Origin of the sequence: Streptococcus hillyeri, from assembly GCF_003686955.1 — a bacterium.
GTDB lineage: Bacteria > Bacillota > Bacilli > Lactobacillales > Streptococcaceae > Streptococcus > Streptococcus hillyeri.
Genome location: NZ_RCVM01000003.1, coordinates 115,343 through 166,558 on the forward strand (window position 1 = coordinate 115,343; position 51,216 = coordinate 166,558).

Sequence of the window (51,216 nt, forward strand, 5' to 3'; positions counted from 1 at the left end):
ATTGATACCATTATCATCTGTACCTTGACAGGTTTAACCATCCTCATTACTGGTGTTTGGACCAGTGATAGTTTAAAAGGTGCTGATGTCACTCAAGCTGCCTTTAGTGGAACTTTTGGAGCTATTGGTAGTTTTGCACTGACCATTTCACTAGTTCTCTTTGCCTTTACAACCATTCTAGGCTGGTCTTACTACGGCGAACGTTGTTTTGAATTTCTTTTCGGAACAAAGCACATTCGCATTTACCGTCTCATTTTCATCCTAATGGTTGCACTAGGTGGCTTCTTAAGCCTTCATATCGTTTGGACGATTGCCGACATTGTAAACGGACTGATGGCTATTCCAAATCTCATTGCACTTCTAGCGTTATCACCTATTGTTATCAAAGAAACAAAAATGTATTTTGAGAAAATCTGAGAATGTATAGTTAGCATTTTTGGGACAGTTAGCTTTATGAGGTAAGGACACAAGCCCCCCTAACAGAACTCCATTGCCTGTTTTCAAGCCTAAGACCTAAACGAGAGTGGGACAAAAGCCATAATTTAGAATCCTTGTCTTCCACTAGCTCTCTGGTTCATAAGCTCAGGCTGAAACTGTCCAGTGGTATGTTTTAGATGGACACTCAAAAATGAAGAGGTCTCCAGTTAGGACTTCTAAGCAACCACTGCGTCAAATTATTTCTACACTAAAATTTAAGAGGTTGGGATTTTTTGTCCCAGCCTCGTCTTTTTATACTCATTCAAAATCAAAATTAGATTTTTATATCCTCTAAGTTTTGATAAAATTATAAATGTAGGGAATTTAAAACATTTCTTTCAGCAGAGTGGTAAGTTCCCATCATCTCGATTTTGTCGTCTTAGACACTGTAAAAGCGACAATTCTCAGCTCTTCGTAGTTGCTAAAGCTATGACACCAAAGGTTTGTTGGCGTGCTAACCACATGAGGAGATTTTAGAGAAAAGAAAATATTTTTGTTCCTGTCTAATTTTGATTTTTATAGAGTATAAGACAGGAAACTGTCTATTTCACGCGACCTTGTGGTCGCATTTTAAACTGATGCGGAGAAGTTCAACTTGTGAATACTGTTTTTTACAGGATTCTAATCTCAATATTAAACATAAGTCTGTTTAAAGTTTCAAAACAAATGACAGTCTGAACCACTCCTATCGTTTTACACCACATAAGGTTAATTTTTTCAGATTTTGAAATGAATTCAGTACTTTTTTTCTTATTATTTATTTTCAATCCTACTCTCTTTTACACTTTCATTATCATATGATATAATACTGAGACATCATTTTTGGGAGGTTTTATGACTACTGCATCTGAAAAACTTCAGCTAGCTAAGCGGGGCCCCATTATTTCCATCGTGGCCTATCTGCTCCTCACAGCAGCAAAATTGGCTTCTGGTTATTGGCTAGGTTCCAGTTCTCTTATCGCCGATGGTTTTAACAATCTTTCTGATATTGTTGGCAATATTGCCTTATTAATAGGCCTTCATTTGGCTAGTCGTCCCGCTGATAATGACCACAAATTTGGTCATTGGAAGATTGAAGATCTTTCTAGCCTTATCACTTCTTTCATTATGGCTACCGTTGGTTTTCAAGTGTTGATTCAAACGGTTAGAAAGATGTTGTCGGGACAAAGCTCCGCTATCGACCTAGAAGGTGCTATTGTCGGGATCCTATCTGGTCTTGTGATGTATGCTGTTTACTTCTATAACAAGAGGCTGTCAAAGCAAGTTCAGTCATCTGCCCTAGCCGCTTCGGCGAAAGATAACCTGTCCGATGCTGTGACTTCTATCGGTACTTCTCTCGCGATTGTTGCTAGCTCCTTTAACCTCATTTGGCTGGATAATCTGTTTGCCCTGCTGATTACCTATTTTATCTTAAAAACAGCTTATGATATCTTTATCGAAGCGACCTTTAGCCTCTCTGACGGTTTTGACGATAAACACCTAAAAGCTTACGAGAAAGCTATCTTAGAAATTCCTAAAATTTATGCGGTTAAGTCCCAACGTGGTCGAACTTATGGAAGTAACATTTATCTTGATATTATTTTGGAAATGAATCCTGATTTATCTGTCTATGAAAGCCACGAAATTACGGAGCAAGTCGAAAATATGCTACGTGAACGCTTTGAAGTTTACGATATTGATATCCACGTCGAACCTGCGCCAATTCCCGAAGATGAGATTTTTGAAAATGTTTATCATAAACTCTACAAAAACGAAAAAATTATCCTCTCAAAAATCCCAGATTACGAAGAATACCTATCTGATGATTTTCGATTGATTGATAGCGACGGCGCTCTTTTAACTAAAGAAGAAGTCATTAAACAGGATAAACACTACTTGAACAACTTTCAATACTTCAAAGTCACCTCAATCAGCCAAAAAACAAAACTTGTGACCTACCAATTAGAAGGTCATCAACATACCAGCCTTTGGCGACGACACGAAAAATGGTTTTTAATCTATCACCAGATTACAAAAATAAGCTAAAAACGGTTGGAGCACCCAATCGTAAAATTAAAAAGCTAGAGTTCCGCTATTGGGAAGCTCTAGCTTTTTTTCGTGGCTGAGAACTATTTTTGTCTCAGACTCTTTTTATATTATAGATGAACACCTTTTTCAACTAGGGCTTCAAGTTCTGTCAAACGTTCTTCAAAGACTTTGAAGGCTGCGTTGAGGTAATCAACTTTTGTCATATCAACACCAGCTTTAGCAATGACATTAAGGGCGTAATCTGAGTTACCTGCTTTGAGGTAATCAAGGTATTTGTCTTTATCTTCTTGCGTACCATGCACAATGCGGTCTGCTAAGAAGTTTGCTGCTGCAAAACCTGTTGCGTATTGATACACATAATAATTGTAGTAGAAGTGCGGAATACGTGCCCACTCGTATTGAATTTCTGGATTGTCTTCCGCTGATATGCCATAATATTTCTCGTTAAGAGACCCATAAAGATTATTAAGGTAATCACTTGTTAAAACCTCGCCATTTTGGTCAGCCACATGGATAGCATGTTCAAATTCAGCGAATTGCGTTTGACGGAAGATTGTTCCTCTGAAGCCATCAAGATAATGGTTCAAAATAGCAAAGCGCTGTTTGTCGTCTTCAACTTCTGCCAACAAGGCCTCTGTCATGATGTTTTCATTAGTTGTTGACGCAATTTCTGCTAAGAAAATACTATAATCACCGTAAACGTATGGTTGGTTTTCACGAGTATAAGCTGAATGCATACTGTGACCAGTTTCGTGGACAAGTGTATAGAGATTCTCAAGCGTATCTTGCCAGTTCAATAACATAAAGGCATTGGTGTCATAGGCACCACCTGAGTAAGCACCTGAACGTTTTCCTTTATTCACATGGACATCAATCCAGCGCTCTGTAAAGGCACGTTTCACACGCGCAGCATAATCATCACCAAGAACTGACAACACTTTTTCTGCTTTTACTAGAGCTTCATCATATGTAATAGCCATATCTACTTCTGAAAGTGCTGTATACATATCATACATTTTCAAATCATCCAAACCAAGAACTTTTTGACGTAATTTAATGTAACGATGTAACAATGGCAAGTGAGCATTGACTGCTTCAAGGAGTGTGTCATAAACTGCTTCTGGGATAAAGTTGGCTGACATAGCTGCTTCACGAGCAGATTTGAAATGACGTACTTTCGCCTTATAGTTGTGAACTTTAACGTTTGTTTGAAGCGTCTTAGCGTAAGTATGTTGGAACTGCTCATAAGTACCGTACATCGCCTCATAAGCTCCTTGACGAACCTCACGATTTTTTGACTCCATCAAGCTAATGTAGTTACCATGAGTCAATTCTTCTACTTCCCCCTTATCATTTGTCACCCAAGGGAAAGCAATGTCTGCATTGTCAAGAACAGAAAAGGTCTCACTAGCCCCTGAGAAGATTTCTTGAGCTCCTGCAAGTAATTCTTCTGCTTCTTGTGACAAAACATGTTCTTTGGTCTTAAAGAGGCGTTCAAAGTGGTGATTGTAGAGTTCAAGTTCAGGAGTTTCTTTGACAAATTCAGCGTATGCTTCTTCTGATAACGCCATAAATTCTGGCTCGTAGAAAGCAAATGTTCCACTCAATTTTGCATAAAGGGCACCAGCCTTTGCTTGAAGTTCTTGATAGTAAGCTACTGTTGTGTCCTCATCGTTTTTCATTGAAGCATAGACATAAAGTTTTTCCAAACGACGCATCAACCCCATGTAGGTCTCGGTTGTCTTAAAAAGGCTAGCGCTACTATCCAAAAGATGACCAGCCAATTCTTTTGCGGCGTCAACATCTTGATTTAGGGAAGCTAATTCTTCCTCCCAAGCGGCATCTGTTGGGAAAATCGTTGTTAAATCCCAAGTGTATTTTTCCTCTAAATGACTTCTATTTTCTGACATGTCATTCCTCCCAAATCTGTAATAAGATTATTTTATCACAAAACCTTGTCTTTCAACATTCAAAACTGGATTATCAATATATTTTCAAATTTTTCGAAAGAATTTCAACTATTTTCAATAACTTCGCCAATAACTTCAACAACTTTTTTCTTAAAATAAGCTAAAACCGTTGACATCTCTCGTCAAAGTGCTATACTAGAAAACAAGAATTCGTTGGTTTAACTCAAACCTGTTATGAGTTAAGTTAATGAGTCGCCATAACCAGGTTATCTGCCGAGATTTGACTCCGGGTAACCTGGTATTTTTGTATTTGGAGAAAATTATGACTAATCACATCGTTCTTTTTCAACCACAAATCCCACAAAATACCGGTAACATTGCCCGCACTTGTGCCGCTACAAACTCCCCTTTACATATCATCCGTCCAATGGGTTTTCCTGTTGACGACAAAAAGATGAAACGGGCTGGACTTGATTATTGGGATAAACTTGACGTCCATTACTACGACTCACTTGAAGAATTTTTGGGAAAAATGGCTGACGCTTCTAAACTTCACTTAGTCACAAAATTTGCAGATAAAACCTACTCAGACGAAACTTATAACGATGGGCTAGCGCATTATTTCATGTTTGGTCGTGAAGATACAGGACTTCCAGAAGAATTTATGCGAGAAAATCCTGAAAAAGCGATTCGTATTCCTATGAATGATGAGCATGTTAGAAGCCTCAACGTTTCTAATACCGTTTGCATGATTGTTTATGAAGCTTTGCGTCAGCAACAATTTGCAGGACTTGAATTGACCCATACTTATGAAAAAGATAAACTCAAATAGTTGGCGTTTGTAGTCAGACTTCTAGTCCCTACAACTGCTAGACTATCAAGAGTTACTATAAAAACACTAATTAGTTATTTTACGTGAAAAGTCTTGCAAAGTCGGGGCTTTTTTGCTATGATGTAATTGTCTTCAGGGCAGGGTGTAATTCCCGACCGGCGGTGACAGACGAGACGATTTTTTGATGAGAATAGGTAGCAAGTCGATGATAATGCGTGGATATATCAAGACAAACTAACGTCCTAGCAACAAAAAAGAGACTGTCTGAAGTCCGTGAGCGCAAGCTGATGTGGTGCGATTCCACAACCGACAGTAAAGTCTGGATGGGAGAAGACCAATGCTTTTTGTGCTATCTTTTTTGAGTACAAAAATACTTGGAACTTCTTTCAAATTGTAAAATTTGGAGGAATTTTTTTATGTCTACACAGGCAAAACAAACACGTCGTTTGGTGTATATCGCCATTTTGACAGCACTTTCATTTCTGCTGATGTACTTTCAGTTTCCACTGATTCCAGGGGCAGATTTCTTAAAAATCGACTTTTCGATTTTGCCACTTCTAGTGGTCATGCTGGCCTTCGACCTTAAAAGCGCATGGTTGGCACTTATCCTACGTAGCGTTTTAACGTTACTCTTAAACAACAACGGTCATAGCACTCTCATCGGTATACCGATGAACATCATGGCTCTTGGCGTCTTTATCACTGCGTTAGCTTTTCTTTGGAAAAAAGAGCAGAGCGTTAAAAACTATGCCATTGCTTCTATCGTAGGAACCCTTCTTTTAACCTTAGTAATGGTTGTGCTCAATATTTTTTACGCCGTGCCTGCTTACGCTGCTTTTGCTAATTTTGATATCAATCAGTTTATCGGACTTTCAAAATACATCTTTGCCATGGTTATTCCATTTAACCTCGTAGAAGGTGTTATCTTTGCCGTGACGTTCTACCTAGTGAACTTGGCTATGAAACCTTTAATTACTAAATTATAAATGATTATGCTATAATCATTAACATGAAACAGAAACAAACTTATTTTGTGAGAGCAAGTTTTGCAGCCCTTGTCTTTGTCATGCTGGGTTATGTGGTTAAATTCTATCCTGAAGTTCTTACTGAATTTGACACGCCTATCCAGTCAACAGTTCGAGGGGCATTGCCTGAACTTGCAACTCACTTTTTCTCAACAATTACCGTAATCGGAAACACGTCAACACAAGTTGCACTCGTTGTCATCGCGGCTGCCTTTTTACTCAAGCAAAAATGGTATGCTGAAAGTGGATTTGTGGCTATTAGTGGCATTTTAGCCGCTATTGTTATTTTCGGTTTCAAAACCATTTACCAACGTCCTAGACCAAGTATTGAACACCTTGTTCATGCAGGTGGCTTTTCATTTCCTAGTGGGCATTCTCTTGGAACGATGCTGATTATCGGAAGTCTAATTATCATCATTGGTCAAAGGGTTAAGAATCAGCAATTAAAATTAACTTGGCAGATACTATTAGGAATAACAATCTTTCTTGTTGGACTATCTCGGATTTATCTAGGAGTTCACTACCCAACAGATGTCATTGCAGGATTTACCTTGGGATATGGGCTTTTAAATCTTCTCTATCCTATTTATGATCAAAAACGTTTTGAATGGCGTTTTCAAAATAAACAAAAATAGGCATCAACTAATACTGGATATCAGCACACCTGGTTTTCTGAACTTGACGTCAATCAAGATTAGAAGACACGGTGTGCTTTTGTTATTTATAGACTCTTCTAATCTAGTCATTGAAATTTTATACCCGTTGTGCTAGTTATTTTCTTTTTTAGCACTTATCCTTATGTGGTTCGGGGCGGAAGCGACCTCCTACAGAGTTCCATTGCTAAATTTGAGCCCAATCATCCTTGCAGGGGACTACTACGAAATTGAGTTTCAATTTCTGTAATTCTCCCAAAAGTCCGTTCTTATCAAAGGTAACCTCTGAGATCTCTCATTTCTAATCTCAGACTTATGTCACTTTCCAGTTTCTCAGTAACAGGCTTTGATAGTCTCTCCCCAGACTATCAAACTCCACAGAACAGTTTCACCAATAAGAGGGCAACTATGGCGAAAGAAAGGTTTAAACTCACTACATTCGTTGGCTTATCACTAATATTAAAGGTTCTAAAATTCTAATTTTGATTTTGAACCATTATATTTTTATAGTGAGTTGCGAGGAGACCTAACCTTACCAAGAAGAAATAATGTGCAAAATGTTTTTACTTCAACTAAAATTAATTTCTTATTTGGACCAACCTATGTAACGTCACACACAATCTTCCTACAAGTTTTATGCTATAATAGTTGAGATTGGACATTAACCATTATTCAAAGATATCATCAATACTAGAGAGGAAGCGATTATGTCATTCGATGGCTTTTTATTACATCACCTGACAAAGGAACTTCAAGATGATCTCCTTTTTGGACGCATTCAAAAAGTGAATCAACCCTTTGAACGTGAATTAGTTCTTACCGTTCGTAATAATCGTCAAAATTACAAACTCTTATTATCTGCCCACCCTGTTTTTGGACGTATTCAAACCACAAGTGCTGAGTTTCAGAATCCGCAAACTCCTAATACTTATACCATGATTATGCGCAAGTACCTTCAAGGTGCTGTCATCGAAGATATTCAGCAGATTGAAAACGATCGTATTCTAGAAATCTCAGTTTCTAATAAAAATGAAATTGGGGACGCTATCAAGGTGACTCTTGTTGTCGAAATTATGGGAAAACATTCTAATATTATTCTGATTGACAAAAATGAGAGTAAAATTATTGAATCCATCAAGCATGTTGGCTTTTCTCAAAACTCTTACCGCACCATTTTACCAGGTTCAACCTATATTGCTCCGCCACAGACTAACGCGGTAAATCCCTTTAATATCTCAGACACCAAGCTTTTTGAAATCTTGCAAACAGAGGACTTATCTCCTAAGAACCTTCAAAAACTTTTTCAGGGACTGGGTCGCGATACTGCTAGTCAATTGTCTGCACAGCTTGGAACTGACAAACTCAAACATTTCCGAGCTTTCTTTACCCAAAAAACACAGCCTCATCTGACAGAAAAAAGCTTCGCTGCTCTTCCATTTTCCGATAGCATTCAAGGCTTCAACACACTGTCAGAACTCATGGACTTTTTCTATGGGGAAAAAGCAGAGCGGGACCGCATTGCTCAGCAGGCTAGTGATTTGCTCCACCGTGTACAAAATGAGCTGGAAAAGAATCGTAAAAAATTAGGCAAGCAAGAAGCCGAGCTTTTGGCGACTGAAAATGCTGAAGAATTCCGCCAAAAAGGTGAACTTTTGACCACCTATCTCAGCTTAGTGCCAAATAATAAATCCTCTGTTGAGCTTGATAACTACTATACTGGTGAGAAAATCACGATTGCTCTTGATGTCGCTCTCACACCGAACCAAAATGCCCAGCGCTATTTTAAAAAATACCAAAAACTCAAAGAGGCTGTTAAGCACTTGACTGGTCTTATTGAAGAAACCAAGCAGACCATTGAATATTTTGAGTCTGTTGATTACAATCTCTCTCAGGCTAATATGGATGAGATTGAAGATATTCGTGAAGAGCTTGTTCAAGCTGGCTTTATGAAACGCCGTGCCACTGATAAACGTCACAAACGTAAAAAGCCTGAGCAATATCTCGCATCTGACGGTAAAACCATTATTATGGTCGGTCGTAATAATCTTCAAAATGAAGAATTGACTTTCAAAATGGCTAAAAAAGGTGAACTTTGGTTCCATGCTAAAGACATCCCTGGTTCACATGTCATTATCAAAGATAATCTGGATCCTTCTGATGAGGTAAAAACAGACGCTGCTGAGCTTGCAGCCTACTATTCTAAAGCAAGACTCTCCAACCTTGTCCAAGTGGATATGATTGAAGCTAAAAAGCTCAATAAACCTACTGGTGGAAAACCTGGTTTTGTAACTTATACAGGACAAAAAACCTTGCGCGTCACACCAACCGAAGAAAAAATTAACAGCATGAGGTTAAACTAAATGCGTATTCAACAATTACACTACATTATCAAAATCGTTGAAACTGGTTCTATGAATGAAGCTGCCAAGCAACTCTATATCACGCAGCCCAGTCTCTCCAATGCTGTTCGTGACCTTGAACGTGAGATGGGCATTGATATTTTTATCCGTAATCCCAAAGGGATTACACTAACTAAAGATGGGGTGGAATTTCTCTCTTATGCTCGTCAGGTTGTGGAACAAACCTCACTTTTAGAAGAACGCTATAAAAATCCGACTGCTAATCGTGAATTGTTCTCAGTTTCCTCGCAGCACTACGCTTTCGTAGTCAATGCCTTTGTCTCGCTGCTAAAAGGGACTGATATGAGTCGTTACGAACTCTTTTTGCGAGAAACAAGGACCTGGGAAATCATTGATGACGTAAAAAACTTCCGTTCTGAGATTGGGGTACTTTTCCTCAACAACTACAATCGTGATGTTTTGACTAAAATGCTTGATGATAATCGTCTCACCTATACTCCACTCTTCACAGCTCTTCCCCATATCTTTGTCTCTAAAACCCATCCTCTAGCACAAAAGGATATTGTTAGTCTAGAGGATTTAGAAGAGTACCCTTACTTCTCCTATGACCAAGGGATTCATAACTCTTTCTACTTTGCAGAGGAAATTTTAGCACAGGTTCCTCATAAAAAATCCATCGTCGTTTCCGACCGTGCCACCTTGTTCAATCTTCTCATCGGTTTGGATGGCTATACCATTGCGACAGGTATTTTAAACAGCAACCTTAACGGTGACAATATTGCCTCAATCCCACTGGATGTCGATGATGAAATCGAACTCGTCTATATCCAACATGAGAAAGCTAATTTATCAAAAATGGGGGAAAAATTCATTGACTACCTCTTAGAAGAAGTTAAATTTGACGAATAACCAAAAAAATCGAGCGGATAACAATTCCACTCGATTTTTTTATGTTATCACAAAAGTTGTGCTTTTATGAGCTGATTTACCTTATCGTAATAAAAGTCTTTTGTATCATAAATCACACCAGCTTCTTGTGCTAGAAAAATAATTTTCTCCAAAAAAATCTGCGATGAAAATTTTGTGGTGCGATGGAGCTCTTCTTCATCAAATGGTTTAATCAGATGGGCAAGAGGATTTCGCACTGCCTTTTCTAACTGACGAAGCTGTGCAACCGTATCTTTAATCGCTTTCGAAAAATCGGTCACCTCAATCAAATCGGCTAGACTTTTTGAAGTCACTTTGCTATCACGGCGCTCCGAGACAAAAGCTTGGACGAAAGGATTAGTAGAGTTCACCATCTCACCAAATTTCCAACTATCGTACTGATCCGATTTGGTATCATGGATAAATTGTTTTAAATCTGGTACCTTTTGCTGAGCCAATCGTAAAAATAAACGATACAAAATCGGACTCACTGCACGGACAAAGTCAATAATGTCAGCATTTTTAACCTTGGCTTCTAAATCCATCATATAATTGGCAAGAAGTTCTTCTTCATAGGCGTTTGATAAAAGGCGGAGCTGATAGCGTTCTTCTAGTTGGCGTAGGTCCTTTTCATGCTCAAAAAGATAGTCTACGTTGAGCTCTCGACGCTCTTTGAGCATCTCTAAGAGAAAATGTGCCTCACTAGATAACAGTTTGGACTGCTCTGCTATTTTCCAAGCCTGATGGTAGGCGTAAAGGTCTAAAAGAACCGTTAGGGTGTCTTTAGTCATTGGCAATCAAGGTCTCAAGACCAACCTTCATCATATCAGTGAAAGTATTTTGACGCTCTTCAGCTGTTGTATCCTCTTCTGGATTAACAAGGCTATCTGAGATTGTCATGATACCCAAGGCTTGCACCTTATGTTGAGCAGCAAGGTAATAAAGGGCTGCCGCTTCCATTTCAATAGCTTTGACACCAAGAGTACCCAATTTCATGTTACGCTCTGGCATGTTTGAGTAGAAAACATCTGAAGACAAGACAGAACCAACGTGTGTTGTCATACCAAGATCTTTGGCAATGTGGTAAGCCGTATCAAGCAATTTGAAGTCTGCAATTTGTGGGAAATCATACTCTGGGAAATCATTGCGGATGATGTTTGAGTTAGTTGCTGCCGCTTGTGCCAAAACCAGTTCACGAACATGAACATCTGGGTCAATTGAACCCGCAGTGCCGACACGAATGAGTTTTTTCACTCCATAATCCACGATGATCTCACGCGCATAAATCGAAATTGATGGCATCCCCATACCAGTTCCCATGACTGAAACACGATGACCTTTATAAGTCCCGGTATAGCCAAACATATTACGAACTTCATTAAAGCAAACAGCGTCTTCAAGGAAGTTCTCTGCGATAAACTTAGCACGTAACGGATCTCCAGGTAATAAAATTTTATCAGCGATTTCACCTGGTTTTGCTGAAATATGAATTGACATTTTAATAATCTCCTTTATTTTTCACTTTTTCATTAATCATCTAATAGATGTTTCGTTTTTGTTTCCCTGATTTGTTTTCCTACTCCTCTTAGGACAGCAAATCAAAAATCTAGAGGTGGCACACACCAATAATCGTTGTAAGAAAAATAACCAATAGAACAACTCTATGACTAGTAATTCCTATTTTTAGCCCTCCAAAGATCTCCCAACTCTTTGGAGCTGTGCGAAGGCGAGAGTGAAATTGCTCATTCAGTGCAAACCATTCTATATTCCGTTCACAAGCTAATCAGAATAAATCACTAAAATGATTCCTATGACGAGTAAAACCAGTCCAAAACCTCTGATTACTGAATTTTTTGAAAGAAACATGAAAATCGCAATCAGAAGCATGAGCAATCCTCTGTCACCTGTTAAAGAACCCTCATAATGCTACGTTTTAAATCAAGATTTATCATCAACAATCGCCTAACAGTTCCTAAAATGGCTTTAACTAAAAATCGTATTATTAATCTTGATTATCAAATATACAGTTGCTCATCATGTCCCAATGTTACACGCAAAAAGGCAAATGGCAAAGCATAAATGGCTTTATTATAATCAGAAACTGTTTGATTATGGTAAAGACGTTGATTAGTCACAAGAGCTTCCGCTTCTTTTATTTCTGCCATCAAATCTCGCAAACTTTGGTCAGCAGAACCATTAGTGTCTCGCTCAATGCGTTCAACTAATTTTGTTACCTTATCAGACATTTGTGAGTAGTTGTCATGTTTATTACTTGAACCAGAATGATTGTCAAATTTCTTTTTCTTCTGATCATGGTATGCATTCCCCTCATCAGAAGTCATATTCTCAGATGTTTTTTCATTTTCAACTAACTCTGAGACCGTTTTTTTGATAGACATCTTTAATTCATGGTCAACAATTTTATCAGTAACCTCTTGGAGCTGAGAAATCAACTTTTTAACATGGTTCTCTTTAATCTCAATTGCATAAAATGATGAGGCAATTTCTTGTTTAAGATGAATGACCTTATTGTATTGAGTCGTAAATGACATCAGTAAATAACTCAAAATAGATAGAACGAACGGAATGAGAGGCATCCAAACCCAATCACCGTCTAGTCCCATAACACCAAGAGCAACCGACCAAAAGAACATCAGTAAAAACCAGACGAAAAAACCTACAATCACTTTAAACCATGGTTTATTTAGCATCTCAAACTCCTACAACTCTGCCAAAATTGCTTTGACCAAGCCTTTGAAATCTTCTTTGATACGAGTTGTTACTTCAACAACTTCTTCGTGGTTAAGTTCTTCTTGGAAACCAGCTGCATGGTTGGTAATACATGAAATACCAAGCACTTTAAGGCCAGAGTGAGCAGCTACAATTACTTCTGGAACTGTAGACATACCAACTGCATCAGCTCCTAGTGTCTTGAAGGCACGGATTTCGGCTGGTGTTTCATAAGTCGGACCTGAGCAGCCAAGGTAAACCCCTTCACTTAGTTTAATGCCAAGTTTGTCCGCAACTTCGTAAGCAACCTGACGGTATTCTGGCGTGTAAGCCTTCGACATGTCTGGGAAACGTGGTCCGAATTCTTCAAGGTTTTCACCAATCAATGGGTTTGTTCCAATCATATTGATATGGTCATTGATCAGCATGAGGGTACCTGGGCCAAATCCAATACCACCGGCTGCGTTTGTCACAACTACACTGTGGCAACCAAGTGCTTTCATCACACGCACTGGGAAGGTCACAACTTCCATTGGATTGCCTTCATAGAAATGGAAACGCCCTTGGAGCGCTAAAACCTTACGACCAGCCAAGTCTCCATAAACTAATTTACCCGCGTGACCAACAACGGTCGATTGACCCCAGTTTGGGATATCTGAGTAGTCAATGACAACAGCATTCTCTACTTCTTCTGCCAATTCTCCCAAGCCTGATCCCAAAATAAGACCAAATTCAGGTGTCTCAATACCTTTAGACTGTAAAAAGTCGCGCGTTTCATAAATTTTTGCAATTAAACTCATTATTTTTTCCTCTACTAAAAATTGTTAACGTGAAGCAAGAACTTCACCATCTTCTTTGACAAATGGGAAGGGAAAGTCATCAGGTAGTAAGTCCAAAACTGTTTCTGATGGCCGACATAACTTTGTACCACGTTCCGTCACAACAATAGGACGATTGATTAAAATGGCATCCTCCACCATGGCGTCTAAAATGTCTTCTTCCGAAAGCTTTTCATCAGCTAAACCGTGTTTCTCAAATTCAGGAACATTTTTTCTGAGTAGGTCCCTAGCAGACATTTTCATTTCGGCTAGTAATGCTACCAACTGTTCTCGGCTAGGAGGTGTTTTTAAATATTCAATAATGGTTGGGTTAATACCGGCATGTTTCAACATTGCTAAAACATTACGAGATGTTCCGCAATTGGGATTATGATAAATGATGACTTCTTCCATTTTCAATACCTTATTTTAATTCTGATAAGAAACTTTCACCGATCATAGCGGTATCCACTCCAAAGTTTTCAGCAATCGTTGCAGAGATGTCTGCAAAGTGACCTTGTGGAATCACACCATTTCCTTTGAAAGCTGGGCTGTAAGCTAACAATGGAATATATTCACGTGTATGGTCTGTTCCGACATAAGTTGGGTCATTACCATGGTCAGCTGTAATCAAGAGAAGATCATTATCACGCATTGCTTCAATGATTTCTGGAAGACGGTTGTCAAATTCATGCAAGCAGTCACGGTAACCAGCCGCATCGCGACGATGACCATATAAAGCATCAAAGTCAACCAAGTTTGTAAATGAAAAACCTTTTTCAAATTCTGTCAAACCGATGGTTTTAATTAGAGTATCAATTCCATGGCTGTTTGATTTGTTGTGTCCCATGTCGTGGTTAATTCCTGAACCGTTGAAGATGTCACTGATTTTACCAACAGAATAGACATCAATACCCGCTTCATCCAACTTATTCAAAACAGTTGGTTCAAATGGGGATACGGCAAGGTCACGACGGTTTGCGGTACGTGTAAAATTACCAGGTTCACCAACGTAAGGACGGGCAATAATGCGACCAAGAAGAGCTGGACGCTCCAAAGTGATGGAACGAGCATATTCACAGATACGATACAATTCATCAAGTGGAATAATATCTTCATGCGCAGCAATTTGAAGCACTGGGTCAGCAGAGGTATAGATAATCAATTCACCTGTTTCCATTTGACGTGGCCCAAAATCGTCAATGACTGCTGTACCTGAATAAGGTTTGTTGGCTTCACGAATGACTTTACGACCTGAAAATTCTTCAATCTTAGTAAGAATTTCTTCAGGGAAACCGTCCCAGAAAGTATCAAATGGTTCCGTGATGTTAAGTCCCATGATTTCCCAGTGACCAGTCATGGTATCTTTACCGAGTGAGACTTCTTCGAGTTTTGTCACATATCCTGTAGGATTTTCTTCAGCAGGAACGGTTTTTAGAGCTTGTGGACGAGGAATATTTCCAAGACCAATTTTAGCCATATTTGGTACATCAAGACCGACAGTCTTTGAAATATGACCAAGAGTGTCTGAAGCTCCATCAGGTACACCAGCATTAACAAAGTTGTTAGCATCTGGTGCAGCACCAATTCCGACTGAGTCTAAAACGACTAAGTGAATGCGATCAAAAGTTGACATATGTTTCTCCTATCTAGGGGTGGTTACGGTTGGCACCCAAAAACCTGTATAGCTTATCTTACGGCAAACTATAGAAAAACTTATTAACAAACATTAACACATTTGGCAGTCAATGACCAAATGTTAAACTGAGCGGTAAATGTACTTTTTAGAAATATCAAAGCTACTTGCTAGTTCGCTTTGATATTATTTACCAGACTCAAGAACCTTCACACCATCTTTCCCGGCGACGATTACTTTGTTGACCATACCATTAAAAAGACCATGTTCCACAACACCGACCATATTTTTTAATTGGTGCCCAAAAGCAACTGGGTTTTCAATAACGCCTAAATCAAGGTCAATGATGAAATTTTTCATGTCAGTAACAAAACGACTACCATCTTTTTCACGGAACGATGGCTTGTAGCCAGCTTTGTCAAATTCACGGAAGAGACGCTCGGCACCATATTGCACCACTTCAACTGGTAATTTAAAAGCTCCAAGCTGATCGACCAACTTAGACTCGTCTACTACCCAAATATACTCTTTAGTTGGTGTTGCAACAATTTTTTCCATCAAAAGAGCACCACCGCCACCTTTAATGCCATTGAAGTCTTTATCCACCTCATCAGCACCATCCACAGTAATATCAATCATATCAATATCATCAACGGCCTTCAAAGGAATTCCTAGTCCTTCTGCCTGTGCGGTTGTCTGACTTGAAGTTGTCACACCAACCACCTTAAGTCCTTCTTCCTTAACCCTACGACCAATTTCTTCAACAAAGAAATAAGCTGTTGAGCCTGTTCCAAGACCTACCGTCATTCCATCTTTTACGTACTTGGCAGCTGTGACACCTGCAATTTTTTTTAAGGCTTCCAAAAATAATCTCCTCTCATGATTATTGAACATGTAACATCATCACAAACCAATCGTATTGCATCGTACAACACAATGTTTAGTGAGGTTCTAACACTTTATTATACCATACTTACTGTGACTTGTCTGCGCTTTCTTTTTTTATTCACAACAATCTGACATTTTTAGTTTTTAGAAGTAAGGTAACGAAAATCTTGCTTTCTGCTCTGCTTTTTTTTAAAATAGAAAGAACTAAACACAAAGGATATCACATGAGTATTACTAAGGAATTTGACACAATCACTGCTATTTCGACTCCTCTTGGTGAGGGGGCTATTGGGATCGTTCGCCTGTCAGGAACGGAGGCTATCGCCATCGCTAAAAAGGTCTTTCAAGGTAAAGATTTAGACACCGTTCCGTCACATACTATCAATTACGGTCATATTGTGGAAAATGGCAGAGCGATCGATGAGGTTATGGTTTCTGTTATGAGAGCTCCTAAAACCTTTACGCGTGAGGATGTCATTGAAATCAACACTCATGGTGGTGTTGCTGTAACCAATGAAATCTTACAGTTATTGATTCGTTCTGGGGCAAGAATGGCAGAGCCAGGTGAGTTTACCAAACGTGCCTTTTTAAATGGACGCATTGACCTCACTCAGTCTGAAGCTGTTATGGACCTTATCCGCGCAAAAACAGATAAAGCCATGTCAAACGCGCTCTCTCAATTAGACGGCTCTCTCAAAAACCTCATCAACAATACCCGCCAAGAAATTCTCAACACACTGGCACAAGTGGAGGTCAATATTGATTACCCAGAATATGATGATGTCGAGGAAATGACGACGGCTCTCATGCGAGAAAAAACAACTGAATTTCAAGAACTTTTAGAAGGACTTCTTCGCACAGCCAAACGTGGAAAAATTCTTCGTGAAGGGCTTTCTACTGCTATCATCGGACGTCCTAACGTTGGAAAATCAAGTCTTTTAAACAATTTACTTCGCGAAGAAAAGGCTATCGTCACTGATATTGCAGGAACTACACGTGATGTCATCGAAGAATACGTCAATATCAAAGGTGTCCCTCTCAAACTCATTGATACTGCTGGTATTCGTGAAACGGATGATGTGGTTGAAAAGATTGGTGTCGAACGTTCTAAAAAAGCCCTGCAGGAAGCTGATTTGGTGCTTCTTGTCCTCAATTCAGCAGAACCTTTGACCCACCAAGATAGAGCTCTGCTTGATATTTCAAAAAACAGCAATCGTATTATTTTACTAAATAAAACGGACCTCCCTGAACAAATCGAAGCCGATGAATTGCCAGCAGATGTGATACGTATCTCTGTGCTTGAAAATCAAAACATCGATGCTATTGAAGACAAAATCAATCAACTGTTCTTTGACAATGCTGGACTCGTTGAAAAAGATGCAACTTATCTTTCAAATGCTCGCCATATCAGCCTTATTGAAAAGGCTGTTGAAAGCCTAAATGCAGTTAATGAAGGATTAGCACTGGGAATGCCAGTTGACCTTCTACAAGTCGATATGACACGAACCTGGGAGATTTTAGGTGAAATCACAGGTGATGCTGCGCCTGATGAACTCATTACCCAACTCTTTAGCCAATTCTGCCTTGGGAAATAAGAAGGGAAACTAAACAAGATAAAAAGCCTTCACAAAGTTGAAAGGCTTTTTGTATCACACTTTATAAAATTGATATTAGAACAATCAAACTTTTAATAGTATAAGCTCATGACATTCCGATAAAACAGACTGAGAGCATCGGAGAGTTTTGATACTTTAATGTTTTTCTCTATGTGTCATTCAACATCTTGATTGTCTAAGCATACACTGTCACATGAGATGGCAGAACTTTGACGCTGATCGGCAAAGAAGCTCCCTCGTCTCCATCAACGTTTGTACTGAGTTCAGCTTTACTGTCTGCTAATGTTATTTTAGCTTCCTTAAACGTCAGGTATCCTACATTTTGACTAGCGTCTGAGACACCTGTCACCAACTCTGGCACCGCCTTTAGAGTATCTACTAGTGAGCTATCCTTAAGATAAATAAGATGTAACATCCCATCATCAACTTTTGCATGAGGTAGCATATTTTCAAAACCACCGATAGAATTGGTTAAACCAATGACTAGTGTACTACTTTTAATGGCTAACTCCTCACCATCAATCATTAATTGAAAATCATAAAAATGCGTTGTCATCACTTCCTTAAGCCCAGAAATAAAGTAAGCCAGTTTACCCCACTTGGTCTTTTCTTCTGACTCAACATTATTGATTGCTTCAGGGAGTGTTCCAATAGCAACAACATTCATGAAATAATGATCGTTAATTTTTCCAATATCTAGCGGCTTAGTCTTCGCGATATCTAACTGGTTAATAGCTTTTTCTGGATCAAGAGGCATTCCCAATGCACGCGCCAAATCATTAACTGTACCAAGTGGGAAAAAGCCAAAATTCGGACGGTTCTCCAACTCAGCCAAACCATTAATGCCTTCATTAACCGTACCATCACCCCCCATAACAAAGACACTGTGATAATTTTCTTCCGCTGCTCCTCTAGCAAATGCAGTGGCATCACCTGATTTTTCAGTGTGTTTGACGATGACTTCATCAAAAATAGTTTCTAATTTTTCTCTAGCCAAATCCTCGTAGGACCTAGCTTTCTCCCCGCCTGAACTTGGATTGACAATCAATAGCACACGTTTTTTCATAAATGACCTCCTTTAAAGACCTTATACATTAATTCTAACATATCATAATCAATTTCTCTTGATTTTTAACCGTTTTCAATTATACCAAGAGGCTGGGCAAAAAGTCTAAAAAAATAGCAAATGGCTTAGAGTAACGTCGTCAAAAACGTTGATTCTAAGCCATTTTATCTTGTTCAATTTTCAACAGCAAGGCGGAAATTTGAGTTTTTATACGAAAACTCAAAAGAATGCAAAAACTCCCTCCCTATGATATAATCAAAGCGAAAAAATTTTTTATGTTAGGCTACTAGCTCGTCCCTAGTAGTCCTTTTTCTGTGCTAAAAATTCAGGATACGTTATCTGCTCTTTTAAGAGGATATAAACTATTTTTAATAATTGATGTGCAAGGGCTATTGTTGCTTTTTGTGAACCACGCCGACTTTGAATCTGATAAAATCGTTCAGCTAGAGGACTTCCTTTTTGCTTCCTAACCGCAAAAGCGGCCTGGCATAAACATTTCTTCAAATAAGAATTTCCATGTCGAATCTTGCTACTTCGCTTCTTACCAGCACTCTCATTATTACCTGGACAAAGTCCTGCCCAAGAAGCTAAATGTCCAGCAGTGGGAAACTGACTCATGTCAACTCCAACCTCAGAAATGATAACAGAAGCTGTAATGACATCAATGCCTGGGATGGAATCCAATATTTCTACATAGTTTTCATATTGTGATAGATAGATATTAATTCGCTCTTCTAACAACTCAATCTGTTTCTGGTAAAAATCATAAATCTCTAAGGACTGCTTTAACATAAAGCGATGATGGTCAGAGAAATAACCGTCCAAGGCTTCCAGAAGCTGCGGCACTTTCTTCTTCAAGCTAGTATAAACGAATTGATGGACAATGCGAGGTGTAATAGGCGTCCCATCAACCAGTAGCTGAAGGAGATTGCGACCAGATAGCCCCATAATATCTTCAATATAGGTTGTTAGCTTAATACCACCTGACTGAAGAATTTTATGGATACGATTGGTTTCTCGATTACGACTTTCCACATAATGTTTTCGTTGTCTGGTCAACTCCCTCAATTCTTGAATGGTTTCATCGGGAACGAAACTCCGAGGAAGCAGACCAATCCGTGTTAATTTGGCAATCCAGTGAGCATCCTTCTTGTCGGTTTTCTGACCTGGGATGGCCTTCATATGAGCTGGTTGAGCGAGTATCAACTCGAAGTCATCACAGAGAGCATGCCATACAGGTCGCCAATAGACACCTGTGCTTTCCATGCCCACAGCTTCCACATGAAATTGGCTGAGAAAATCGTGGCAATCACGTAGGCCTTTAGTCGTTGTATCAAATGTAGCCATCTCACGCTTTGGACGAGTTGAGGTGAGTGGTCCATGTAGGATACAGACGACAATATTGGCTTGATGGACATCAATACCTGCACAAGATTGATAGAGAACATCCATGATAATTCCCTCCTTCTAAAAATTAGAGAGCTTGTCTACCAAATTTTAGTCGTATTTTTATACTCATGCCTATCGCATATTTTGGGGTGCTCGTCAGTAGAGTGGATCAGTTTTGCCCTCGATGAATAACATCATTAACTCGTCAACCACAAAGCCCTCACTAAGATTATACACCTAGTAAGGGCTTTATGTTCGTTTTCATTATTCTGTGGGTGAGGGCGGAGCCATCATGGATGTCTTGCCCAACCTCTATCTTATTACTCTGCGTCTGGGCGTGATTTACGCGCGATGTCTGCAAGGATTGTTTGGACGAATTCGTTGAGGGACTCAGTGTGAGTTTCTTTCTTACCATAGCGACGCACGTTGACCGCACGGTCTGCCATTTCCTTGTCACCAACAATCAATTGGTAAGGAATCTTGCTTGTTTGACTTTGGCGGATCTTGTATTGCATTTTCTCGTTGCGCTCATCAACATCCGCACGAATACCGTGGTTGCGAAGCTCTTTGGCAACTTCCCAAGCGTAGTCAATGTGAGCTTCGTTTGAGATTGGGATGACCGTTACTTGGTTAGGTGCCAACCAAGTTGGGAAAGCTCCTTTGTAAGTCTCAATCAAGATAGCTGTGAAGCGCTCCATCGTTGAGATAACCCCACGGTGAATCATAACTGGACGGTGTTCTTCACCATCTGCACCGATGTATTTCAAATCAAAACGCTCTGGAAGCAAGAAGTCCAATTGGATAGTTGAAAGGGTCTCTTCGTTTCCAAGCGCTGTTTTCACTTGAATGTCCAATTTAGGTCCGTAGAAGGCTGCTTCGCCTTCTGCTTCAAAGTATTCAGCACCCATGTCATCGAGGGCAGCTTTCAGCATAGCCTGCGCATTTTCCCACATCTCGTCATTGTCATAGTATTTCTCTTTGTCCTCTGGGTCACGGTATGACAAGCGGAAACGGTAATCCGTCAAGTTGAAGTCTTCGTAAACGTCAATAATCAACTGAAGCGCGCGTTGGAACTCTTCTTGGATTTGCTCTGGTGTCACGAAAATGTGTCCATCATTCAAGGTCATCTCACGCACACGCTGCAATCCTGTTAAGGCACCTGATTTTTCATAGCGGTGCATCATACCAAGCTCAGCAATACGAACTGGCAATTCACGGTATGAACGGACATTGTTTTTATAGACTTGGATGTGGTGCGGACAGTTCATTGGACGAAGAACAAACTCTTCCCCATCACCCATGTCCATAGTTGGGAACATATCTTCTTGATAGTGCTCCCAGTGACCTGAAGTCTTGTAAAGTTCAACAGATGCTACTGGTGGCGTGTAAACGTGTTGGTAACCTGACGCTAATTCTTTATCAGTGATGTAACGTTCCAAGGTACGGCGGATAGTCGCACCGTTTGGCAACCAGAATGGCAACCCTTGACCAACTTCTTGAGAAATCATGAAAAGATCAAGTTCTTTACCAAGTTTACGGTGGTCACGTTCTTTCGCCTCTTCACGCATTTGAAGGTATTTTTTAAGGTCTTTTTTGTCAAACCAAGCAGTACCATAAACACGTTGCATCATGTTGTTATCTGAATTTCCACGCCAGTAAGCACCTGCAACATTGAGCAATTCAAAGACTTGGATACGGCCAGTTGATGGGACGTGTGGGCCACGGCAAAGGTCAACATACTCACCTTGCGTATAGATGGTCAAACCACCTTCATCTTCTGAGTGTTCTTGAATCAATTCCAATTTATAAGGGTCGTTAGCAAAGATTTCCAAAGCTTCTGCTTTAGTCACTTCACGACGTTCAGATGGGAAGTTTTCTTTGACAATTTTAGCCATTTCCTCTTGAATGCGAGGAAGGTCTTCGTTTGAAATTTGACCAGCAGCATTGTCAGTGTCGTAGTAAAAACCATCTTGAATGGCTGGACCAACACCCAATTTAATGTCTGGGAAGAGACGGCGAGCAGCTTGCGCAAATAAGTGAGCTGCTGAGTGACGAAGAATATCAAGAGCATCTTCGTGGTCAGGTGTCACAATTTCAAGACTACCGTCTTCTGTGATGGCACGCGTTGTGTCAATCAATTTGCCATTGAATTTACCAGCCAAAGCTTTTTTAGCTAGAGAGTTGCTGATAGATTGGGCAACTTCAAAAGTAGTGATACCAGATTCAAATTCGCGAACTGCACCATCTGGGAAAGTAATGTTAATCATAGTTAAGATATAAAGGGCGTTAATGGAACAATAGCAAAATAGAAAACTGACTGACGATGCTTGCATCTAGGGCATGTTTATCTTTTTGCAGCCGTCCCTAGCCCGTATTCAGTTACACCAAATACGGCTACCCTATTCCTTTCTTTTATTATTTTTTAATACTAAGTTGTTTTTCTTTGGCGGTTAAAAAGGACTCAACTTCTTGAGCAATATCAACTTCCAAGCGCCCTGCTAGCTCAATCAACCACCAAATGTTTTCAGCTAATTTTTGCTCCAAATGATAAGGCGTCTCATCATAATAACGTCCTTTTCTGGTCATCACCAAGCGGTTCAGATTCCCAATGTCATTGGACAGTGCTAATAAATCTTCTTCAATTGACCATGCTTTACCATGATGCTTGATTTCAAGCTCATGATAAGCCTTTCGAATCGCTTGACAGCGTTGAATAATCGTCTGATCCATTTTCCTCTCCTTTCAAAAACAAAAGCGACATCCTGTAAAAGGACGTCGCAACGTGGTTCCACCTTCATTTATCTATGACAAAAAAGCTTATCATAGACCTCATGTTTGGCGATAAGGGAACCACCCTTTTATGTTTGCATAAAATCATACCGAGTAGTGTCAACTTGTATCCTCTGCCTGCTTTCCAGCTCCCGCAAGCTCTCTCAAAGATTTCCTACAAGTGATAAGTCTCTACCAAGTATTATAGCAACTTTCAATGAAATTTCAACCCTAAAGTTGTTTTGAAAGCCTTTTAATCTAAAAAGTTTCGAATACCTCTGACTAATTTTAACGGAGCTTTGACAACTTGAGCCGTATTCTTAGTAAGACGTTCTGGAAAAGAACGTTGTTCTGACTCTATAAGCAACTTAGTTTCCCCACCATTTTTATCAACTGTCAGCGATAATTTCTCTCGTTTTCTGGCAGTTTGGGTGCTTTTTGAAATGATGACATCCAAGTAAAATTGATAGATCATCTTTCCAAAGTGTTCTGCAGAAATAGCAGAGCGTTTTTCTTCCAACTGTTTTTTCGTCAGTTTTGGTGTATCAATGATAGCGTCTAGAATGGCTGAACCTAGGTCTGACGGGTGATAATATAAGGTACCAAAAGCCTTATGATCAATCAAATCATCCAAATAAGGATTGCCATGAGCAATAATCGGACGTCCACTAGCTAAACTTTCCAAATACGTTAGTCCTTGAGTCTCACTAGTAGAAGCTGAAATAAAGAAGTCACAGGCTTTGTAATAGAGGGCTACCTCATCTGGGCTGATCATTCCTGTAAAGATCACATGATCGGTAATCCCTAATGCTTTAGCCTGTGTTTTCAAAGTCTCTAAATAAGGACCATCACCTGCGACCACTAATTTGACATCACTATTTTCCGACAAAACTTCTGGAAGACTACGAAGGACCGCTTGGATATTTTTCTCAGAAGAAACACGTGACACACTTAGCAACATGGTTTCCGTTGGAGAAATGCCTAATGTTTCTCTGAGCACTTGACAATCAGCTTCACAGATATCATCACGAACAAAACGGTCTAAATTAATGCCTGTTGGGATAATCCGCTTCGGAATTTTAACGTCATAATCATCTAAAAGTTCAAGGACAATGCGACTTGGACAAATCACACCATCAAGGTCACTGAGGTAACCTCTGACAATGTATTTGACCATGCTCGGACGAATGAGTTTTCCCTTGGCAATGTAGCCAACGTAGTCCTCATACTGCGTATGATAGGTATGCACCACAGGGATTTTCAAGGCTCTGCCAATCATTTTTCCCAAAAGCCCCAAACTAAACTCCGTTTGCGTATGAATAATATCCAATTTATAACTCTTAGCGATTTTGAGAGAAGACATAACCCCGCGGTAGGCAATCCGACGATCGGTAAAGGAAATAAAAGGCACACTAGGAAGGCGAATAATCGTTGGATCCTCATAGCGCTTGACATTTTTATCTGTGGTCGTAAAAATGTAGACCTCATGACCAGATTTTTCCAACTCCTCTTTTAGCGTCCTAATGCTCGTAGCGACACCTGAGACCTGTGGAAAATATGTATCTGTAAATAATCCTATCCGCATTTACTTCTCCTATTTCTACTTCACTTTTGCCTGATTTTGATAAAAGTCAATCCATACCTGCAAAAGTTTCTCCTCAGAGTAATTCACTGAAATCTGTCCAGATTTTTCTTTTAATCGGGACAAAGCGGTGCTATTACGTGACAAGTCATCGATAATGTTTTTCATGCTAGAAACATCTTTGGCCGCTGCGTAAGAGCCCTCAAGAATCACTTTGTAAAGTTCTAAATCACGCAACACGATAGGCGCTCCACAACTTGCTGCTTCTAAGATAGTCATTGGAAATAGTTCATTATAGCTTGGTAATAAAAACACATCTGTCGCCGCATACAAGTCACGCATCTTATCCGCTTCAACAATACCTGTGAAAATCACATTTGTTGGGGGATTTTCCATGATTTTCTTATACTGATCGTAGCCATCTGTAATACCACCAAATGAAAAACCACCTGCCCAGATAAAGGTAATGTGAGGCAATTGCTCAGCTAGGGTTACAAAATCATCAATTCCCTTACGCTTTTGGACTTGACCCGCTCCCAAGACAACAAAATCATCGTCCTTGATTCCAAATTCACGTCTCGTGCTCTGCCTTTTTTCAACCGTAGACGGATACCACTTTTCCTTATTCACAAAATTAGGAATGTAGCTAATTTTGTCACGCGCAATGCCAAAGGCAACCAAATCATCAATAAAAGTCGGATTAACGACGACAAGGTGATCCATACGGTTATAAAATGAGGTCACGTATTTCCCCAAAACCTTCTGGAAAAGACGAGGCATTTTGAGGCTTCCCTCCAAAGTTTCAGGAAGAAAATGAACATACCCTACCCTACGCCCGACTCTTTTTTTGAAAAACGTAGACAGGTAAAATAAGGGATCAATCGTATGATAATGGGTAATATCAGCCTGAACAAACTGATTTTCTGTAATGATAAGCTCTTTTTGCGCCTCTCGTTTAAGCAAACGCAGCAACTCGCGATAAGCACCAGAGACCCCTTGCCCTGCAACTTTTTCACTAGAACTCAACATATTAACACGTAATGACTTTTCGCTCATACTTGTTATTATAGCTTTTTTTAAATTAAAAGTAAAACGCCACCCTAGGCTTACCACGCTATTTAGCAATAAGAAAAGAACCTTGTCGTATAGGTTCTCTCCTGCTTCATATTATCTTTTTCAGTTTAAAGACCTTTTGTTGTGCCACGTTCTTTAAGACCATGTTTTAAAAGGATTTCTTTTTGATTCAATTCTTCTTTGTTCATGATTTTTGTTAACATGCGCATGGCTACTGCTCCCAAATCATAGATCGGTTGGCTAATAGAGGTCATGTTAGGGCGTGTGTATTGCACAATCGGCGAATCGTTACTTGTGATGATTTCAAAATCCTCTGGCACTGATTTACCTGCTTCAAAGAGACCATTTAAAAGACCGGCAGCCAATTCGTCTTCAGCAACAACAGCTGCGGTAGCACCTGCGTTAAGAACACGTTGTGCTAAAGCGAAGCCTTCTTTGTATCTATAATTTGCTTCAAAAACTAGACCTTCATCAAAAGTTAGTCCATTGCTAGAAAGACCTTCTTTATAACCAGAAAGACGCACTTTGCCATTGATGTCGTCAATAAGTGGTCCTGAGATGAATGCGATTTGTTTATGACGTTTTGCCAACACATTGACACCGTCTGTGATCGCCGCACTGTGATCAATATTAACGCTAGGCAATTGGTGCTCCAAGTCAACAGTTCCAGCCAATACAACTGGTGTTCGTGAGCGTGAAAATTCAGCTCTAATCTTATCTGTAAGATGATTTCCCATAAAGATAATACCGTCAACTTGCTTAGCGAAAAGCGTGTTAACAACAGCTACTTCTTTTTCATCATCTTCGTCACTTGAGGCAAGGACAATATTGTACTTGTACATCGCAGCAATATCATCAATCCCTTTTGCCAAAATCGAGAAGTAAGAATTAGCAAGGTTAGGTAAAACAACACCAACTGTCGTCGTTTTCTTGCTAGCCAAACCACGAGCAACCGCATTAGGACGATAGTCCAAACGGGCAATCACTTCTAAAACTTTTTGGCGCGTATTTTCTTTAACGTTTTTATTTCCATTAACAACACGACTGACTGTAGCCATGGAAACACCGGCTTCACGGGCAACGTCATAAATCGTAATTGTATCATCTGTACTCATATGAATGTCCTTTCTATATGAAAATATCGTTTTCATTTTATTTTAGCACCTTTTGTAAACACTTTCAAGCAATAAGACGAATTTTTTTGAAAAAATGTTTAAAAAAACACTTTTTGTGCTTAACATTTCCCCTCTTTTTCAGAAAAGACTTGATTTTTTAGCAATTTGGCATAGAATAGAGATAAGTTACTATAGAATCAAAGGAGAATATTATGTCTAAAATAACAGACCTCATTAAGCGCTTAGAAACTCACGACCTTTATGCCGCTGTACTTTCTGATCCTGTGACCATCAATTATTTGACTGGCTATTTTGCTGATCCACATGAGCGCCATATGTACCTTTTCTTATTTGCTGATAAAAGCCCACTTCTCTTTTTACCAGCCTTAGATGTGACAAGAGCTGAGCAAACTGTGGACTTTCCAGTTGTAGGCTATCAAGACTCAGAAAATCCATGGGAAAAAATCAAAGCTGTCCTTCCTAAAACTGATTTTCCAAAAGTTGCTGTGGAATTTGATAGCCTAAACGTCACAAAATTCAAGGGGCTTCAATCTGTTTTTTCTGGTGAGTTTAGCGACTTGACGCCTCTTGTCCAACAGATGCGCCTCATTAAATCTGCCGATGAAATTGAAAAAATGTTCTTCGCAGGTGATTTAGCTGACAAAGCTGTTCAACTTGGTTTTGAAGCCATTTCGCTTGATAAAACGGAGACAGACATTATCGCTGAAATCGAATTTGGCATGAAACGTCTTGGTTACGGCATGAGTTTTGAAACTATGGTATTGACCGGGGACAATGCGGCTAATCCGCACGGCATTCCCGCCAATAACAAACTCGAAAACGATGCTCTGCTATTATTTGACCTTGGCATCGCAGCGAATGGTTATATGAGCGATATGACGCGTACTGTTGCTGTTGGTAAACCTGATCAATTTAAACAAGATATCTATAATCTTTGTTTAGAAGCGCAGCTTACTGCCCAAGACTTTATCAAACCAGGTGTTACAGCTAGCGAAGTTGATGCAGCTGCACGTTCTGTTATTGAAAAAGCTGGTTACGGAGAATATTTTAACCACCGTCTCGGCCACGGAATTGGGATGGATGTCCATGAGTTTCCATCAATTATGGCTGGCAATGACATGATTATTCAAGAAGGCATGTGCTTCTCAGTGGAACCAGGTATCTACATTCCTGGTAAAGTTGGCGTGCGCATTGAAGACTGTGGCCATGTCACTAAATCAGGCTTTGAAGTATTTACGAAGACACCAAAAGAATTACTCTATTATTAGACCGTAAGATTGGGGATGTGCTCTCCAATCTTTTTTATGCTACAATTGAGACATGACAAAACTTGCAATTATGAGTGACTTGCACATTGATCTCAATCAATTCGGCGACTTTGAAGTTGACACACTCATTCAGACACTGAAAACTCAAAATATCTCTTGGTTACATCTTGCAGGTGATATTTCAAACCATCACCATACGATTTCCCTTCCTTTTCTTGAAAAAATGGCAGAGCATTTTAAGGTAACTTACAATCTCGGAAATCATGACATGCTGGATTTAACAGAGGCAGAAATTGAAGCAACTGATTTCCAAAGTTATGACTTGGGTGACAAGGTTTTCACTACTTTTCACGGATGGTATGATTACTCCTTCTCTTCTGATAAAACCGAGTCAGAAAATCTATCTTTCAAGAATATTTTTTGGTTTGATAGACGCTTAAAACGCCCCTTGTCTGATAAGGAGATGAGTGAACAAATCTATCAACGGTTAGAAGCTATTCTCTCTCAGCAAACCAAACCCATCATTCTAGCCATGCATTTCGTACCGCACAGCTTATTCACCATGACCCATGAAACATTTAAACCTTTTAATGCCTTTTTAGGTAGCCAACGGTTTCATGATATTTTTACAACATTTCCTGTCACTGATGTTGTCTTCGGTCATGCTCACCGCTCTTATGGCACACAAGTTATTGATGATATTAGATACCATTCTAGACCCCTTGGCTACATTCGTGAATGGGACTTGACTATTGAGTTTGTCAATAAACATGCTCACCTCAATCCTACCGGCACTTGGAACCTCTCTAAACGTTACAATCTTGTCAAAAAACGCGAGGATTTTAAGCAATACCTTAAAGAAAATCTAGCAAGAGAATTTGAGAAATCTATGACAATTTTTTCATTGTCAGAATAATAAAAACAAAAGCACCCCGAAGCAATGTTACTTGCCTTAGGGTGTTTTTGCTGTGCATGAGATGATGATAGGTAGAAGGATATTTATACTTAACAAAAATCAAAAATTACTTTTTGTTTCTTTCTAAAAAGTGCGGACGCTCCAAAGGTCTGGGAGACCTTTGGAGGTGGGAAATGAAGCTGAAGAATTCAGCGTCAAAACCTCCTACGGAGTTTCATTGCTATTTTTTGAGCCTAGGTCTCAAAAAATCCGTTCTTATCAAGAGTTTACTCTTGATAAGAATACCACTATAACGAAAGAAACATGTTAACCTCACTTCGTTCGGTGGTCTATCAATGATATTAGTGGTTCTAAAATGCTAATTTTGATTTTGGATGAGTATTATCACTATTTCCCTCAAATATCTAACTATCTCGAAGACATTAATCAACTAATCATTAACCTTCTTAGATTTATCAGAGATCCCAACACCAGCCATTGCAAGGGTGAAAAGTAGACCACCTAACATTGTGAGGTATAACTGCTCTTCTTCACCTGTTTTTGGTAACAATACACTCGTATCTTCTTTTGAAGATAAGGAGCTTTTAGCTGAATTAGTGACCTCTAGCGACATCACTGTTATATCTGAGTTTCTTGAATTTTCTGATAGAATTTCAGATTGTACCAACACTTCAACTTCTGAGGTATTTGAGAGAGGTCCTTTTGATTCAGATAACTGAGATAATGTTTCTGATTTGAAATCCTCCGGTAGGAACAACTCAGGTTTCTCAGGTTGTATCAACGCTTCAACTTTTAATGTTTCTATTCGTTGTGCTGGTTCCAATTTTGTTAGCGGTCTAAATGCTGGTTCCAGTTCCTTCATTGGTACTGTTGCTGGGGTTAATTTCGTTAACGGTCTAAACGATGGTTCCAGTTCCTTCATTGGTACTGTCGCTGGCGTTAATGGCGTTAACGGTCTGAATGATGGTTCCAGTTCTTTCATTGGCACTGTTGCTGGGGTTAATTTCGTTAACGGTCTAAACGATGGTTCCAGTTCCTTCATTGGTACTGTCGCTGGCGTCAATGGTGTTAACGGTCTAAACGATGGTTCCAATTCCTTCATTGGCACTGTTGCTGGCGTTAATTTTGTTAACGGTCTGAATGATGGTTCCAGTTCTTTCATTGGCACTGTTGCTGGCGTTAATGGCATTAACGGTCTGAACGATGGCTCCAATTCCTTCATTGGTACTGTCGCTGGCGTCAATGGCGTTAACGGTCTGAACGATGGTTCCAATTCCTTCATTGGTACTGTTGCTGGCGTTAATTTCTTCATTGGGATAAAGGCTGGGGTTAACGTCATCAACGGTTTGATTGCTTTATATACAACTTCCTTAGTTTGATCCATAGGTTGGACAACACCAGTGGAATTTTCAAAAACAATAGATTTTTCATCTGCATGATAATTTTCAATTTCTGGTGTTTCAATCACTGTCTTATCTTGATGCGGTTTATAAGTTACTACATTAGTGACTAAATCTTTATCAACCGTCCAAGTCACCACTGTTTCTTTTGGGTGCTGATTTGGAACACCTTTATAAATAACACGATTAATTGTCTCTATTTGACGAATCTCATGCTTATGTGCCAACATTACTTTGATAACTTGACTAATCGCATCTGTATCATCAACTTTATCAAAGTAATGTAACTTTTCTTTATCAAATTGACCTTCTAGAATGTCATATTTAGCTTTGTCAACTAAGTCAGTAGTAGTAGTTACTTTGAATTGTTCACCAACCTTACCAGCAATCTCATTATGAGCAACAACAGCATTTCCATTGTCAACATCAATAAATTCTACCTTTACCTTAGCATCATTTGGTGTGTATAGAACCTCAAACACTCGATTTTCTTCTCCAAAATTTGGAGTAGCTGCGACAGCTTCAGCAAGTGTTGATTTCCCATTAACCGTGTAGGTGTAACCAAGTCGATCTAATTTAATTAATTTATCATCGAAAACAATATCTTTACCGTCATAACCATCCACAAAGTAGCCATATGATGGTACTTTGTCTACATCTTGCAAATCATTCTCTGGATCTGCTTTGGAAACAATGATTGCTCGGCTTTGCTTAGCGTAAGTGACTTTAATGTCTTGATTGTTTACAATTGATAATGGAAGTATTTTTACTTCATTTAAATCGCCAGACGATTCCGGGGAAATATCTACTACCTTATATCCTTTAACATTTGGATGGGATACAGACGTAAGGTAATAACGAATTTTATTTAACCATTCATTCTCATTATTAGTATAACCCATTGGCAATTGAGAATCCGTCGCCCCTTTAACAAAACCACCAGCTTCGCTAGCTAATTTCCAAATGATATTCTTAGATTCACTAACCGGCACTCCTTTGGCATCCAAAGATGGCTTTTCACTAACTTCAACAGGATTTCCATTTAAGTCTTCAGCATAATAAGCATAGGTTACTTCTGCATTATCACGTAAGCCAGTTAGAATATTTTGTTTATGTCCGAGATCATTTTCCTTTGTAGTCAGTTGTGATTTTTCAAACGTAAACTTGAAGTTTGGATCTTGCTTAGTCACTGTCACAAAGGAAACTTTACGCTCTTTAGCAGGGACGTCAGTTAAAGGAGTTCCCTTTTTATCTACATAAGTAATGGTCTGTTTGGATGTTTTAATTTCCGACAATTTTGGTTCTGCAGGTATATAGAAAATTGTAGCAGAAAGATGGTCTAGCGTAACAGTTTCTGTGCCAACTGTTTGTCCAATCTTGTCATAAAGTCCTTTAGAATTACTTAGGACAACAAAAGCATTTGTAAAATCATTCTTTTCATTGATTTGACCACGGTTCCCCTCTGGATTTAATGGTTGCTGGTCTAATTTGCCACCATAGTACCATGACTCCTGGCCACCTAATGTCAGACGTCCACCATGATCTGGCGAGGTGTTATTATTAAAAACAACCACATATTTACCACCTTTATCACCACGTAATTCATAAGTAATAATTCCAGAATTATCCTGTGCATTGGTAATAACCATCTTAGGAGTTCTATTGTCTTTGCCATTGATATCCTTATAATCAGTTAAGTGCATCAGAGGTTCCTGAGTTCTAAAGGCTACCAAAGCTTTATAGAAGTTAACCATGTCAGGATTTTTACCGACAAGTTCCCAATCAATCTTGTTGTAAACATCGCCCGCATTATAAGTATTATGCTTATGATTTTTAGTACGAGCAAATTCTTGACCCATTTGTGAGAAATGGATTCCTTGAGACAAAGCACTCATGGCTGTGGCTAATTGAACACGATTTTTCAGTTTAGCATCATCATCTGATTCATTGTATTTTTTCAACAAATCGTATAAGGTTTTCCCATCATGTACTTCAACATAGTTCAATTGTTGTGATGGATTAGCATATTTTTGATCCAATCCACCAAGTAAACTCTTAGTAACTTGGTCTAACTGTTTATCTTTATTGTTATTAGTTTTATAATTTGATTCGCTATTCACAAATCCTTTAGCTCCGCCATTATCATTATATTGAGATCCTGCAATAGCATCGCGTCCAGTTGCATCAAAGAAACCATATTCTGGTAATTTTATAGCGTTACCAATACTGGCCTTAACCTCGTCACCTTCTCCTTTGAGATAATTTCCCATACTATCCCAACCTTCGCCATAGGTGACGATTTTTTTATCAATTTTGTCCAAAGCTGTGCGGACATCAGACAATGTCTTGGTATCAAGGTCACTCATGGCATCAAAACGGAAACCATCAATACCATATTCTGTCGCCCAGTACACAACAGAATTAACAATGAATTGGCGCAGCATGCGAGAATTTGATCGAACGGCATTTCCAACGCCGACATCATTATTCATAGCACCATCGCCATTAACAGCATAATAGTATCCTGGAACAGTCCATTCAAATGGATTTTCTTGACCATGGTAGAGGTGATTATAGACCACGTCCAAGACCACATTAATGCCAGCTTTATGGAGACCATTTATCATTTCTTTTAGCTCTTGAATACGAACTTCTGGTTTACTTGGATCACTTGAATAAGAACCATCAGGAACATTATAGTTTTTAGGATCATAGCCCCAGTTTTGCTGATTGTTATGGACACCATCTTCTTCAGCGCCCGCTATTTCGCTATCTTTTTCATCCCCTTTATCCAATTCTGGAACTGTTTGGAAATCATTAACTGGCATCACTTGAACATATTTAACACCTGTATATTTAAGGTAGTCAAGTCCAGTCATTTGATTGCCGTTTTTTGTCCCCTCTTGAATAAGACCTAAGAAATTGCCTCGTTTTTCCTTATCAACACCCGATTTTGGATCAATTGAAAAATCTCGAACATCAATTTCCATAACACTCAATTCAGATAAAGAAGAAACTCTCTTGGCATTTCCTTGAGTTACCTTACTACCATACTTACTCGGATTTAAAATGACTGAACGAGAACCATTTTGAACAACGCCGACTGAATAAGGGTCCTGAGTTTTAACGGTTTGATAAACTTGTTTTTGAGGAACAATCTCACCCTTATCATCACGCTCAATTTTTCCACTAGCATAGAAGGCAGCAATTTCCTCCCACTTAGCTTCATTATCCCCTAAAATAGTTTTTTTAGTCTCTTTACCTACCTGATAGTCTGGCCCATTTAATAATTCACCAGTAACAGAGTTACGGTATTTATAATATGCTCTTTCCCACTTGCCTGTGCTAACTTCTTTTTTATGTTCTTCAGCTTGAATAAAGTAAGCATTTGGAATTTCTAGCTCATAATCATAAGACAGCATTTCGGCAGTTTCAAGTTTGTATTGCTTCAAAAATGCTTCATTTATTTCAAGTGACCAGACACCAATAGTATTATTTTTATAGTCACTGCTATCAACATCAGTACCTCTAGTCATAGCAACTGTGGCTAGTTTATCTGATTTTGGGTCTGTTGATGATTGATAAAAATTTACCTTAACTGTTTTAGCAGTTGGTGCCCAAAGATTAATCTTAGCTGTTTTACCATCTTCATTTAAAGTTGCACCAAGTCTTCCTGCCTTACCAACAGTTTCAAAGTTATCAGGTTTGTTTGGATTGACAATTTTATCAATATAGGCGTAAGTTTCATCAAATTTTGGATCTTGGGCAGAAACTTGTGAATACCAACTTTGAGAAACCCCTTGATTATTTTTTTTATCTTTACCAATATAGACATGGGTATCAGCAAACTCATTGACAGTGGCAACCATGTTGCTGGTTTGTTTATTGTTCCAATCAGGTTCACCATTATCTTTTGCTTTGGCAACAATATAATTAATATAAGTCTTATCTTTATTAGCTTGCAAAGTAGCTTCGTGTTTACTACCATTAAAAGCCATTGGAGTAAATTTACCATCCGGGCCACTTTCCCAAGTCCAGACTCCATAAGGTCCTTGTGCATCTGTCTCAAAATGAATTGTCACTGGTTTCTTTTCGACAAACTGCTCAATAGTAACTTCCTCTGGAGCTTCTACAGATTCAGTAGTTGAAACCGACCGAGCAGTTCTTGGTTTAGGAGTAGATTCTTCTTCCGATACTGGTGCTGAGTTTCCTTCCCTTGAATTGTCTTTAGGTGTTATTTCTATACCAGTTACTTCTGAATCTGATTGGGATGAAACTGCAGGAATCGTTTCGGTTTCAGATACTGAAGTTACGGGTTCTTCTTGTCCAGCAGAAGCATTACTGACCTCAACTGCGGATGGCTGTGATTGATCGATTGTTATAGAATCCACTGCTGCATCATTTGCAGAAACCGTTTGCATTCCTATTGCAAAACTAATTGCCGTAAGAACACTAGCTCCAAACAACCATTTCTTACCCGATTTCCACATTCTAAAACCAGTTACTTTTTTATCAACAAATTTATTTTTCTTAGACATAGATGTCTCCAATCTTAATATTACACCATTATTATGCAAGCGTTTTCTTTGTTTGTCAAGAGTTTTAATAACAATAAAACATTTTCACGCATTTCTGTTTATTTTTCAATAATTAACAATGGTTTACCGAAATTTCTCTGAAAAATGTTGCTTTATAAGAACAAGAAAAAGCCTCGAACAGTGTCGAGACTTTCCATTTTCATATTGTGTTAAATGGCTTTTTCATCGTGTCCAAGGGCACGCTGAACAGCTTTCACAATTTCAACAATGACAAAGGCTAAGAAACTACCAATAAGAACAACCAACCATTGGCTCAAATCAAGGTGAGACACGTGGAAGATTTTTTCTAAGAATGGTACTGTTAGAGTGGCTACAAGCAGTAAGAGTGAGCCAATAATTGCCCAGTTAAACATTTTGTTTTTAAATGGACCAACGGTAAAGACAGATTGGTAAACTGACTTAACGTTGAAAGCATGCACTAACTGAATTAATCCAAGCGTTGCATAAGCCATTGTAAGGGCATCTGCGTGGATGGCATGGTAGTCACCAACGTGAACTGGGTTCGCGATAGCATAACCATAGACACCAAGTACAAGGGCACCTTGCATCAAGCCTTGGTAAGCTACGGCACCAAGAACACCACCTGAGAAGAAGCTTGAGTTACGTCCACGAGGTTTGTGTTTCATGACACCTGGCTCAGCAGGTTCCATACCAAGCGCAATCGCTGGAAGGGTATCTGTTACCAAGTTAATCCAAAGAAGGTGAACTGGCTCAAGAACATCCCAACCAAACAAGGTAGCAAGGAAAATTGTCAACACTTCAGCGATGTTAGCTGAAAGCAAGTATTGAACAGTTTTTTGAATATTTGAGAAGACCTTACGTCCTTCTTCAACGGCAACGATGATGGTCGCAAAGTTATCATCCGCAAGGACCATGTCAGAAGCTCCTTTAGATACTTCTGTACCTGTAATACCCATACCGATACCGATATCAGCTGTTTTCAATGACGGTGCGTCGTTTACACCGTCACCAGTCATGGCAACGACTTTACCTTCATTTTGCCATGCTTTAACGATACGAACCTTGTGCTCAGGCGATACACGCGCATAAACTGAATACTGTTTGAAGACTTTTTGGAATTCTTCATCCGTCAATTCATTGAGTTCAGCACCAGTGAAGACATGGTCTTCTGTATCATTAGGATCAATGATTCCAAGACGTTTGGCAATAGCTTCCGCTGTATCTTGGTGGTCACCAGTAATCATAATTGGACGGATACCAGCTTCCTTAGCAACGGCAACGGCTTGCGCTGCTTCTGGACGTTCTGGGTCAATCATCCCTACCAAACCAGCAAAGACAAGACCATTTTCCACAACTTCTGTTTCAAGCGTTGGAATTTCTGACTCGTATTTGTAAGCCATCATAAGGACACGAAGCGCTTCTTTGGCAAGAGATTTATTGGTTGAAAGAATCGCATCTTTATCCGCATCTGTAATCGGACGAACAGTACTGTTTTCTTCAATTTGTGTCACACGTTTCAACAATTGATCTGGCGCACCTTTAACAGCAACCAAGTAACGTCCGTCTGCCAACTTATGAATCGTTGACATCAATTTACGATCTGAGTCAAATGGTAATTCAGCCACACGTGGTTCAGCTTTCAAGGCATCACGCACATCGAAAGCGTGGTCAAAACCAAATTGAACAAGAGCTGTTTCCGTTGGGTCACCGATAAGTTTGCCGTTTTGGTCAACTTTTGTATCGTTGGCAAAGTTCATGACACGAAGGGTCATATTGTCATCTGCGATATCATCTGCAGCATCAAAGACTTGACCGTTGTAGTAAACTTTTTCAACTGTCATTTGGTTCATTGTCAAGGTACCAGTTTTATCTGATGCAATGATTTCTGTTGAACCAAGTGTTTCAACCGCTGGTAATTGACGAATGATTGAGTTACGTTTCGCAAGAACTTGTGTTCCCATTGAAAGAACGATGGTAACAACTGCTGGAAGTCCTTCAGGAATAGCAGCTACCGCAAGAGCTACCGCAGTCATCAATGAATCAAGTGGCTTCTCACCACGGACAAATACAGAAACCACAAATGTAATTGCAGCAATAACAAGCACAGCATATGTCAAGACTTTAGATAAGTGGTGCAAGTTTTGTTTAAGTGGTGTGTCAGTCTCTTCAGCATTAGCAAGCATGCTCGCAATGTGACCAACTTCTGTGTACATACCAGTGTTTGTAACAACACCGATACCACGTCCGTAAGTGACGTTTGAGTTTTGGTAACCCATATTCACACGGTCACCAAGACCTGCATCTTCAGCAAGCGTTACAGCCAAGTTTTTCTCAACTGGCACAGATTCCCCTGTAAGAGCAGCTTCTTCAATTTTAAGCGAAGCAGCTTCTAACAAGCGCATATCTGCTGGTACCACATCACCTGCTTCAAGCATAACAATATCACCAGGTACAAGGTCTTTTGAGTCTACTTCTGTGACGTGACCATCACGGCGAACACGTGCCACTGGACTTGACATTGATTTAAGGGCATCAATAGCAGCTTCTGCTTGCCCCTCTTGGTAAACCCCAAAAGCAGCATTCAAGACAACTACCAAAAGAATGATAATCGCATCTGTTAACCCTTCAGTTCCTTCAGTGACAACTGAAAGTGCCGCAGCGACAAGCAAGATGATGATCATCAAATCCTTGAATTGATCCAAGAATTTTTGCCAGATGGTACGTTTCTCACCTTCATCCAATTCATTATGGCCGTAGGTAGCCAAACGTTTAGCTGCTTCTTCACCTGACAAACCTTTTTTAGACGTTTGTAAAGCTTCAAGAACAGCTTCCTCTGTCTGCGTATAATACGCCTGACGGTTTTGTTCCTTAGACATTTCGTCTCCTCCTTTGGTCTTTTCAAAATAAAAAGACCTGTTTTATTCCAAACAAGTCTCGCGGTTTAAGATTATGCCGGAAATTAATTTCGTAATGACGACATAATCACGGGCTGACCCGTCTGCTACTCCCTTGATATTTTTTTATTATATAAAAAAAACATGAAAAATACAAGTTTCAATCCGAAAATTCATACATTTTTCTCCTACTAAAAGGCAACAATCGTGGACCTTGCAATTGGGCTAACGAAGTAAAAATAAGGTACTCCAGCTTATCTTTAGAACCAATTATACCTCTCTTCCAAAAACAGAGCATACCTAGTTTAGTCATAAGGACAAGAAAATATTTTACAAGTCTGCCTATTAAAGGTACAATAGCAGTATGATGTTCTATAAAATTTTAGCCCTATCTTTTCTATTTTTAACACCACTATTTGGACTGGCTTTGGTCAAACTCTTTAGTCTTGAGCGTTTTAAGGTCAATTTTGCTGACTTAGCTCTACCAGTCTTTATGTTCGAGATTGTGATTGTTTCTCAAAAATTTTTCGTGCACTCCTACCTTCCTCATTATCTTCTTGTTTTAAGCCTTTTAGCAATTGGAGTGTCACTCTGGTTGTTTAAAACAAGCAGGGAGAATTTTACCTATCGTCGTTTTTTCAAATTCTTTTGGCGGTTAAGCTTCATCTTCAGCTTCTTTTTCTATTTGGCTGTGGTTATTGCCGTTTTTGCATTTTAAAAAGTCTGTTCAGAATGACATCTGAACAGACTTTTATACTTATTTCTAGTGGAAGAAACATTTTAGCCTCACTTCGTTCGGTAGTCTATCAATAATATTAGAGGTTCAAAATGTAAATTTTGATTTTGGACAAGTATTAGTCCATCTCGCTCCGTAAGTTCGAAACAAATAAACCACCCGTTAGACGGGTGGTTATGATCTGCAATAAGCCATTATTCATGAATTTCTAAGGGGAGGCCATCTGGATCAAAGAAGAAGGCCATTTTCTTTCCATCGAAATCATCATAGCGTAGTTCTTCGTGGCGGATGCCTAATTGATCAAATTCTGCTAAACAGGTTTCGACACTTTCAACTTTAAAGGCTAGATGACGGAGGCCTGTGTGTTCTGGATTGGGCATAGCAGGGCGTTTCGGTGCATCTGGTTTGATAAAGATTTCTAAGGTCAACTGACCTTTTTTCACATTGAAAAGAATGTCATTTTTTTCAGGACGAATATGTTCATCCAATTGTTCAAAACCTAAATAATCGACGTAAAATTGTCGCGTTTTCTCATAGTTACTTCCAATAATCGCGACATGATGCACAGTGTCTAAATTCATTGCTCTAATACCTTTCTTGGTTTCGTTCCCTCTGCTGGTCCGATAACACCTGCTTCTTCTAATTCTTCCATGAGACGAGTTGCACGGTTAAAGCCAACTTGCAAACGCCGTTGTAACATTGAAGCACTCGCTTTTTGTGTTTCAATAACCATAGCTTTTGCTTCTGCAAAAAGAGGATCGCCCTCAGAAGCTCCGCCTTCTCCATCAAAACCACCATCTGTTTCAGAAACGTCACCAGGGTCAAAGGACTCATCATAGTCAGCTTCTGCTTGATTTTTAACAAAATTAACAATTCGTTCCACATCGTCATCGGAGATGAACGAACCTTGCAAGCGAATTGGGGCAGATTCTCCAATTGGATGGAAGAGCATATCTCCTCTACCAAGCAGTTTTTCAGCACCATTTTCACCTAAAATGGTACGTGAATCTGTTCCTGATGCCACGGCAAAAGCCACTCGTGATGGGACATTTGCCTTAATCAAACCGCTGATAACATCAACTGATGGTCGCTGCGTTGCCAGAATCATATGAATACCAGCTGCACGCGCCTTCTGACCTAGACGAATAATAGCATCTTCCACTTCCTTGCTGGCAACCATCATTAAGTCAGCCAACTCATCGACAATCACCACGATTAGGGGAAGGGGGACTTGTTTTTCTTGAGAAGAAGCGTTGTACTCAGCTACCTTGGCATTGTAACCTGCAATATTTCTCACACCGATATGACTGAATAATTCATAGCGGTTTTCCATTTCTTGAACAACTTTCTGCAAAGCTTTACTTGCCTTACGTGGATTGGTTACGACAGGAATTAAGAGGTGGGGAATATCATTGTAGACTGATAATTCAACCATTTTAGGGTCAATCATCATAAATTTGACTTCATCAGGTCTGGCTTTCATGAGAATGGACGAAATAATTCCATTGACCGCAACAGATTTCCCTGAACCTGTTGAGCCTGCGACCAAAAGGTGAGGCATTTTAGCAAGGTCAAAGGACTTAGCTGTGCCATTCACCGCTTTACCAAGTGGAATTTCTAAGAGATTTTCAGGTTTGGCATCTGATTGTTCCCATAATTCGCGGAAGGAAACTGTCGCAATCTCTGAATTCGGAACTTCAATTCCCACTAAAGATTTCCCTGGAATTGGGGCTTCAATACGCACATCCTTAGCTGCAAGAGCCAAGGCCAAATCGTCAGCCAAGTTTGAAATACGGTTAACACGAACACCCACCGCTGGTTTTAATTCATAGCGCGTCACTGACGGTCCGATTTCTGCCCGCTCCACCTTGACTTCGATACCAAAGCTCCTAAAAGTATCCTCTAAAACTTTGATATTTTGTCGGACAATATACTTTTCTTTCGTTTGGTTTTTCGGCTTATCTGGGGCAAAAAGATCAATCGTTGGTAATTGATAGAGGAGCGCTGCTTTTTTCGGTGAAAAATCAACCGTCACAGGCTCATCATCCTCGACAGGCACTGCTTCTTGTGACAACTCTTGAGGAGCCTCCTCTAGCAGATGATCCATGTCATAGACCTCTTCGTCTAATTGATAGCCTAAAATCTCTGGCTCAAAATCGTCTTCATAAGGTAGATTAGACACCTGTCCATCAACAGGCTCTAAGATTTCACCCGTTTCCGGATCGTAAGCTAATTCTGCCAGACGAGCTTCTTCTTCCAGTCTAGCTTGTTCTTGAGCGGCAGCTTCTTGTTGCTGTCTTTTTTCTTCGCGGCGGACAAAGCGTTCTTGGCGTTTCAACTCGGCATTGCTCTGCCATTTTTCAAAAGCTTGCGCAGTAAACTGTGATAGGTCATGGACATCCCAAGGGCTCATCAAAAACAGGCCTAGCAAAATGAATAGGGTGCCAATCATGAAGGTCCCAATATTGGTGACAAGGAAAGAAACTGGGGCATAAAGAATCGCACCAAGCATCCCTCCACCGACAAAGTGTTTGACTTCAAAAGCTGAGATATCCTTAGCAAGAAGACCAAGTGTTGTCTTGAAAACGGCTTTCCCAGCAAATGCCTTCATGGTAAATAGCCAAGCATGCCACTCCATCAAAAGCCCCATCATGAAAATCACAAAACCACTAACCAATCCTTCTATCTTATGAAAAAACTTAAAGCCAATCAAATAGATCATGGTAAACAGAAAGACTGGATAGGCTAGACTTCCTACAAAAAAGCGGCCAATATTGTAAAGAGTGGTTCCAAAAATGCCAATACGAAAGACTGCAAAAATCGAAAAAAGGACAACAATAACGGCTGTTATCAGTCGTTTAGTCGCCTGACTTTTTTCGAAATCTGCCTTGGTCTGACGTTTGGTAGAACGTTTATTAGATTGTTTTCGAGTATTTGACATAGCATTATTATATCACGTTTTTCTCGTTTTGAGGAATGAAGGCTCATTGGTCACTGATTTCTAAAAAAAGAGACAAGCTCTCTAAAAGAAGTTGCTTATCTCTTATATCGTTTATTCAGAATACTTATAGGTTAAAAAATAATCTCCATTTTTCTCCGTGAAAGTAAGGCTAACATCAGATAATTTTCCTGCATCAGCTGACCAATCGGTGTAATAAAGATTAAGCTCCTTGGTAAAACCATCTCCGTAATTTGACAATGTGTATTCAGCAAATGTTGGTTGTCCATATTTTGAAAGGATATCTTTCCATGAATTGCCCAACTCTAGCCGATCATAGTCACCTTCTATCAGTTTATCAAACTCTTCTTTGGTCCAAGTAGAGTTATAATCCTCCTCGGCTACTATTTTGATATCTTTCGCTTCAGTTGTCATATAGCCATGGTTTAGCATCCAATCCCCTAATTCATTTTGAAAAAAAGATAGGTCAACATATTTACTGTCAGTTTCATCACTATAAGAAAGAGTCAAATAATTATCTAAATAGGTTCCCCTATTAGCCATTCCATATTTGTCAACAAGCTCGTCTGCTGTGATACTTGAAGTGATTGTATCTGGTTCAAAATTTAGGGATTTGAATTTTTCCTCTGTCCAACGAAAAGGCGCATCTGGATCAGTATAAAACTCCTCGTCAAACGCTTCTTCAAAAGAATCTTCTTCGTCATAATCCCAATCCTCATCAAATCTGCTCTGAGCGATACTTTCAAACCTCTCTACGGTAGCATGATAAATTCCAACACTAGTCGCGATAACTAGGGCTCCTACGGCTAGTGGCAGAGCAATCATCGACAGGATTTTCTTTTTCTTATTAAAGTTAACCGCTAAACTCACAATTCCTAAAGTCAATGAAGCCAGAGACAGAGTCAAAAGTAACAAAGGCGACTTGAGCACTAGGCTTAAAAGAATTGTCACCCCAGATATGACAAATGACACAATCGGTAAAGCAATAATTTCCTTGCTAGGATTTAGAATAAATGTTTCAGTCGGCTTAGAACTAGAAATAACATTATCTGAGTTTTGAATAGTTTCTAGAGAGGGTGCCGAAATGGCAACTTCATCACGAACCGTTACAACCTCATCTGCGACAGCACTGTCTTCAAAAAACTTTCCTTCAGAAATCGGGATGATTGCTTTTGGACTAAAGCGACTTTTCTCGGCAGCTAAGACCTCTATTTCTGTCGGTGCACGCCCAACAACCGTCTCAAACAGCCGGCACCATTCTTCTCTTGTTTTCATATCATTCTCCTTATGAACTTTTTTCCATTATAACACAAATTTAGCATCACTTGTCATTTAAGCCATTCCTGATGACTTTATGGTAAAATAGAGAGGAATTTAAGATTTAAGGAGTACCTATGACAAAATTTGCAAAATTATCATTGCTTGCGCTAGCCTCTATGACTATTCTTTCAGGCTGCCAACAACTTGACCGTGCGATAAAAGGGGATGATTATGTGGATGCTCAGCTTGCTTCTAAGAAAAAAAGCGAACACATCGAAAAGCTCAATCAATCAGATACCGTTTTCCCACAACTTTCTACAGAAGTGGCTGAAAATGAAGCTTCCATTGTGATGCATACTACCAAGGGAGATATCACCATAAAATTATTCCCAGAAGAAGCCCCTCTGGCGGTTGAAAACTTTTTGACGCACGCTAAAGAAGGCTACTATGATAACGTCATTTTCCACCGTGTCATCAATGAGTTCATGGTTCAATCTGGTGACCCACTCGGCAATGGAACAGGTGGTGAATCAATTTGGAAAGATAAGGACAGCAAGATTGATAGTGGTTTTGGTTTCAAAAACGAAATCTCTGACTACCTCTACAATATCCGTGGTGCCCTTTCAATGGCCAATGCTGGACCAGACACCAATGGTAGCCAATTCTTTATCGTTCAGAACCAACAAGATTGGTCTGCGCAATTAGATCCAAGTTACTACCCAGAAAAAATTATCGATGCCTATAAAAAGGGTGGTTTCCCAAGCACTTCTGGTGGAGATGGTAACTACACCGTCTTCGGTCAAGTCATCAAAGGTATGGACATCGTTGATACTATCGCCTCTGTCGAAACCAACGATGCCGACAAACCACTGGAAGATATCGTTATCAAATCTATTGAAGTTACCAAAGATTATCAATTTAAGTAAATAAAAAGATAGGATAGTATGATTAGCTATCTTATCTTTTTTGTAGTAATCCTCATCAAAATCACAAGGCATCAAAATCACAAACCAATCAAAGTCCCTGAAAGTTACTAAAATATTTCAAAATATCTATTGACATTATATATATATAATGCGCTTAGGAGGAATATTCTATGAAATTTTTTGGTAAAATGGTAGCTAACAAATTAGCAACAGTATTGGTATTACTAGTCATTTTAGCAAGTCTAGGACTTTTTATTACTTGGAAAATAAACCGATTTAATGGAACTTCAAATGCTCAGTACAATTTTGTCCTCAAAAAATTCACAAAGGAAAATCAGTTACTGGTTGCAGGAGCTGAGTGGGAAACCACTCGAAATCAAAATTTTGAATCTGAAGCTACTAAAAAATGGCCAAAATGGACGAATTTTTTCAAAGACCTTATTATCAGCCGAGACATCGAAGTTAAAGTTCCTATAAAAACAGAATTTAAACTTGATTTAACTCAGTTAAACCAGGATGATATCGAACTCAAAGATAATGTCTTAACCTTTAAAACGCCTTTAACAGTCAATGTTGATAGTCAACAAGAGGGGAATCCCAAAATTGTTAGCTCCTCTTCTGGAATTGTTGATAAGGCAGTTGACCTTCTTACTGCTAGCAAAAAAGCGATGGATTTTCTAGAAGAAAAGGCTCAAGAAACCGTATATGAAACTAGTCAAGAGGCTATCAAGGATAGCGAACGTCAGGAAAAAGTTGCAAAGTATGCCGCTGAAAATCTTGAAAAACTACTCAATTTAGATAATCAAAATCAAGAAAAAATTGATGTTCAAATCTCTACCGCTGACCTGACATTCAAAAATACTGACCCTAAAAAATAAGGTAAGATAGTAGCATTTAACTCACCACAAACCAAAATCAGCTAAGGACATCCCCACAGGATCCTCACAGGAAATTTTTCCTAGTTGACAAAATTTCTAATCTCTGATATATTATTGTTCGGGCACCTCTTTTTGAGGTCGTAAAAAGCTCCCTAGTTTCTAGGGGGTTATTTTTGTTTTTTCTCTCAGAAAAATGCTGAGCGCGCAAGCTTTTTCTAGAAACTAAAAAACATTTCCCAATCACACTAAATATCATCGAAATCACACCATTTCGCCATGATACAGACTTAAACTATTTTTGGAGAACAACAATGATAAAACAAGCTTTTAACTCTGAACACTATTTAAACCTGCAACGAGATCATATTTTAGAGAGAATCGCCCAATTTGATGGTAAACTCTACATGGAATTTGGCGGTAAAATGCTTGAAGATTTCCATGCTGCTCGTGTGTTACCCGGCTATGAGCCTGACAATAAAATAAAACTCCTCCACGAACTCCGTGATCAAGTTGAGATTGTTATTGCAATCAACGCTAGCAATATTGAACACTCTAAAGCTCGCGGTGACCTTGGTATTTCCTACGACCAAGAAGTTTTCCGCTTAATTGATAAATTTAATGACTTGGATATCTTTGTAGGTTCTGTCGTTATCACACAATACTCTGGTCAACCTGCAGCTGATGCCTTCCGTAAAGAACTTGATAAACACGGCATCGCCTCTTACCTCCACTATCCAATCGCTGGATATCCAACAGCCATTGATCACATCATTTCACCAGAGGGAATGGGGAAAAATGATTACATTCAGACTAGCCGTAACCTCATCGTTGTGACGGCACCTGGACCTGGTTCAGGTAAATTAGCAACTTGTATCTCTCAACTTTATCATGACCAAATCAATGGGGTGACTTCTGGTTATGCGAAATTTGAAACTTTCCCTGTTTGGAATTTACCACTGCACCATCCAGTTAACCTTGCCTATGAAGCTGCAACAGCAGACCTTGATGACGTTAACATGATTGATCCTTTCCACTTGGAAACCTATGGAAAAACAACTGTCAACTACAACCGTGACATTGAAATTTTCCCTGTTGTTAAGCGCATGCTCGAACGTATCTTAGGAAGCTCACCATACGCTTCTCCTACCGATATGGGAGTTAATATGGTCGGCTTTGCCATTACAGATGACGAGGCTGCCAAAGAGGCTTCTAAGCAAGAAATTATCCGTCGCTACTATCAAACCCTTGTTGAATTCAAGGCAGAGCGTGTTGGCGAAACAGCTGTTAAGAAGATTGAACTTCTGATGAACGATCTTGGTATTTCTCCATTGGATCGTTTGGTGACAAAAGCTGCGCGTGAAAAAGCTGAATTGACTGGTGCACCTGCTTTGGCTATGGAATTACCAAATGGACAAATCGTCACAGGTAAAACCTCAGATCTCTTTGGACCATCTGCCGCAGTTATTGTCAATGGTATCAAAGCCCTTGCTGGTATCGCTAAGGATACTCATTTAATCGAACCTGAGTATGTCAAACCAATTCAAAATCTAAAACTTAGCCATTTAGGAAATCGCAACCCACGCCTTCACTCTAGCGAGCTATTGATTGCTCTTGCCATTACCGCTATGAACAATGAAGAAGCTGACAAAGCGATGAAAGAACTTGGCAACCTAAAAGGCAGCGAAGTCCACTCAACTGTAAATCTTCCAGAAGAAGATAAAAACGTCTTCCGTAAACTCGGTATCAACGTAACCTTTGACCCAATTTACCAAAAAGACAAACTCTTTAGAAAATAAATAATAAAAAGTGCTAGACGATAATTTTTACTCGTTTAGCACTTTTTAGTTTCTATCTTAAAAATTAGTTTATTGCAATTGCCCTAATATTCCCAGCGTCTCTAATAAAATAAAGATGTAAGCTAGGCTATTATTTAAAATATGAGCCACCGTTGAAAAATAGATATTCTTTTTCCAAAGATAAACGACACCTAGTAACAAACCCAAACCACTATAGACAACAAGTGATAACAACTCACCAAAGGAATAGATATGAACCAAACCAAATAGTAATGATGAGACTAACAATCTAGCGAATTGAACACCCTTTTTTGATTCTCCTTCTCCAATTAAAATTTTTCGGAAAATCAACTCTTCATTAATAGGACCGATGATACTCACAACTAAAATAAAGAGAAATGTTTCAAAACCTTCACTTGCAATATAACGATTCGCTAGAACTGCTTCATTACTAGATTCTTCTAATGGCAGACTGCTAAGTAAAATATTAGCTACATAAAGACCGACAAAAATCAGTATTACCCATAAGATATTCTGAAACACTTTTTGTGAAAATTGCTTTGCTTCTTTTACATAATCGTCTCGATACAGCCATAACATCCCGACACCAAAAATCAGCAAGTGGCGCCCATAAAATAAAACAGTATTTAACAACGGTGGTAATTCAAAATGATTACTGATTTGACGATACAGATAGACTGCCATCACATAAAGTACGATTAAAACAACTGAACGAGAACGTTTTAGTGTGTCCATAATTTCCTCACTTCTATTATGTATTTATCTAACGCTAGAATATTACATCATTTCATTTGCTAGTGCAACCCTTTACAACAATCTTAAGCTATTTTTATGGTAAACTTTAGATTATTTTAATCATTTTTAGATATTGTTTATTTTTGCTATTCTCAATCGCCTTCTATCACTGCTTATTTCATTTATAGTCGAATGAATTAGCTTTAAGACAAGGGACTGAGACGCAAACAGTACTTGAGTACGGCAAGTCGAAAGTAACGATATATTAAAGTTAATTCAAATAACTATATTTATCCGATGTTTCCCCAAATCTTATACTACACGACTTTAGGTATTATCCTTTTAATTCAAGCGACTAGATTTGCCATCTCATAAATCGTACAGCGAAAAGCCCAGCATCTTGGCATACTGAGCTTTGACCATAAATCAATAGCATCTATGATTGCTAAAATAATGTTTTGACATGCTATGGCTATTAGCACATCATACTCTCTTCCTTATTAATTGACTTACACTTCAAAGAACAAGGAGAGCAAAAGTAATAGACAACTATTACCAACTTGCTTTTTTGACACCTGGGATTTGTCCCTTATAAGCTAACTGACGGAAATTAATACGACTCATGCCAAATTTGCGCATGTAAGCATGTGGTCGTCCGTCAATCAAATCACGATTTTTCAATCGATTAGGGTTTGAATCACGCGGCAATCGACGAAGCCCTTCATAGTCTCCTTTGGCTTTTAATTCCCTACGTAATTCAGCATATCGCTCAATCAATTCCTGTTGCTTCTTAAATTTAGCGATTTTGGATTTTTTTGCCATACTCCCCTCCTTTTCTGATATGATGTGCAATCAAATTAACCAGTTAACTAAATTGCAATAATTATTATACCTATAAGTTCTAAAATTAGCAAGTAAAAACATTAACTGGTTAAATATTTTTTTGAATTTTCCGTTGATAATACTTAACAAAAATCAAAAATTACTTTTTTGCTTCTTTCTTAAAAGTGCGGACGCTCCAAAGGTCTGGGAGACCTTTGGAGGTGGGAAATAGAGTTGACGAAGTCAGTCTCCCAACCTTCTACGGAGTTTCATTGCTAGATTTGAGCTTATCTCTATCGCAGTAGATAATTGGCTGTACTTGTCGACTACTCGACAGCGTCCAACCTAATCATCCTTGCGGGGGAACTACTACGAAATTGACTTTCAATTTCTGTAGTTCTCCCAAAAATCCGTTCTTACCAAGCAAATTCCTCTCGCTCTTTTATTTCTGAGCTTGGGCTAAAGAAGCTCTGGAAAATCAATCCATTTATTGGTTCTTGATTTGACTTAAACTGCTAATTTTGATTTTGGATGAGTATTACCCAGCCTCTTTAGGATTATATCTCATTTTTGCTACCGCAATACCATTACATATTTTCTAATTCAGTTACAATTGGTAAGGTAAGCTCAAAGACTTTAGAATAAGGGGCAACATTTTCTGTTCGAAGGCATATATTTCCCCCATGTAAGGTAACAATCTGCTTAACAATGGCTAAGCCAAGTCCAGTCCCACCTTCTCCAGACGTTCTTGCAGAATTTCCTGTTACAAATGGTTGAAAAATAGTTGCTGCAATATCTGTTGAAATCTTTGTACCATCATCAGCAATAGCTAAAATCAAGGTATGTTCTTCACTTCTCACCTTGAAAGATAAAGTTGTTTGTGAAGGATTGTATTTTATGAAATTATTCAATAAGTTATCCAATGCTCTGGTAAAGCGAGAATCATCAAGTTGAACAAAATAAGACGTTTCTGGAATTTCAATGTTCAAGCGATAATCTTGCAACATAAACTCATCATAGCGTTTTGCCCAATAATTTCGTAAGTATTCACAAAAATCAATACGCTCTGCCTGCAACTTAAAATTCGGATGCTGAGCCTGACTAAACTCAAATAAAGAAGAAATCAACTCACCTAATAAAATCGATTTTTGATGGATAATATGAGTATAACGCTCCCTAGTCTCCTCAACAACAAGTTTGTCTGTTAAAGCCTTAGAATAACCTTGAATAACCGTAATAGGTGTCCTTAAATCATGTGAAATATTAGCAATCATCGTTTGCTTACTTTCTTCTAATTCACGACGTTTTGCCTCACTATTATAGAGTTCAAGAGATACGGCATTAAAGGTTTCAAAAATCTCCATCAATTCCCTTGGTCCACTATAATCAGATACGGTCTCAACCCTATCCTTTTGAGATAATTTTTTAATCGCATCATCCAAAACTTTCAGCGGTACGGAAATTCTTTTGTTCAGTCTCCAGGTAAATACAATGATAACAATCACTACCAACAACAATAAAAATCCCAAATTAAAGATGATACGGTCATAAAACGTTTGCACTTCCAAACTAGTATCGTATGGTCTAAACATCACTACGGACATTTCTTCACCACTATCTGTTTTAAAATCATGTTTATACAGATGGTATTCATCAAAAAGCGTTTGAGTTAAAATTCTAAGTTCTCGAGACGTAAACCGTTTTTTCTGGTTTGACTCCTTTGACACTAAGATATTAAGATTGTTATCTAATAGATAAACGAACTCTTCTTCTTCAACAATCACATCAGAGGCAACATACTTATCCATTGATTCTCTATTTCTTTGGACAAAATAACGCATGCTACCATCATCAGTTGAATAAGGGGTACTAGTATAATAATAGTCTGCATCATAAGGCAACATAATCTCTAATTCTTCATTAGAAAAATTATGATTATGAGAAGGATCACTTGAGTAAACAATCCCCTTATCATGAGAAATGATTTCATAAAACTGCCCATACCGATTAAGCACTGAGAATAACCTAGAATCGAAATTCTCTTTTTTTAATTGCTTCTCAATCTTAGATAACTCCATTTTGGAAACGCCCATATTAAAGGTTGCCATAACTGTTAATGATAGGTAAATCCAAGTAAACACAGCTACCAATAGGATGATCATGTAAATAATAAACTGCCCTAAGAGGACTTGAACCAAACTAGCACGCTTTTTAGATTTGTTTTTCAAACTTATATCCTATCCCTCTTAATGTCTTAATATAAACGGGGTTCTTGGCATCATCCTCAATCTTATCACGGAGGTTAGAAACATGGACAACAATGGTATTATCATCTCCCTCCATATACTGGGAACGACCATTGATTTCCTCATAAAGCTGCAATTTAGTAAAAATTTGCCCTGGATATTTCATCAATTTTTGTAAGATTTTAAACTCAGTTGCTGTTAAAGGAATGATCTCATCGTTTTTATTAAGAATAGCTTCATCAACATTCAACCGTAAACTGCCAACTATGATTTCCTTTGACTCTTTATTAGCCGGCCCATTTAACTCATAATATCTTCTTAAATGAGATTGCACACGTGCCACAATTTCCAATGAATTAAAAGGTTTCGTCACGTAATCATCAGCACCGATATTTAGCCCTAAAATCTTATCTACATCAGATATTTTAGCAGACAAAATGATAATCGGAATATTACTATCTTGTCTAATCAATTTCGTTAGCCCGTAACCATCTAGTTTAGGCATCATGATATCAACAATAGCCAAGTCTACCTCATGACTTTTAAAAAGATCATAAGCAGCTTCACCATCATGAGCTACCAACACCTTATAGGCTGAACTTTCCAAATATAATTGTAACAATTCTACAATATCGTGATCATCTTCAGCAAGTAGTATCGTATGCATAACTTTCGCCTCTTTCTTTATTGACTTCAACATCTTTCTCTTTATTTTAGCATTTTTAAGCAATTATGAAAATAATCATAGCCAAAATGACACGACAAACGCATGAAATCTTCTATTTCCATTTTGCAAGTGTTGAAAGTTTTTTGCCCTAAAGCAATTGTTTTAAATACTTGTCAAAGGACAGACTTAGGGCATATTTCTTACGACGCAGACTCAT

37 protein-coding genes, 1 pseudogene and 1 riboswitch (1 of these 39 running past the window's edge) are annotated in these 51,216 nt (G+C 38.9%); of the genes and pseudogenes, 14 read left to right on the plus strand and 24 right to left on the minus strand.

What is annotated here, in order from left to right:
• A protein-coding gene (locus tag EAF07_RS03120; protein ID WP_121834827.1) for an alanine/glycine:cation symporter family protein crosses the window boundary here: on the plus strand, window positions 1-417 show its final stretch. It extends 936 nt beyond the left edge of the window; 417 of the gene's 1,353 nt are visible here — the last part of the coding sequence; its start codon lies beyond the left edge, outside the window; its stop codon occupies window positions 415-417.
• 894 nt (window positions 418-1,311) lie between these two features.
• Window positions 1,312-2,502 carry a cation diffusion facilitator family transporter gene (locus EAF07_RS03125; protein WP_121834828.1) on the plus strand — a complete coding sequence of 397 codons (1,191 nt, stop codon included), beginning with the start codon at window positions 1,312-1,314 and terminating at the stop codon, window positions 2,500-2,502.
• 110 nt (window positions 2,503-2,612) lie between these two features.
• Here the strand turns inward: EAF07_RS03125 and pepF are convergent, their stop codons facing one another.
• A complete protein-coding gene (pepF, locus tag EAF07_RS03130) occupies window positions 2,613-4,415 on the minus strand; it encodes an oligoendopeptidase F (RefSeq protein WP_121834829.1) in 1,803 nt (600 codons plus the stop codon).
• Between the two features lie 322 nt (window positions 4,416-4,737).
• On the opposite strand from pepF, the gene trmL reads away from it, so the two are divergent.
• The 5 genes from trmL (at window position 4,738) to EAF07_RS03155 (ending at window position 10,194) form a co-directional block, all read left to right on the plus strand.
• Window positions 4,738-5,247, plus strand: coding sequence for a tRNA (uridine(34)/cytosine(34)/5-carboxymethylaminomethyluridine(34)-2'-O)-methyltransferase TrmL (gene trmL, locus EAF07_RS03135; protein WP_121834830.1), 510 nt, complete (start codon window positions 4,738-4,740; stop codon window positions 5,245-5,247).
• A 124-nt stretch (window positions 5,248-5,371) separates the two neighbouring features.
• Window positions 5,372-5,586, plus strand: a riboswitch (FMN riboswitch).
• Between the two features lie 77 nt (window positions 5,587-5,663).
• Window positions 5,664-6,233, plus strand: a complete 570-nt coding sequence (locus tag EAF07_RS03140) for an ECF transporter S component (RefSeq protein WP_121834831.1) — start codon at window positions 5,664-5,666, stop codon at window positions 6,231-6,233.
• Between the two features lie 23 nt (window positions 6,234-6,256).
• On the plus strand, window positions 6,257-6,907 hold the full coding sequence (locus tag EAF07_RS03145; protein WP_121834832.1) for a phosphatase PAP2 family protein: 651 nt from the start codon (window positions 6,257-6,259) through the stop codon (window positions 6,905-6,907).
• Window positions 6,908-7,632: 725 nt separating this feature from the next.
• Window positions 7,633-9,285 (plus strand): Rqc2 family fibronectin-binding protein, encoded by a 1,653-nt coding sequence (locus EAF07_RS03150; protein ID WP_121834833.1) that lies wholly within the window; start codon window positions 7,633-7,635, stop codon window positions 9,283-9,285.
• Window positions 9,286-10,194, plus strand: coding sequence for a LysR family transcriptional regulator (locus EAF07_RS03155; protein ID WP_121834834.1), 909 nt, complete (start codon window positions 9,286-9,288; stop codon window positions 10,192-10,194).
• A 47-nt stretch (window positions 10,195-10,241) separates the two neighbouring features.
• Here the strand turns inward: EAF07_RS03155 and EAF07_RS03160 are convergent, their stop codons facing one another.
• The 7 genes from EAF07_RS03160 to rpiA form a co-directional block, all read right to left on the minus strand.
• The gene (locus EAF07_RS03160; RefSeq protein WP_121834835.1) at window positions 10,242-11,003 is read right to left on the minus strand and encodes a LytR family transcriptional regulator; all 762 of its coding nucleotides are present in this window, start codon (window positions 11,001-11,003) and stop codon (window positions 10,242-10,244) included.
• Window positions 10,996-11,709: a purine-nucleoside phosphorylase gene (gene deoD / locus EAF07_RS03165; RefSeq protein WP_121834836.1), complete on the minus strand. Its 714-nt coding sequence runs from the start codon at window positions 11,707-11,709 to the stop codon at window positions 10,996-10,998. The genes EAF07_RS03160 and deoD overlap by 8 nt, the downstream gene beginning before the upstream one ends.
• A 518-nt stretch (window positions 11,710-12,227) precedes the next feature.
• Complete coding sequence (locus EAF07_RS03170; protein WP_121834837.1) at window positions 12,228-12,923, minus strand: LemA family protein; 696 nt, start codon at window positions 12,921-12,923, stop codon at window positions 12,228-12,230.
• A gap of 9 nt (window positions 12,924-12,932) precedes the next feature.
• Entirely contained in the window at window positions 12,933-13,742 is an 810-nt protein-coding gene (locus tag EAF07_RS03175) for a purine-nucleoside phosphorylase (RefSeq protein WP_121834838.1), read from the minus strand.
• Window positions 13,743-13,766: 24 nt separating this feature from the next.
• Window positions 13,767-14,174: an arsenate reductase (glutaredoxin) gene (arsC, locus tag EAF07_RS03180; protein ID WP_121834839.1), complete on the minus strand. Its 408-nt coding sequence runs from the start codon at window positions 14,172-14,174 to the stop codon at window positions 13,767-13,769.
• A gap of 10 nt (window positions 14,175-14,184) precedes the next feature.
• Complete coding sequence (locus tag EAF07_RS03185) at window positions 14,185-15,396, minus strand: phosphopentomutase (protein ID WP_121834840.1); 1,212 nt, start codon at window positions 15,394-15,396, stop codon at window positions 14,185-14,187.
• Window positions 15,397-15,582: 186 nt separating this feature from the next.
• Window positions 15,583-16,260: a ribose-5-phosphate isomerase RpiA gene (gene rpiA, locus EAF07_RS03190; protein WP_121834841.1), complete on the minus strand. Its 678-nt coding sequence runs from the start codon at window positions 16,258-16,260 to the stop codon at window positions 15,583-15,585.
• 248 nt (window positions 16,261-16,508) lie between these two features.
• Between rpiA and mnmE the strand changes: the two genes are divergently transcribed.
• Window positions 16,509-17,879 carry a tRNA uridine-5-carboxymethylaminomethyl(34) synthesis GTPase MnmE gene (gene mnmE / locus EAF07_RS03195; protein ID WP_121834842.1) on the plus strand — a complete coding sequence of 457 codons (1,371 nt, stop codon included), beginning with the start codon at window positions 16,509-16,511 and terminating at the stop codon, window positions 17,877-17,879.
• 196 nt (window positions 17,880-18,075) lie between these two features.
• Here mnmE and EAF07_RS03200 read toward each other — a convergent pair whose 3' ends face one another.
• The 7 genes and pseudogenes from EAF07_RS03200 to ccpA all read right to left on the minus strand — a co-directional run bounded on the left by EAF07_RS03200 (window position 18,076) and on the right by ccpA (window position 26,895).
• Entirely contained in the window at window positions 18,076-18,966 is an 891-nt protein-coding gene (locus EAF07_RS03200; protein ID WP_121834843.1) for a diacylglycerol/lipid kinase family protein, read from the minus strand.
• A 286-nt stretch (window positions 18,967-19,252) separates the two neighbouring features.
• Window positions 19,253-20,418 (minus strand): annotated as a pseudogene (locus EAF07_RS03205) (IS110 family RNA-guided transposase).
• 257 nt (window positions 20,419-20,675) lie between these two features.
• Window positions 20,676-22,622 (minus strand): threonine--tRNA ligase, encoded by a 1,947-nt coding sequence (gene thrS, locus EAF07_RS03210; protein WP_121834869.1) that lies wholly within the window; start codon window positions 22,620-22,622, stop codon window positions 20,676-20,678.
• A gap of 148 nt (window positions 22,623-22,770) precedes the next feature.
• The gene (locus tag EAF07_RS03215; protein ID WP_121834845.1) at window positions 22,771-23,085 is read right to left on the minus strand and encodes a nucleoside triphosphate pyrophosphohydrolase family protein; all 315 of its coding nucleotides are present in this window, start codon (window positions 23,083-23,085) and stop codon (window positions 22,771-22,773) included.
• Between the two features lie 292 nt (window positions 23,086-23,377).
• Window positions 23,378-24,709: a glycosyltransferase family 4 protein gene (locus tag EAF07_RS03220; RefSeq protein WP_121834846.1), complete on the minus strand. Its 1,332-nt coding sequence runs from the start codon at window positions 24,707-24,709 to the stop codon at window positions 23,378-23,380.
• A gap of 15 nt (window positions 24,710-24,724) precedes the next feature.
• Window positions 24,725-25,762 carry a glycosyltransferase family 4 protein gene (locus tag EAF07_RS03225; RefSeq protein WP_121834847.1) on the minus strand — a complete coding sequence of 346 codons (1,038 nt, stop codon included), beginning with the start codon at window positions 25,760-25,762 and terminating at the stop codon, window positions 24,725-24,727.
• Between the two features lie 125 nt (window positions 25,763-25,887).
• Window positions 25,888-26,895 carry a catabolite control protein A gene (gene ccpA / locus EAF07_RS03230; RefSeq protein ID WP_121834848.1) on the minus strand — a complete coding sequence of 336 codons (1,008 nt, stop codon included), beginning with the start codon at window positions 26,893-26,895 and terminating at the stop codon, window positions 25,888-25,890.
• A gap of 212 nt (window positions 26,896-27,107) precedes the next feature.
• Between ccpA and EAF07_RS03235 the strand changes: the two genes are divergently transcribed.
• Both EAF07_RS03235 and EAF07_RS03240 read left to right on the plus strand, forming a co-directional pair.
• A complete protein-coding gene (locus EAF07_RS03235) occupies window positions 27,108-28,184 on the plus strand; it encodes a M24 family metallopeptidase (RefSeq protein WP_121834849.1) in 1,077 nt (358 codons plus the stop codon).
• A gap of 52 nt (window positions 28,185-28,236) precedes the next feature.
• On the plus strand, window positions 28,237-29,100 hold the full coding sequence (locus EAF07_RS03240) for a metallophosphoesterase (protein WP_121834850.1): 864 nt from the start codon (window positions 28,237-28,239) through the stop codon (window positions 29,098-29,100).
• Window positions 29,101-29,530: 430 nt separating this feature from the next.
• Here the strand turns inward: EAF07_RS03240 and EAF07_RS03245 are convergent, their stop codons facing one another.
• Together EAF07_RS03245 and EAF07_RS03250 are read right to left on the minus strand one after the other, a co-directional pair.
• Window positions 29,531-35,038 carry a KxYKxGKxW signal peptide domain-containing protein gene (locus EAF07_RS03245; RefSeq protein ID WP_121834851.1) on the minus strand — a complete coding sequence of 1,836 codons (5,508 nt, stop codon included), beginning with the start codon at window positions 35,036-35,038 and terminating at the stop codon, window positions 29,531-29,533.
• A gap of 209 nt (window positions 35,039-35,247) precedes the next feature.
• Window positions 35,248-37,935, minus strand: a complete 2,688-nt coding sequence (locus EAF07_RS03250) for a calcium-translocating P-type ATPase, PMCA-type (RefSeq protein ID WP_121834852.1) — start codon at window positions 37,933-37,935, stop codon at window positions 35,248-35,250.
• Window positions 37,936-38,317: 382 nt separating this feature from the next.
• On the opposite strand from EAF07_RS03250, the gene EAF07_RS03255 reads away from it, so the two are divergent.
• Window positions 38,318-38,671 carry a DUF3397 domain-containing protein gene (locus EAF07_RS03255; RefSeq protein WP_121834853.1) on the plus strand — a complete coding sequence of 118 codons (354 nt, stop codon included), beginning with the start codon at window positions 38,318-38,320 and terminating at the stop codon, window positions 38,669-38,671.
• Window positions 38,672-38,883: 212 nt separating this feature from the next.
• On the opposite strand, the gene gloA2 is transcribed toward EAF07_RS03255, so the two are convergent.
• From gloA2 to EAF07_RS03270, 3 genes are all read right to left on the minus strand, one after another.
• Entirely contained in the window at window positions 38,884-39,270 is a 387-nt protein-coding gene (gene gloA2, locus EAF07_RS03260) for an SMU1112c/YaeR family gloxylase I-like metalloprotein (RefSeq protein ID WP_121834854.1), read from the minus strand.
• A complete protein-coding gene (locus EAF07_RS03265; protein ID WP_121834855.1) occupies window positions 39,267-41,630 on the minus strand; it encodes a DNA translocase FtsK in 2,364 nt (787 codons plus the stop codon). Before EAF07_RS03265 ends, gloA2 begins: the two co-directional genes overlap by 4 nt.
• 111 nt (window positions 41,631-41,741) lie before the next feature.
• Entirely contained in the window at window positions 41,742-42,923 is a 1,182-nt protein-coding gene (locus EAF07_RS03270; RefSeq protein ID WP_121834856.1) for a hypothetical protein, read from the minus strand.
• A gap of 119 nt (window positions 42,924-43,042) precedes the next feature.
• Here EAF07_RS03270 and EAF07_RS03275 point away from each other — a divergent pair, with 119 nt between their 5' ends.
• From EAF07_RS03275 to EAF07_RS03285, 3 genes are all read left to right on the plus strand, one after another.
• The gene (locus tag EAF07_RS03275) at window positions 43,043-43,834 is read left to right on the plus strand and encodes a peptidylprolyl isomerase (RefSeq protein ID WP_121834857.1); all 792 of its coding nucleotides are present in this window, start codon (window positions 43,043-43,045) and stop codon (window positions 43,832-43,834) included.
• A gap of 170 nt (window positions 43,835-44,004) precedes the next feature.
• The gene (locus EAF07_RS03280; RefSeq protein WP_121834858.1) at window positions 44,005-44,712 is read left to right on the plus strand and encodes a hypothetical protein; all 708 of its coding nucleotides are present in this window, start codon (window positions 44,005-44,007) and stop codon (window positions 44,710-44,712) included.
• A gap of 311 nt (window positions 44,713-45,023) precedes the next feature.
• Window positions 45,024-46,508: a DUF1846 domain-containing protein gene (locus tag EAF07_RS03285; RefSeq protein ID WP_121834859.1), complete on the plus strand. Its 1,485-nt coding sequence runs from the start codon at window positions 45,024-45,026 to the stop codon at window positions 46,506-46,508.
• Window positions 46,509-46,577: 69 nt separating this feature from the next.
• Here EAF07_RS03285 and EAF07_RS03290 read toward each other — a convergent pair whose 3' ends face one another.
• From EAF07_RS03290 to EAF07_RS03305, 4 genes are all read right to left on the minus strand, one after another.
• Window positions 46,578-47,264: a CPBP family intramembrane glutamic endopeptidase gene (locus tag EAF07_RS03290; RefSeq protein ID WP_121834860.1), complete on the minus strand. Its 687-nt coding sequence runs from the start codon at window positions 47,262-47,264 to the stop codon at window positions 46,578-46,580.
• 552 nt (window positions 47,265-47,816) lie between these two features.
• Window positions 47,817-48,086 (minus strand): 30S ribosomal protein S14, encoded by a 270-nt coding sequence (gene rpsN / locus EAF07_RS03295; protein WP_121834861.1) that lies wholly within the window; start codon window positions 48,084-48,086, stop codon window positions 47,817-47,819.
• Window positions 48,087-48,673: 587 nt separating this feature from the next.
• Window positions 48,674-50,314: an ATP-binding response regulator gene (locus EAF07_RS03300; RefSeq protein ID WP_121834862.1), complete on the minus strand. Its 1,641-nt coding sequence runs from the start codon at window positions 50,312-50,314 to the stop codon at window positions 48,674-48,676.
• Window positions 50,298-50,999 (minus strand): response regulator transcription factor, encoded by a 702-nt coding sequence (locus tag EAF07_RS03305; RefSeq protein ID WP_121834870.1) that lies wholly within the window; start codon window positions 50,997-50,999, stop codon window positions 50,298-50,300. The genes EAF07_RS03300 and EAF07_RS03305 overlap by 17 nt, the downstream gene beginning before the upstream one ends.
• Window positions 51,000-51,216 lie beyond the last annotated feature (217 nt).

Excerpts from the sequence above, each read along its gene's own strand:
- EAF07_RS03125 (WP_121834828.1), top strand. The coding sequence starts at position 1,312 with ATGACTACTGCATCTGAAAAACTTCAGCTAGCTAAGCGGGGCCCCATT.
- pepF (WP_121834829.1), bottom strand. The coding sequence starts at position 4,415 with ATGTCAGAAAATAGAAGTCATTTAGAGGAAAAATACACTTGGGATTTA.
- trmL (WP_121834830.1), top strand. The coding sequence starts at position 4,738 with ATGACTAATCACATCGTTCTTTTTCAACCACAAATCCCACAAAATACC.
- EAF07_RS03140 (WP_121834831.1), top strand. The coding sequence starts at position 5,664 with ATGTCTACACAGGCAAAACAAACACGTCGTTTGGTGTATATCGCCATT.
- EAF07_RS03145 (WP_121834832.1), top strand. The coding sequence starts at position 6,257 with ATGAAACAGAAACAAACTTATTTTGTGAGAGCAAGTTTTGCAGCCCTT.
- EAF07_RS03150 (WP_121834833.1), top strand. The coding sequence starts at position 7,633 with ATGTCATTCGATGGCTTTTTATTACATCACCTGACAAAGGAACTTCAA.
- EAF07_RS03155 (WP_121834834.1), top strand. The coding sequence starts at position 9,286 with ATGCGTATTCAACAATTACACTACATTATCAAAATCGTTGAAACTGGT.
- EAF07_RS03160 (WP_121834835.1), bottom strand. The coding sequence starts at position 11,003 with ATGACTAAAGACACCCTAACGGTTCTTTTAGACCTTTACGCCTACCAT.
- deoD (WP_121834836.1), bottom strand. The coding sequence starts at position 11,709 with ATGTCAATTCATATTTCAGCAAAACCAGGTGAAATCGCTGATAAAATT.
- EAF07_RS03170 (WP_121834837.1), bottom strand. The coding sequence starts at position 12,923 with ATGCTAAATAAACCATGGTTTAAAGTGATTGTAGGTTTTTTCGTCTGG.
- EAF07_RS03175 (WP_121834838.1), bottom strand. The coding sequence starts at position 13,742 with ATGAGTTTAATTGCAAAAATTTATGAAACGCGCGACTTTTTACAGTCT.
- arsC (WP_121834839.1), bottom strand. The coding sequence starts at position 14,174 with ATGGAAGAAGTCATCATTTATCATAATCCCAATTGCGGAACATCTCGT.
- EAF07_RS03185 (WP_121834840.1), bottom strand. The coding sequence starts at position 15,396 with ATGTCAACTTTTGATCGCATTCACTTAGTCGTTTTAGACTCAGTCGGA.
- mnmE (WP_121834842.1), top strand. The coding sequence starts at position 16,509 with ATGAGTATTACTAAGGAATTTGACACAATCACTGCTATTTCGACTCCT.
- EAF07_RS03200 (WP_121834843.1), bottom strand. The coding sequence starts at position 18,966 with ATGAAAAAACGTGTGCTATTGATTGTCAATCCAAGTTCAGGCGGGGAG.
- thrS (WP_121834869.1), bottom strand. The coding sequence starts at position 22,622 with ATGATTAACATTACTTTCCCAGATGGTGCAGTTCGCGAATTTGAATCT.
- EAF07_RS03215 (WP_121834845.1), bottom strand. The coding sequence starts at position 23,085 with ATGGATCAGACGATTATTCAACGCTGTCAAGCGATTCGAAAGGCTTAT.
- EAF07_RS03220 (WP_121834846.1), bottom strand. The coding sequence starts at position 24,709 with ATGCGGATAGGATTATTTACAGATACATATTTTCCACAGGTCTCAGGT.
- EAF07_RS03225 (WP_121834847.1), bottom strand. The coding sequence starts at position 25,762 with ATGAGCGAAAAGTCATTACGTGTTAATATGTTGAGTTCTAGTGAAAAA.
- ccpA (WP_121834848.1), bottom strand. The coding sequence starts at position 26,895 with ATGAGTACAGATGATACAATTACGATTTATGACGTTGCCCGTGAAGCC.
- EAF07_RS03235 (WP_121834849.1), top strand. The coding sequence starts at position 27,108 with ATGTCTAAAATAACAGACCTCATTAAGCGCTTAGAAACTCACGACCTT.
- EAF07_RS03240 (WP_121834850.1), top strand. The coding sequence starts at position 28,237 with ATGACAAAACTTGCAATTATGAGTGACTTGCACATTGATCTCAATCAA.
- EAF07_RS03245 (WP_121834851.1), bottom strand. The coding sequence starts at position 35,038 with ATGTCTAAGAAAAATAAATTTGTTGATAAAAAAGTAACTGGTTTTAGA.
- EAF07_RS03250 (WP_121834852.1), bottom strand. The coding sequence starts at position 37,935 with ATGTCTAAGGAACAAAACCGTCAGGCGTATTATACGCAGACAGAGGAA.
- EAF07_RS03255 (WP_121834853.1), top strand. The coding sequence starts at position 38,318 with ATGATGTTCTATAAAATTTTAGCCCTATCTTTTCTATTTTTAACACCA.
- gloA2 (WP_121834854.1), bottom strand. The coding sequence starts at position 39,270 with ATGAATTTAGACACTGTGCATCATGTCGCGATTATTGGAAGTAACTAT.
- EAF07_RS03265 (WP_121834855.1), bottom strand. The coding sequence starts at position 41,630 with ATGTCAAATACTCGAAAACAATCTAATAAACGTTCTACCAAACGTCAG.
- EAF07_RS03270 (WP_121834856.1), bottom strand. The coding sequence starts at position 42,923 with ATGAAAACAAGAGAAGAATGGTGCCGGCTGTTTGAGACGGTTGTTGGG.
- EAF07_RS03275 (WP_121834857.1), top strand. The coding sequence starts at position 43,043 with ATGACAAAATTTGCAAAATTATCATTGCTTGCGCTAGCCTCTATGACT.
- EAF07_RS03280 (WP_121834858.1), top strand. The coding sequence starts at position 44,005 with ATGAAATTTTTTGGTAAAATGGTAGCTAACAAATTAGCAACAGTATTG.
- EAF07_RS03285 (WP_121834859.1), top strand. The coding sequence starts at position 45,024 with ATGATAAAACAAGCTTTTAACTCTGAACACTATTTAAACCTGCAACGA.
- EAF07_RS03290 (WP_121834860.1), bottom strand. The coding sequence starts at position 47,264 with ATGGACACACTAAAACGTTCTCGTTCAGTTGTTTTAATCGTACTTTAT.
- rpsN (WP_121834861.1), bottom strand. The coding sequence starts at position 48,086 with ATGGCAAAAAAATCCAAAATCGCTAAATTTAAGAAGCAACAGGAATTG.
- EAF07_RS03305 (WP_121834870.1), bottom strand. The coding sequence starts at position 50,999 with ATGCATACGATACTACTTGCTGAAGATGATCACGATATTGTAGAATTG.